The 57206-nt window shown below is 72.6% G+C and carries 51 protein-coding genes (1 of these 51 running past the window's edge); 30 read left to right on the top strand and 21 right to left on the bottom strand.

All coding sequences use genetic code 11. The features are described from left to right. Both ACFP1K_RS28705 and ACFP1K_RS28700 read left to right on the top strand, forming a co-directional pair. On the top strand, positions 1 to 235 hold the final stretch of the coding sequence (locus ACFP1K_RS28705) for a hypothetical protein (RefSeq protein ID WP_380759027.1). 287 nt of this gene lie to the left of the window's left edge; 235 of the gene's 522 nt are visible here — the last part of the coding sequence; its start codon lies beyond the left edge, outside the window; it ends in the stop codon at positions 233 to 235. A 325-nt stretch (positions 236 to 560) separates the two neighbouring features. Then, positions 561 to 1145, top strand: a complete 585-nt coding sequence (locus ACFP1K_RS28700; protein ID WP_380759025.1) for a hypothetical protein — start codon at positions 561 to 563, stop codon at positions 1143 to 1145. 73 nt (positions 1146 to 1218) lie between these two features. Here the strand turns inward: ACFP1K_RS28700 and ACFP1K_RS28695 are convergent, their stop codons facing one another. Together ACFP1K_RS28695 and pdxR are read right to left on the bottom strand one after the other, a co-directional pair. Further along, on the bottom strand, positions 1219 to 1518 hold the full coding sequence (locus ACFP1K_RS28695) for a cell division protein SepF (protein WP_380759023.1): 300 nt from the start codon (positions 1516 to 1518) through the stop codon (positions 1219 to 1221). Between the two features lie 129 nt (positions 1519 to 1647). Then, a complete protein-coding gene (gene pdxR / locus ACFP1K_RS28690; RefSeq protein ID WP_380759021.1) occupies positions 1648 to 3048 on the bottom strand; it encodes a MocR-like pyridoxine biosynthesis transcription factor PdxR in 1401 nt (466 codons plus the stop codon). Between the two features lie 63 nt (positions 3049 to 3111). On the opposite strand from pdxR, the gene ACFP1K_RS28685 reads away from it, so the two are divergent. Beyond that, a complete protein-coding gene (locus ACFP1K_RS28685; protein WP_380759019.1) occupies positions 3112 to 3240 on the top strand; it encodes a hypothetical protein in 129 nt (42 codons plus the stop codon). 35 nt (positions 3241 to 3275) lie between these two features. Here ACFP1K_RS28685 and ACFP1K_RS28680 read toward each other — a convergent pair whose 3' ends face one another. From ACFP1K_RS28680 to ACFP1K_RS28660, 5 genes are all read right to left on the bottom strand, one after another. Next, positions 3276 to 5546 (bottom strand): SulP family inorganic anion transporter, encoded by a 2271-nt coding sequence (locus tag ACFP1K_RS28680; RefSeq protein ID WP_380759017.1) that lies wholly within the window; start codon positions 5544 to 5546, stop codon positions 3276 to 3278. A gap of 81 nt (positions 5547 to 5627) precedes the next feature. Further along, positions 5628 to 7541 (bottom strand): hypothetical protein, encoded by a 1914-nt coding sequence (locus ACFP1K_RS28675; protein ID WP_380759015.1) that lies wholly within the window; start codon positions 7539 to 7541, stop codon positions 5628 to 5630. A gap of 183 nt (positions 7542 to 7724) precedes the next feature. Then, positions 7725 to 8318 (bottom strand): YbhB/YbcL family Raf kinase inhibitor-like protein, encoded by a 594-nt coding sequence (locus tag ACFP1K_RS28670; protein WP_380759013.1) that lies wholly within the window; start codon positions 8316 to 8318, stop codon positions 7725 to 7727. 521 nt (positions 8319 to 8839) lie between these two features. Then, positions 8840 to 9652: an ABC transporter permease gene (locus ACFP1K_RS28665; RefSeq protein WP_380759011.1), complete on the bottom strand. Its 813-nt coding sequence runs from the start codon at positions 9650 to 9652 to the stop codon at positions 8840 to 8842. After that, on the bottom strand, positions 9649 to 10629 hold the full coding sequence (locus ACFP1K_RS28660; protein ID WP_380759008.1) for an ATP-binding cassette domain-containing protein: 981 nt from the start codon (positions 10627 to 10629) through the stop codon (positions 9649 to 9651). The genes ACFP1K_RS28665 and ACFP1K_RS28660 overlap by 4 nt, the downstream gene beginning before the upstream one ends. Positions 10630 to 10826: 197 nt before the next feature. On the opposite strand from ACFP1K_RS28660, the gene ACFP1K_RS28655 reads away from it, so the two are divergent. Next, positions 10827 to 11342, top strand: a complete 516-nt coding sequence (locus tag ACFP1K_RS28655; RefSeq protein ID WP_380759006.1) for a PH domain-containing protein — start codon at positions 10827 to 10829, stop codon at positions 11340 to 11342. After that, a complete protein-coding gene (locus tag ACFP1K_RS28650; RefSeq protein ID WP_380759004.1) occupies positions 11339 to 13204 on the top strand; it encodes a PH domain-containing protein in 1866 nt (621 codons plus the stop codon). The genes ACFP1K_RS28655 and ACFP1K_RS28650 overlap by 4 nt, the downstream gene beginning before the upstream one ends. A 286-nt stretch (positions 13205 to 13490) precedes the next feature. Here the strand turns inward: ACFP1K_RS28650 and sepH are convergent, their stop codons facing one another. Next, the gene (gene sepH / locus ACFP1K_RS28645; protein WP_380759002.1) at positions 13491 to 16097 is read right to left on the bottom strand and encodes a septation protein SepH; all 2607 of its coding nucleotides are present in this window, start codon (positions 16095 to 16097) and stop codon (positions 13491 to 13493) included. A gap of 343 nt (positions 16098 to 16440) precedes the next feature. On the opposite strand from sepH, the gene ACFP1K_RS28640 reads away from it, so the two are divergent. Next, positions 16441 to 17214: a hypothetical protein gene (locus tag ACFP1K_RS28640; RefSeq protein ID WP_380759000.1), complete on the top strand. Its 774-nt coding sequence runs from the start codon at positions 16441 to 16443 to the stop codon at positions 17212 to 17214. A 27-nt stretch (positions 17215 to 17241) separates the two neighbouring features. Here the strand turns inward: ACFP1K_RS28640 and ACFP1K_RS28635 are convergent, their stop codons facing one another. Beyond that, on the bottom strand, positions 17242 to 18522 hold the full coding sequence (locus ACFP1K_RS28635) for a D-arabinono-1,4-lactone oxidase (protein ID WP_380758998.1): 1281 nt from the start codon (positions 18520 to 18522) through the stop codon (positions 17242 to 17244). A 103-nt stretch (positions 18523 to 18625) separates the two neighbouring features. Further along, positions 18626 to 19795 (bottom strand): MFS transporter, encoded by a 1170-nt coding sequence (locus tag ACFP1K_RS28630; RefSeq protein WP_380758996.1) that lies wholly within the window; start codon positions 19793 to 19795, stop codon positions 18626 to 18628. Positions 19796 to 19956: 161 nt separating this feature from the next. Here ACFP1K_RS28630 and ACFP1K_RS28625 point away from each other — a divergent pair, with 161 nt between their 5' ends. After that, positions 19957 to 21234 (top strand): lytic murein transglycosylase, encoded by a 1278-nt coding sequence (locus tag ACFP1K_RS28625; protein ID WP_380758994.1) that lies wholly within the window; start codon positions 19957 to 19959, stop codon positions 21232 to 21234. A gap of 10 nt (positions 21235 to 21244) precedes the next feature. Here the strand turns inward: ACFP1K_RS28625 and ACFP1K_RS28620 are convergent, their stop codons facing one another. Beyond that, positions 21245 to 22204 carry a ferrochelatase gene (locus ACFP1K_RS28620; protein WP_380758991.1) on the bottom strand — a complete coding sequence of 320 codons (960 nt, stop codon included), beginning with the start codon at positions 22202 to 22204 and terminating at the stop codon, positions 21245 to 21247. A 112-nt stretch (positions 22205 to 22316) separates the two neighbouring features. Between ACFP1K_RS28620 and ACFP1K_RS28615 the strand changes: the two genes are divergently transcribed. After that, on the top strand, positions 22317 to 24296 hold the full coding sequence (locus tag ACFP1K_RS28615) for a S9 family peptidase (RefSeq protein ID WP_380758989.1): 1980 nt from the start codon (positions 22317 to 22319) through the stop codon (positions 24294 to 24296). Beyond that, complete coding sequence (locus ACFP1K_RS28610) at positions 24293 to 25093, top strand: inositol monophosphatase family protein (RefSeq protein WP_380758987.1); 801 nt, start codon at positions 24293 to 24295, stop codon at positions 25091 to 25093. Before ACFP1K_RS28615 ends, ACFP1K_RS28610 begins: the two co-directional genes overlap by 4 nt. A gap of 106 nt (positions 25094 to 25199) precedes the next feature. Here ACFP1K_RS28610 and ACFP1K_RS28605 read toward each other — a convergent pair whose 3' ends face one another. Then, positions 25200 to 25364 (bottom strand): hypothetical protein, encoded by a 165-nt coding sequence (locus tag ACFP1K_RS28605; RefSeq protein ID WP_380758985.1) that lies wholly within the window; start codon positions 25362 to 25364, stop codon positions 25200 to 25202. Positions 25365 to 25642: 278 nt separating this feature from the next. Between ACFP1K_RS28605 and ACFP1K_RS28600 the strand changes: the two genes are divergently transcribed. The 5 genes from ACFP1K_RS28600 to ACFP1K_RS28580 all read left to right on the top strand — a co-directional run bounded on the left by ACFP1K_RS28600 (position 25643) and on the right by ACFP1K_RS28580 (position 30988). Then, positions 25643 to 26296, top strand: coding sequence for a response regulator transcription factor (locus ACFP1K_RS28600; RefSeq protein ID WP_380758983.1), 654 nt, complete (start codon positions 25643 to 25645; stop codon positions 26294 to 26296). A 17-nt stretch (positions 26297 to 26313) separates the two neighbouring features. Then, positions 26314 to 27876 (top strand): sensor histidine kinase, encoded by a 1563-nt coding sequence (locus ACFP1K_RS28595; RefSeq protein WP_380758980.1) that lies wholly within the window; start codon positions 26314 to 26316, stop codon positions 27874 to 27876. A gap of 278 nt (positions 27877 to 28154) precedes the next feature. After that, complete coding sequence (locus tag ACFP1K_RS28590) at positions 28155 to 28454, top strand: DUF4193 domain-containing protein (RefSeq protein ID WP_347633385.1); 300 nt, start codon at positions 28155 to 28157, stop codon at positions 28452 to 28454. A gap of 17 nt (positions 28455 to 28471) precedes the next feature. Then, positions 28472 to 29332: a hypothetical protein gene (locus ACFP1K_RS28585; RefSeq protein WP_380758978.1), complete on the top strand. Its 861-nt coding sequence runs from the start codon at positions 28472 to 28474 to the stop codon at positions 29330 to 29332. A gap of 276 nt (positions 29333 to 29608) precedes the next feature. After that, entirely contained in the window at positions 29609 to 30988 is a 1380-nt protein-coding gene (locus tag ACFP1K_RS28580) for an alpha,alpha-trehalose-phosphate synthase (UDP-forming) (RefSeq protein WP_380758976.1), read from the top strand. Positions 30989 to 31000: 12 nt separating this feature from the next. Here ACFP1K_RS28580 and ACFP1K_RS28575 read toward each other — a convergent pair whose 3' ends face one another. After that, on the bottom strand, positions 31001 to 31306 hold the full coding sequence (locus tag ACFP1K_RS28575; protein WP_380758974.1) for a DUF4235 domain-containing protein: 306 nt from the start codon (positions 31304 to 31306) through the stop codon (positions 31001 to 31003). A gap of 80 nt (positions 31307 to 31386) precedes the next feature. Between ACFP1K_RS28575 and valS the strand changes: the two genes are divergently transcribed. The 6 genes from valS (at position 31387) to ACFP1K_RS28545 (ending at position 37725) form a co-directional block, all read left to right on the top strand. Further along, entirely contained in the window at positions 31387 to 33933 is a 2547-nt protein-coding gene (gene valS / locus ACFP1K_RS28570) for a valine--tRNA ligase (RefSeq protein WP_380758972.1), read from the top strand. A gap of 139 nt (positions 33934 to 34072) precedes the next feature. Continuing rightward, on the top strand, positions 34073 to 35323 hold the full coding sequence (locus ACFP1K_RS28565; RefSeq protein ID WP_380758970.1) for an AI-2E family transporter: 1251 nt from the start codon (positions 34073 to 34075) through the stop codon (positions 35321 to 35323). 42 nt (positions 35324 to 35365) lie between these two features. Further along, a complete protein-coding gene (gene dut / locus ACFP1K_RS28560) occupies positions 35366 to 35800 on the top strand; it encodes a dUTP diphosphatase (protein ID WP_380758969.1) in 435 nt (144 codons plus the stop codon). A 23-nt stretch (positions 35801 to 35823) separates the two neighbouring features. Beyond that, positions 35824 to 36507: a DUF3710 domain-containing protein gene (locus ACFP1K_RS28555; protein ID WP_380758966.1), complete on the top strand. Its 684-nt coding sequence runs from the start codon at positions 35824 to 35826 to the stop codon at positions 36505 to 36507. A gap of 50 nt (positions 36508 to 36557) precedes the next feature. After that, positions 36558 to 36947, top strand: coding sequence for an OB-fold nucleic acid binding domain-containing protein (locus ACFP1K_RS28550; RefSeq protein WP_380758964.1), 390 nt, complete (start codon positions 36558 to 36560; stop codon positions 36945 to 36947). Between the two features lie 64 nt (positions 36948 to 37011). Next, positions 37012 to 37725: a DUF3159 domain-containing protein gene (locus ACFP1K_RS28545; protein ID WP_380758962.1), complete on the top strand. Its 714-nt coding sequence runs from the start codon at positions 37012 to 37014 to the stop codon at positions 37723 to 37725. Positions 37726 to 37763: 38 nt separating this feature from the next. Here ACFP1K_RS28545 and ACFP1K_RS28540 read toward each other — a convergent pair whose 3' ends face one another. Both ACFP1K_RS28540 and ACFP1K_RS28535 read right to left on the bottom strand, forming a co-directional pair. Beyond that, positions 37764 to 38429: a potassium channel family protein gene (locus tag ACFP1K_RS28540; protein WP_380758960.1), complete on the bottom strand. Its 666-nt coding sequence runs from the start codon at positions 38427 to 38429 to the stop codon at positions 37764 to 37766. Further along, positions 38429 to 39097 (bottom strand): potassium channel family protein, encoded by a 669-nt coding sequence (locus tag ACFP1K_RS28535; protein WP_380758958.1) that lies wholly within the window; start codon positions 39095 to 39097, stop codon positions 38429 to 38431. The genes ACFP1K_RS28540 and ACFP1K_RS28535 overlap by 1 nt, the downstream gene beginning before the upstream one ends. A 124-nt stretch (positions 39098 to 39221) precedes the next feature. Between ACFP1K_RS28535 and ACFP1K_RS28530 the strand changes: the two genes are divergently transcribed. Together ACFP1K_RS28530 and ACFP1K_RS28525 are read left to right on the top strand one after the other, a co-directional pair. Further along, positions 39222 to 41252, top strand: coding sequence for an APC family permease (locus tag ACFP1K_RS28530; RefSeq protein ID WP_380758956.1), 2031 nt, complete (start codon positions 39222 to 39224; stop codon positions 41250 to 41252). Continuing rightward, complete coding sequence (locus ACFP1K_RS28525) at positions 41249 to 42520, top strand: class I SAM-dependent RNA methyltransferase (protein ID WP_380758954.1); 1272 nt, start codon at positions 41249 to 41251, stop codon at positions 42518 to 42520. Before ACFP1K_RS28530 ends, ACFP1K_RS28525 begins: the two co-directional genes overlap by 4 nt. Positions 42521 to 42552: 32 nt before the next feature. Here the strand turns inward: ACFP1K_RS28525 and ACFP1K_RS28520 are convergent, their stop codons facing one another. Continuing rightward, positions 42553 to 43764: a S1 family peptidase gene (locus ACFP1K_RS28520; protein WP_380758952.1), complete on the bottom strand. Its 1212-nt coding sequence runs from the start codon at positions 43762 to 43764 to the stop codon at positions 42553 to 42555. A 272-nt stretch (positions 43765 to 44036) separates the two neighbouring features. Between ACFP1K_RS28520 and ACFP1K_RS28515 the strand changes: the two genes are divergently transcribed. Genes ACFP1K_RS28515 through ACFP1K_RS28505 form a run of 3 tightly spaced genes read left to right on the top strand, consistent with a single transcriptional unit; the run spans position 44037 to position 46321 of the window. Continuing rightward, positions 44037 to 44762: a DUF7019 family protein gene (locus tag ACFP1K_RS28515; RefSeq protein ID WP_380758950.1), complete on the top strand. Its 726-nt coding sequence runs from the start codon at positions 44037 to 44039 to the stop codon at positions 44760 to 44762. A 22-nt stretch (positions 44763 to 44784) separates the two neighbouring features. Next, entirely contained in the window at positions 44785 to 46077 is a 1293-nt protein-coding gene (locus tag ACFP1K_RS28510; protein WP_380758948.1) for a tetratricopeptide repeat protein, read from the top strand. Positions 46078 to 46123: 46 nt separating this feature from the next. Next, positions 46124 to 46321, top strand: a complete 198-nt coding sequence (locus ACFP1K_RS28505) for a hypothetical protein (protein WP_380758946.1) — start codon at positions 46124 to 46126, stop codon at positions 46319 to 46321. Here ACFP1K_RS28505 and ligD read toward each other — a convergent pair. After that, entirely contained in the window at positions 46284 to 47273 is a 990-nt protein-coding gene (gene ligD / locus ACFP1K_RS28500) for a non-homologous end-joining DNA ligase (protein ID WP_380758944.1), read from the bottom strand. The two genes, ACFP1K_RS28505 and ligD, sit on opposite strands and share 38 nt — an antisense overlap. A gap of 155 nt (positions 47274 to 47428) precedes the next feature. Between ligD and ACFP1K_RS28495 the strand changes: the two genes are divergently transcribed. Continuing rightward, positions 47429 to 48358 (top strand): LLM class F420-dependent oxidoreductase, encoded by a 930-nt coding sequence (locus ACFP1K_RS28495; RefSeq protein ID WP_380758942.1) that lies wholly within the window; start codon positions 47429 to 47431, stop codon positions 48356 to 48358. Between the two features lie 106 nt (positions 48359 to 48464). Here the strand turns inward: ACFP1K_RS28495 and ACFP1K_RS28490 are convergent, their stop codons facing one another. The 3 genes from ACFP1K_RS28490 to ACFP1K_RS28480 form a co-directional block, all read right to left on the bottom strand. Then, positions 48465 to 49097 carry a DUF6879 family protein gene (locus tag ACFP1K_RS28490; protein WP_380758940.1) on the bottom strand — a complete coding sequence of 211 codons (633 nt, stop codon included), beginning with the start codon at positions 49095 to 49097 and terminating at the stop codon, positions 48465 to 48467. A 262-nt stretch (positions 49098 to 49359) separates the two neighbouring features. Then, entirely contained in the window at positions 49360 to 50001 is a 642-nt protein-coding gene (locus ACFP1K_RS28485; protein ID WP_380758938.1) for a DUF1707 SHOCT-like domain-containing protein, read from the bottom strand. Positions 50002 to 50008: 7 nt separating this feature from the next. Beyond that, positions 50009 to 50737: a PadR family transcriptional regulator gene (locus tag ACFP1K_RS28480; RefSeq protein WP_380758936.1), complete on the bottom strand. Its 729-nt coding sequence runs from the start codon at positions 50735 to 50737 to the stop codon at positions 50009 to 50011. Between the two features lie 384 nt (positions 50738 to 51121). Between ACFP1K_RS28480 and ACFP1K_RS28475 the strand changes: the two genes are divergently transcribed. Together ACFP1K_RS28475 and acnA are read left to right on the top strand one after the other, a co-directional pair. Then, positions 51122 to 51850 (top strand): metal-dependent hydrolase, encoded by a 729-nt coding sequence (locus ACFP1K_RS28475; RefSeq protein ID WP_380758934.1) that lies wholly within the window; start codon positions 51122 to 51124, stop codon positions 51848 to 51850. 245 nt (positions 51851 to 52095) lie between these two features. After that, entirely contained in the window at positions 52096 to 54855 is a 2760-nt protein-coding gene (gene acnA, locus ACFP1K_RS28470; protein WP_380758932.1) for an aconitate hydratase AcnA, read from the top strand. Here the strand turns inward: acnA and ACFP1K_RS28465 are convergent. After that, positions 54815 to 56359, bottom strand: coding sequence for an FAD-dependent monooxygenase (locus ACFP1K_RS28465; RefSeq protein WP_380758930.1), 1545 nt, complete (start codon positions 56357 to 56359; stop codon positions 54815 to 54817). The genes acnA and ACFP1K_RS28465 overlap by 41 nt on opposite strands. A gap of 99 nt (positions 56360 to 56458) precedes the next feature. Between ACFP1K_RS28465 and ACFP1K_RS28460 the strand changes: the two genes are divergently transcribed. Next, on the top strand, positions 56459 to 56662 hold the full coding sequence (locus ACFP1K_RS28460) for a hypothetical protein (RefSeq protein WP_380758927.1): 204 nt from the start codon (positions 56459 to 56461) through the stop codon (positions 56660 to 56662). Positions 56663 to 56951: 289 nt separating this feature from the next. Beyond that, positions 56952 to 57206: Clp protease N-terminal domain-containing protein (locus ACFP1K_RS28455; RefSeq protein WP_380758925.1), on the top strand; the 255-nt coding region annotated here is incomplete at its 3' end.

Below are 57206 nucleotides of genomic sequence, written 5' to 3'. Positions count from 1 at the left end.
CGACCCGTCGTCGGTGGCGCCGAACGGCTTCTGGCACGACATCTCCACGCTGGTGGGGTATCCCGGCCGCGTGACGGACGTCACGCTGGCCGTGCCGGGCGCGACACCCAACCAGCTGCACGTCACGGTGCGGAGCTCCACGGGCGAGGTCGCCGAGGTCATCTGCCTCCTGACCCCGAACGTCACCTGGCCGGGCAACTGCGGCACCTTCGTCAACCGCACGCCACCGCTCTGATCCTCCCGCACGCCGGAGCGACGCGATGCCGTACCCGGGACGATCCGGGTACGGCATCGCCGTCGACGCGAAGAAAGGGTTCGCCGGCGCGTTATTGGAATTCACCACATGCCGCACTTAGCCGGTATTCCGGCCGGAGTGGGGAATTCCCGGAGAGTGCGCGGGCCGTGACACGCCTTTTCTCTGCTGTGTCGTCTGTTTTCCCTATCGCTACTCCGGCGTCGCGTCACGACAGTGTGGAAAGGGTATTCCCAGTGGGCGGTGCTACCACGGTGGCACGGAAGTACAGACCATTCATTGCATTTCAACGATATGGGGGAACCGAGTGATTCCTCGGGAAACAGGTCCTTTCGGAGGTAAGCCCGCGCTGACGCTCGCGGTGGCGACGGCGATCACCGGCGGCTTCGTCGCCCTGGCCGCCCCCGCGACGGCCGGCGCCGCGACCGAGGCACGGCACGTCTGCGGGCAGCGGCCGGCGTACGACGCCGAGGTGGTCGCCGCGAGGCCCGGCGGAGACGACGACGGCAAGAAGAGGAGCGACTGCGGGGGACCCGCCGGGCCGCCCGGCCCGCGCGGCCGTCTCGACGGGGTCAGTTCGGCCCACGCCACCCCGACCGGTGGCGTGGCCGGCCTCTACATCGCCCATACGCAGGCCAACGGCACCACGCTGATCCGCGATCCTTCGTCGCCGGCGCCCAACCTGCGGTGGCAGACCCTCTCCACGCTGGTCGGCTATCCCCAAGGCGCGACGGGCGTCGCGCTGTCCGTGGCCCCGTCCGCGCCCAACGTGCTGAGCGTCACGGTGCGCAGCAAGACCGGCCAGGTCGCCACGACCAGCTGCACGCTTACCGTGAACCCGGTGTGGCCCACCAACTGCGCCGCCTTCACCGATATCACCCCGCCGCTCTGAGCCCGCCGGGGCGCGTGGCGCCCACTGGCCGCCGTACCCGGGAGCCGTCCCGGGTGCGGCGCCGGGCGGTCGCTCACCCGCCGTCGATGACCATGCCGGGCGGTACCAGCAGGAACACCTTGTGCGCGATGCGGTCCATGTCGCCGGACCGGCCGAAGACCAGGCCCGCCGCGAAGTCCACCAGCGGACGGGCGTCCGCGTCCGACATCCCCGTCAGGTCCATCACCACCGGCTGGCCCTTGCGGTAGAAGTGGCCGACGTACAGGACCTCGTTGTAGTCCCGCGGGCGCAGGGTCCGCACCATGGACATGTCCGGCGGCGCCGGGGGAGTGCGCCGTTGGCCGGGACCGCTGGGTTCGGGGGGGCGTTCCACCTCGCGACCGTAACACCGTGGTACGACATTTCCCGGCATCCTCGGGAAAGTACGGCCACGCCGTGTCGCACGGTCACCGGTACGGCGAGAGCCGCCGTGCCGGCCCGCCGTGAAATGTCCGGCGGACCGTCAGCGGTACAGCTCGGCGAGGCCCGCGGCGAAGGCGTCCAGAGCCGGGGCGAAGGCGTGCTCGGGGGGTGTGCCGTAGCCGACGAGCAGGGCGGGTGGGCCCGGGGCGGCGTGGCGGTAGCCCGACAGGCCCTCCACCGCGACACCCCGGTGGGCGATGTGCGCCACCACCTCGGCCTCGGTGTGGCGCCCGGAGGGCAGCTCCACCACCACGTGCATGCCCGCGGCCACCCCGCGCGGGCGCAGGCCGGGGACGGCGGACAGGGCGGCGGCGAGGCGGTCCCTGCGGCGGCGGTAGTGCCCCCGGCGGCGGCGGATATGCCGGTCGTACTCGCCGGAGGTGATCAGGTCGGCCAGCACCAGCTGGTCGATCACCGGCACGTGCGGGTCCTCGCAGGCCCGGGCCTCGCCGAGGGGCCGCACCAGGTTGGGCGGCGCCGCCAGCCAGCCGATGCGCAGGCCCGGCGCCAGCGTCTTGCTGGCCGTGCCCGCGTAGACCGTCTGCCCGGGGGCCAGGCCCTGGAGCGCGCCCACGGGCTGGCGGTCGTAGCGGAACTCCCCGTCGTAGTCGTCCTCGACGATCAGACCTCCGGTGTCGCACGCCCAGCCGATCAGGTCGATGCGGCGCCGCGAGCTCAGCGTCACGCCGAGAGGGTACTGATGGGCGGGGGTGACGATCACCGTCTCCACGTCCGCGTCCAGCCGGTCCACCTCCAGCCCGTGGCCGTCCACCGGCACCGGCCGCACGGTGAGCCCGGCGCTGCGGGCGTTGGCCAGGTAGCCCGGGTGCGAGGGGTCCTCGAACGCCACCACCGCGCCGCCGAGCACGCGCAGCGCGTCGCACAACATGGTGAGCGCCTGCGAGTAGCCGGGGAACACGACGATCTGCTCGGGATTGGTGACCGCGCCCCGCGCGCGCCCGAGGTATTCGGCGAGGGCCCGCCGCAGGGCGGGGTGGCCGCGCCAGTCGCCGTACCCGAGGTCGGCGTTCGGCATGTCCCGCACCACCCGCCGCGCCGCCGCCAGCCACGCGGCCCGGGGGAACGACGACAGGTCCGGCAGCCCTGGACGCAGGTCCAGCGACGGCGGCGGGGCCTCGGCGCCCCGCCCGGACGGCGGCGTGGCGGCGACGTCCGGGCGGGGCGCGACGACCGTGCCCGACCCGGGGCGGGCGACGAGGAAGCCCTCGGCGGCGAGCTGGTCGTACGCCTGGCTGACCGACCCCCGGGCCACGCCGAGGTCGGCCGCCAGCGCCCGGGTGGACGGCAGCCGCGTGCCCGGCGGCAGCCGCCCGGACCGCACGGCCTGGCGCAGCGCGTGCTCCAGCCCGCCGCGCACCCCCATGGCGGGATCGCGCGTCATCAGCAGATCGAGTCCGTAACCGGACCACTTGGTCGCCATGGAAGTGGACTATATGCGTAGGCCAATCGCTCGGTAGCGTCGTGGGTGGAAGGAGTGATCGAGATGAGGCATTTAGCCATGGCCATCGGCATGGTCAACGCCATGCTGGGCCCGGACGAGCCCGTGCGCGAGACCGTGCACGACCGTCCCCGCCCCAAGCCCCGCCGCACCCCCCGCGACCGCCGGTCCTGACCGGTGGCGGCGCGCGCCGAGCGGTGGGGCGGGGGTCAGCGGGAGCCGGCGCGGACCGGGGTGAAGCCTTCGGGGTTCAGGATGTGGACCCGGGCGGAGGCGATGTCGAAGTACAGGCCGACCAGTTCCAGGCGGCCGGACAGCTCCAGGCTCGCGACACCGGGGTAGGTGCGCAGGTTGTCGAGCTGCTGGGCCACGTTGACCCGGCACAGCCGGTCCAGCGGGCCCTCGTCGGGGCCGTCGGGGGCGGACAGGATGTAGCGGGCGAGCGTGTGGTCGCCGTGGCGCAGCCAGCGCCCCAGGCCGGGCAGGCCCTCGGTCTTCACCCCGGCGCTGAGCACAGCCGCCATCGCCCCGCAGCCGGAGTGGCCGCAGACCGTGATGGTGCGGATGTTGAGCGCGGTGGTGGCGTACTCGATGGCGGCCGCCACCGAGTCGTCCCGGGCCGCGGCCTCGTGCCGCGGCACGAAGTTGCCCACGTTGCGCACCGTGAACAGGTCCCCGGGGCCGCTCGCGGTGATCAGGCTGGGTACCACGCGGGAGTCGGCGCAGGTGATGAACAGGTGGGACGGGTCCTGGGCGCGCGCCATGCGGTTCAGGAACGGCCGGACCAGCGGGGCCGTGCGCCGCTGGAAGTCCTCCGCCCCCGCCACCAGGTCGGGCACCGCCCCGGAGTCCTCGTCGTCCGCGGCGGCGGCGGAGGACACCCACAGCCCGGAGTGCCGGATCGGCAGGTGGGACTGCGGCCCGCCCCGCCGGTACGCCCGGGGCAGCCACCATCGCTCGGGCGCCTGCGGCGGGGTCTTGGCCGCCGACGCCCGGGTGCCCCGGGCCGCCGAGGTGTACCACTCGTCGTGCATCTCGTCGATGCTGACGGAGCCGCCGGCGCGCTCGTGCTCCATGCGCCAGCCGTGCAGCGCCTCGAACGCGGCGTTGTCCATGAAGTCGACGTTCAGGTCGAGGTCCACCGCCGCGCCCGGCGGGATGGCGCGCAGGTTGTCGGTGAGCACCGGCACCCCCACGAAGGTCAGCGAGCCGGTCACCACGACGTGCCACCGGTCGTCCGGCTCCAGGCGCACCTGCACCGACACCCGGGTCAGGCGGCGCAGCGCCACCAGCGCGGCGAGGCCGAGGCCGACCAGCACCCCCTCGGCAAGGCCGATCAGCACGACCGCGCCCATGGTGAGGACGTACACCGGCAGCTCGCCGTGCCCGTGCAGCCCGCGCATGGTGCCGAGGTTGACCATGCGGGCCCCGATGAAGACCAGCAGCGCGGCCAGGGCCTCCAGCGGGATCAGCGTGACCGTCCAGCTCAGCCCCACCGCGAACAGCAGCACCCACAGGCCGTGCAGGGTCGTGGACCAGCGGGTGCGCCCGCCCGCCCGCACGTTGGCCGTGGTGCGGACGATCACCCCGGCCACCGGCAGCCCGCCGAGCCCACCGGACACGACGTTGGCGAGGCCCTGCCCGGTGAGCTCGCGGTCCAGGTCGGCGCGCGGGCCGCTGTGCATGCGGTCGGCCGCGACCGAGCACAGCAGCGACTCCACGCCCGCCAGCAGGGCGACCAGCAGCACGGCGCCCGCGATGCCGTGCCAGTCGCCTCTCGGGGCGGCGGGGGTCACCCAGTCGGCGAATCCCTTGGCCAGGTCGGCGCGGGCGACGTCCCATCCGAACACGCCAGCGGTCAGCGACGCGATGACGAGGGCGGCGAGCGGCGCGGGGACGACGTTCACCCTGGGCAGGCGCGGCCACACCATCAGCAGCCCGATGGTCAGCACACCCACCGCCACCGCGTGGCTGTGGTTGTTCACGAGCTGGTTCGGCAGCTCGACGAGGTTCTCCACGGCGGAGCGCTGCGGCTGCCCGCCGAGCACGACGTGCAGCTGGGCCAGGGCGATCACGACGCCGACGCCCGCCAGCATGCCGTGCACCACGGCCGGCGAGACGGCGAGGGCGGTCCTGGCGACCCGCATCGCGCCCAGCACGACCTGGAGCAGCCCGGCCATCAGGGTGATCATGCAGGTGGCGCGCCAGCCGTAGGTGCGGACCAGCTCGGCGACCACCAGGGCCAGACCGGCCGCCGGGCCGCTGACCTGGACCACCGAGCCGCCGAGCGGCCCGGCCACCAGCCCGCCGACGACCGCGGCGACCAGGCCCGCGACCAGCGGTGCCCCCGACGTCACGGCGATGCCGAGCGAGAGGGGGACGGCGACCAGGAAGACGACGAGTGAGGCCGGCAGGTCGTGCCGGGCCACGGCGAGGAGACGTTCTGTCCTCGTCCGGCTACGGTGCGTGTCGGCCGTCATGAGGCGACCATACGATGCGGCGGCCGTTTGATTAAGGCTTAGGCCGCCGCGTTTTACCGAAGCCGGAGGAACGACAAGGGATCAGCGGTAATAGTCGGGATATTCAGGGTCACCCACGCGGTGGTGGCCGCCCCGCGAGGCCCGCGACGGCTCGTCCACACCCGAGCCGCCGTTGCCGTACAGCTCGGAGTACGACGGCCAGCTGCCGCCGTTGTTCTGCGGCGGGCGGGGCCAGGAACCGGAGGTGGTGCCCGGCGCCGTGGTGTCGGCCGGGCCGCCGTAGCCCGGGTCGCCGCCGGACGACCGCGTCTCGGGGGGCTCGTAGCCGCCGGGGTGGCGCGAGGGGGTGGCGGGAGAGCCGTGAGAAGGGGTGGGTGCGCTGATCGTGGCGTCGCCGTCGTCGATGGTCGCCCATCCGGGCCGCACCTCGTAGGACGAGGCGGACGCCGGGTAGGCGGGATCGGTGGCGTAGCCCTCGCGCCTGGCCGGCATCTGGTAGTCGGCCGCCCGCCAGGTCTCGTTGGAGCCGGACGCCGGGGGCTCGGGGCCGTCCAGGATGTCGTAGGAACCGCTCGCCGGGTAGGCGGGCTGGGCGGGCCAGGACTGCCCCGCGGGGAAGTCGCCGGTGCGCCCGGTGCGCGGGTCGGCGGGGCCGGCCGCCGGGCCGGGGGTGTTCCGGCCGTAGGGGCCGGACGAGGTGACCGGGCCGCTGCCCCGGGCGGGGGCGTATCCGCCGGGGCGGGACTCGAACGGGCCGGTGACCCTGGTGGCGTCCAGCGGGTCGCCGTTCACCGGGCCGGTGGCCAGGGGGTTCTTCGGCGAGGGGCCGCGGGGGATGGCGCCGTTCGGGAAGGAGCCGCTGCTCAGAGGGTCCTCGGACGGCTGCGGGCCGCCCGCCAGGGGGTCGGCACCGCGGGGCGGTGAGGTGCGGCCGGTGTCGGCGGTGCGGGCCGCGGCGACGCCGCGGGGCGGGGTGATGCCCCCCGGGGTGCGGCGGCCGTCGGTGCGCCGGGGGTCGCCGGAGCGCGGAGCGCCGCGTCCGGGGTCCCCGGCACCGGGCTCGGCGCGCCGCCGGGGCTTGGCGCGGCCGTCGGACAGGCCGAGCGGGTCGGCGGGGTCGGGCCTCGGCGTACGGCGGGTGCGGGCCGAGGGCTGCGGGGTGCCGATGGCGCCGAGCACTTCGGCGGCCGACGCGGCGGGCGCCGGGGCCTGGGCGGGCGGCACCGGGGCGGGGAACGTCGCGGTGCGCTCGGCCGCGGCGGCGGGGCGCTCCACCAGGTCGGCGAGGCCGGACGACGAGCGCGGGGGAACGGGCGGCTGGTCGGCGAGGCCGGACGACCGGGACGGGACGGCGGGTTGGTCGGTGCGGTCGCCGCGAGTGGGGAGGGGCGGCTGGTCGCCGCGGCCGGCCGGGCGCGGCGGCAGCGGCGCCTGGACGGTGGTGGCCTCCGCGTCCACCGGCTCCTTCTTGTCCTTGGGCGCCGGTTTGGCCTGGGGACGGACGTCGGGGTTGCCGGGGCTCGGCAGGTCGGGGCGGCTGGTGCCCATGCGCGCGGCGATGGTGCCGCCGAAGGCGCCGTCGTCGGCGCGGACCCTGGTCCAGTAGTCGTCGTCGTAGTCGTCGGCGTCGCCCCACTCGTCGACGCCGCGGCGGCCGCGGGCGGAGTGGGACGCGCCCTTGCCGCGCGGGGCGGAACGCCCGCCGGGACGGCCGGCGGGGCGGGAAGCGGGCCTGCCGTTACCCGGCCGCAGCCGGGCGGTTGCGCGCTCTGGTTCCTGGAAGGCGTCGAATCCCTCGGGGAAGCTCTCGAAGAACGTCTCCTCGGCCGGACGGCCGGGGCGTTTGGCGTTGGGGTCCTCAGCCTGCTCGGCCATCTTGCGAAGCCGCTCGGGAGGTAGGTTGCTCTCCCGCCGATTCATCGAACGCATGCCGAACGCCACGACCATCAGTACGAGTAGCACGACGGCGACGAGGCCGAAAATGACCGCGATCATTGCACCACCCTCATGGCCATGGCCTGCCAGTGGCGCTGGTGAGGTCGCGCGGCCATCGACGCGACCCTCCCCCCTTGATCACCTGCGCTCCGAGATTGCATCTGATTCTGTCCGACCACTATGACCGTTGTCACACCCTACGAGAAGATTTGGTATCCATCACTACCTGACGTGCCTGCGGGCTCACTCGATGTGAGCCGCCGACAGCCGTCCGCGGGCGATGGTCCGGGAGGCGATGCGCTCCATCGTGTCGCGAAGTGGGGCGCCTTCCTTCAGATCGAGCATGGCGTCGAGCGCGTAGACACTGAAACGATAGGTGTCGTCGGGGCGGCACGGGGGCGAGTAGCCTACCTTGCCCATGGAGGTCAGGCCCTGGAGCGCGCCGCGTGGCACGCTGTCCTGGGCCAGCTCGGTGGTGCGCGGGTCGATGTTGAACAGCACCCAGTGCACCTCGGCCGCTCCCTGCGGGTTGTTGGCGTCGACCACCAGGGCGATCGACTTGGCCTGCTTCTGCGGCACGCCCGACCACCGCAGCGGGGGGTTGCCCTCCTGCCCTGAACAGGAGTAGTCGACCGGCAGCGGCGCCTCGTCCCGGAAGCGGGGGCTCGAGACGCTCAACGTGTCCAGCGGACGGTCGGTGGGAGAGCCCACGCCGACGATGCCGCAGCCCGCCGACATGGTGGCGAGTACGGCGAGCGCCGCCACCGCGGCGTTCGCGGCGGCGCGTCCCTCGTGTCCCGCCCGTCCAGCGGGCCCGGATTTTCTCCGCTGCCCCATGCTCGCTGATGCTACGCGGATCTGGCGGGTGCGCTGACCCCGTTACCCGAATGCCCTGCTCGCCAGCCCCCTCATTTCCCCACGATCACCCCATGTCCCGGGTCCCCCCCACCCAACCCCGGGGTACGACCGCTCCCACCCCAGGGACCCCCGTCCCTCCACCCCCCGCCCCGGCCCACCCGCCCCCCGGGTCCCCTCATCACCGCAGCTCAGGACACCCGGCCGCCCGATCCCGCCCTGACAGGCGAAACGGGTGGCCCGCCATCCGGCGAACCACCCGTCACGATCACATCCGTACCCGGCTTCCACCCCCGCCCGCGGCCCTCGCCCCTCGCGGAGGACCGTTGTTACCGCCGGGTTACATCTTCGAAGCGTCTCACCGTCCGATCCCCGATACCGCCAGGTGAGACACACTGCCACGGCCCTCACCGCCCCCTCGGCGGATCACGCCGCAGCCCCCCACCACCCCTCGGTCGCCGCCGCACCTGAGGCGCGGGGCGACCGAGCGTGGCTGAGGTGGGTCAGCCTCGGGCGCGGAAGGCGCGCAGGGAGAGGGGGACGAAGACCAGGACTATGGCGATGCCCCAGATCAGTGAGACGAGGGCGTGGTTGGCCACGGGGCCGCCGGTCAGGAGGCCGCGGACGCCGTCGGCGAGGTGGGTCACCGGGTTGACCTCCACCCAGCGCTGGAGCCACTCGGGGAGTGTCTTGGTGGGGACGAAGGCGTTGGAGGTGAAGGTGATCGGCATCATGATCGAAAAAGCCATGATCTGGACCTTTTCGGGGTCGGCGGCGACCAGGCCGATCAGGACCGACAACCACGACATGGCCAGCGCGAACCCCAGCAGCAGGGCGAGCGCGCCGAGCACGCCGATCACACCGGTGTGCACCCGGAAGCCCAGCACGGTGCCGAGGCCGAGGAACAGCGCGAACGCCCACACCTGCTTGAGGGTGTCGGCGACGATGCGGCCGGCGAGCGGCGCGGAGCGGGCGATCGGCAGGCTGCGCAGCCGGTCGAAGACCCCCTTGTTGATGTCGGTGCTCAGGCCGATCGCCGTGGTCAGCGTGGCGAACAGCATGTTCTGCACCACCAGGCCGGGCAGCGAGAACTGGAGGTATTCGGTGGTGGAGCCCGCGATGGCGCCGCCGAAGACATAGGTGAACAGCAGCAGGAACATGATGGGCTGCACCGACAGGTCGAGCAGCTCCATCGGGTTGTGCTTGATCTGCACCAGGCTGCGCCAGGCGAGGGTCATGGTGTGCCGCAGCCCGGCGGCCGGGCCGACCCGGTTGTGGAGGGTGTGCACCGCGGTGGTGCCGGTGAGCGTGGTCACGCCGGGACCTCCAGCTTCTCCGCGTCCTGCTCATCGGTGGTCTGGTCTTCGGCGCGGTGGCCGGTGAGCGCGAGGAACACCTCGTCCAGGCTGGACTTGCGCAGGCTCAGCTCGGCCGCCACCACCCCGAGGTCGTCCAGGCGGCGCACCACGCGCGGGACCACCGTGGGGTCCTTGACGTTGACGGTGGCCTGGCCCCCGGCCAGCTCGGGACGCTCGCCGAGGATCTCGCCGATCACGTCGCCCACCAGCCCGAGGTGGGCGTCGTCCATCGGGCGGACCTGGAGCACCTGCGCCCCCGTGGTGGCCTTCAGCTCGTCGGAGGTGCCGGACGCGATGACCCGGCCGTGGTCGAACACCACGATGTCGTCGGCCAGCTCGTCGGCCTCCTGGAGGTACTGCGTGGTGAGCAGCACCGTGACGCCGTCGGCCATCAGGCCGCGCACCACGCCCCACAGCTCGGTGCGGCTGCGCGGGTCGAGACCGGTGGTCGGCTCGTCCAGGAACAGCACCTGGGGCCGCCCCACCAGGCTGGCGGAGAGGTCGAGCCTGCGGCGCATGCCGCCGGAGTAGGTCTTGGCGGCACGCCCCCCGGCGTCGGAGAGGTCGAAGCGCTCCAGCAGCTCGGCCGCCCTGCGCTTCGCGTCCACGCGCGTCAGCCCGAGCAGGCGCCCGATCATCACGAGGTTCTCCACACCGGTCAGCGCCTCGTCGACCGCGGCGTACTGCCCGGTCAAACCGATCAGGGTGCGCACCTTGTGGGCCTCCCTGACCACGTCGAAGCCGCCAACCGTGGCACGACCCTCATCTGGTCTCAGCAAAGTGGCGAGAATGCGCACGGCGGTCGTCTTCCCGGCGCCGTTCGGCCCGAGCACTCCGAGCAGCCTGCCCTCGGGGACCTCCAGATCGATCCCGTCGAGCGCGCGCGTCTCGCCGTATCTCTTGACCAGACCTTCCGCCTGGACCGCATATCGCATCGTTGTTTCACTCCTCAGTGAACGGGTAAGGCGTGCCCGGCTCGCGGTCCGGGAGACGTGACCCCAGTCTGCCCAACGCCACCGACATTTCGGCGGGCGCGCGATACCGGGTCCGTCGCGCCCGGAAAGCGGCCTGCCCGCGCCCGGCCGCCCGGCCGCGGGCCCACGGGAAGGGGCGATCTAGCTAGGCTGGTGACGTGACAGCTCCCCTGCGCGACCCCGCCCATCGGGTGTCCCGCCGCGCCATCACGTTGTGGCTGCTGCAGGCCCTGATCGGTTTCCTGTTCCTTGTGGGCGCCTCGGTGCTGGTGGCGACCATCATCTCGGGCACGAGCTGGTCCTGGGTGCCGGACTGGGCGGCCGGCAACGCCTGGTGGCTGCCCGTGATAGTCGGCGTCCTCACCCTGCCGTTCCTGATCAGCGAGCCGCTGTGGCGGTACGCCGTGCACCGGTGGGAGCTGTCCGGGGACGTGGTGTACGCGCGGTCGGGCTGGGTGAGCCGCGAGTGGGTCTTCGTCCCGGTGAGCCGCATCCAGACCGTGGACAAGCAGCAGGGCTGGTTCGAGCGCATGCTGGGCCTCGCCACCCTGGAGATCCGCACCGCCTCGTACGCGGGCTCCTCCTCCATCCAGGGCCTGGACATCCACGTCGCGTCCCGCCTCGCCGAGGACCTCGCCCACCGCGCCCACGAACTCAGGGACGACGCGACGTGACCACCGACCCCCCCGACCGTCCGTCCCCGCCCTCCGGCGGCACCGTGCCCACCGAGCCTCCCGGCGGCGACCGTTCTGCCGAGCCGCACGACGGTGCTCGTTCTGCCGAGCCTCCCGGCGGCATCCGCCCTTCCGGGCAGCGTGACGGTATCCCTTCCGCCGAGCCTCCCGGTGGCGCGCTTCCCATCGACCACCCCACCCGGCCCACCGTCCCCGACCCGCCTCCCGTCCCGAACGGTGGGGTGCCGCACCGGCCCGCTGCTCCGCCGCCTCCGACGGACCTTCCGCCCGGGGCCGGGCCGCCGCCGGAGTGGGCCGGGGGAGGGGCCGAGGTGCGGCCCTCACGGCTGAGCCCGCTGATCCTGCTGATCGACCCGGTGCGGATGGCGCCGTCCCTGCTGCTGCCGCTGGCGGGTGTGCTGTTCGTCGGGGGGTTCAGGCCGTCGTCGTTCCTCTGGGCGCTGGTCGCGGTGGTCGGGTCCATCGGGTTCGCGGCGCTGCGCTGGGCCACGACCACCTACCAGGTCGTGGCCGACCGGCTGGAGATCACCCGCTCGCTGATCAGCCGCTCGGTGCGCAGCATCCCGCTGGACCGCATCCGGGGGGTGGACATCTCCACCCCGCCGATGCACCGCCTCCTCGGGCTGGCTGTGGTCAAGATCGACACCGGCGCGAGCGGCGGCGACAAGCAGGAGGGCGAGCTCAACGGCGTCTCGGTGGCCGAGGCGGCGCACCTGCGCACGATCCTCCTGAGCCGCAGCCGCACCGCGCGCCCGGCACCCGCCCAGGACGCGGCCGGACGGGAGACGGCCGGGCCGGCCGTGCCCGGCGCGCCGGCCCAGGCCCCCGCGCCCGCCCCCGAGCCGGACCGGGTGTACGTCCGGGTGCCCAGATCGTGGTTCAGGTACGGCCCGCTGTCCGCCACGTACCTTCTCGCGCCGTTCGCGCTGTTCGGTGGTGCCATCGGCCTGGCGTTCCAGTGGGGCGAGAACCTCGGCTTCGGCGAGCGGGCCGCCTGGCAGTTCGCCGAGTGGCTGTGGCACCGTCCCGTGCTGCTGGCCCTCATCGCGCTCGCGCTGGTGGTGGTCAGTCCCCTCGGCGCCTGTGTCATGTACGCGGTGTTCAACTGGAACTTCACGCTGCGCCGCCACGACGCGTCCCTGCTCGCCGAGCGGGGCCTGATCAACCGGCGCAGCGTCTCCCTGGAGCACGCCAGGATCCGCGGCTACGAGTTCGCCGAGGGCCTCCTGGAGCGCACGGCCAAGGTCGGGCGGCTCTGGGCGATCGTCACCGGCCTCGGCGACTCCCGCACCCGCGGCCAGCTCCTGCCGACCGGCCCCCGCGACTTCGTCCTCGGCATCGCCGCCGAAGCGGTCGGCCCCTTCACCGCCCCCCTGGCTCCCCACCCGCCCCAGGCCCGCCGCAGGCGCCTGTTCCGCGCCGTCTTCCCCGGCCTGGTCCTGGCCCTGGCCGCCGTCATCCTGGACTGGCTCTGGCTCGGCGCCGCGGCCCTGGTGATCGCCGCCCTGGGCATCCCCCTAGGCCTGGACCGCTACCGCTCCCTGGGCCACGCCTACGACGGCACCCGCCTGTCCGTCCGCTCCGGTTCCCTTCCCCGCTCACAGGCCGTGGTCGAGCGCCGCGCCGTCGTTGGGTGGACCATCCGCCAGACCTGGTTCCAGCGCCGCGCCAAGGTCCTCACCGTGATCGTCGGCGTAGGCGCGGGCAGCGGCGGCTACCACGCCATCGACACCGGCGAGTCCCAGGGCATCGACTTCGCCACCACCGTCACCCCCGACTGGCTGACCCCGTTCCTCGCTCCCTCCGAGCCCCCGGCGCCTGGCACCACCCGCGCGCCGTAGCCCTCCACGCCTCTGTGACCGCCCTTCCGCCGGGTGCCGGTCGCTGATCGCGGGTCCCGCGCGCCTGTGCCGGGGCCGGCCACCGTTCACATGAGGCCTGGGATCCGGGAACGCCGATGGCGGCCGCCGGGGGGAGGTCGTGTCCGGAGCGGGGTGTGGTGATCGGTGGGTGGGGCCGGACGCCGGCCGCTCTTCATGCTTGGCGGATGCCGCAAGGCCTTTGGGGCCTGCGGCATCGCCACGACGTGTGTGCGGGTGCGTCGGGACGGGCGCTTCGCCTGGGTGGCTAATCCTGGCGGCGGGCGCCGAACATGATCTCGTCCCAGGTGGGGACGGAGGCGCGGCGGCCGCGGGAGCCCTTGCGGGCGGGGCGGGCGGGCTTGGGGGCCTGGGGCGGGACCGCGGGCTCGGCCGCCTTGGGCTCCTTTTCCGGCTTTTCCGACTTGTCGGGCTTGGTGTCGGGCTCGGTGACGGCTGCGGCCGGCTCGGCCTCGCCGCTCAGCCGGGCCGCCGGGACGGCGATCCCGTCCGCGGGCTCGGTGCCGTTGACGGCTGCCGCGGGGCCGCTGTGAGCCGCCGCCGGGGCGGCGGGAGAGGCGGGCGTGCCGTGATCCGTGGCCGGGGTGGCGGGCGCGTTGCTACCGGCGGCGGCCGACGCGGCGGCGGGGGCGGCCGGGACGGGCGGGGCCGTGTGCGTGGGTGCCTTGCGCACCGTCGGCGGGAGCGGCTGCCGGGAGCCCGGCGCGCCGTGCCGCTGACGCCGTCCGGACGGCGGCGGGGCCGGGACCCCGGCCGCGTCGGTCCTGGCGTTCCCCGGACGTGCCTTCGCCGCAGGGGCGGCCGGAGCGGGTGTCTCCACGGTGCGTGCCGCCGCGGGCTTGGGCGTGGTGGATTCGGGCGCGGCAGGGGCCGGGGTGCCCGGCGCCGGCGTGCCCGGTGCCGAGGTGGTCGACGTGGTCGACACGGCCGCCGCCGCTGCGGCAGGTGCCGGTGTGGCCGCCGGTGCCGATGTGGCGGCAGGGGTGGCGGTGGGGTGGGCCGGACCGGTGGTGGCGGGTGCCCGGGTCTCGGGGGTGGCCGGGCGGGCGGGCTCGGCGGCGGGAGTCGCGTCCTGGGCGGCGTCCGACCGGGTGGGTGCGGCGGCCGGGGCCGTGGCCGTGTTGTCCCGCTCTGTGAGCTCGGCGGCGGGTGACGTGCCCTGGGCGGCGTTCGCCGAGGCGGCCGCGGGCGTTGCCTGGGCGGTGCCCGGGGTGGGGCGTCCCGTTGGCGCCGGCGTGGCCTGGGCGGTGCTCGGGTGGGTGGCCTCTGCGGCTGCGGGTGTTGCCTCGGCGGTGCCCGGGGTGGGCTCGGTGGCCGCAGGCGTGGCCTGGGTGGCGTTCGAGCTTGTGGGTGCCGCGGGTGCGGGCTGGGTGTCCGGGTGGGTGGAAGTGGTGGCCGCCGGTGTTGCCTGGGCCTGGGGGCCGGGAGCGGTGGCGTCGTCCGCCGGGGAGTGTGCGGGCTCTGTGGCGGCCGTAGGCGCGGGCTGGGTGCGCGCGGTCGTCGCCGTGGCGGGTACGGCGTCGGCGGTCGCCGGGTGCGGGGAATGGGCGGAGGCCTCGGCGGTCAGGCGGGTGAACTCCGCGTGATGGGCGGAGGCCTCGGCGGTCAGGCGCGTGAACTCGGCGTGGCGGGCGGACACCTCGGACGGCCGGTCCGCGGGGTCGCCCGGGTGGGACGAGAGGCCGGGGGAGACGCGCGACGCGTCCGCAGGCAGGGGCGAGGACTCCGCAGGCGGCTGGGAGTGCTCTGCCGGGCGCGCGGAGGCGGCGGGCAGATGGCCCTGTTCCGCCGGGCGCGCGGAGGCGGCGGGCTCTGCGGGCGGTGCCGTGGAGTGGGACGCGGGCTCTGCCGAGGGCGAGAGGTGCGCGGGCTCGGCGTGGGACGCCGTGGAGCGGTCCGGCTGAGGCGTGGGGGACAGGTGGTCGCCCGGGGTGGCCGTGGACCCGTGGCCGGCCTGGGGGGCGGTCTGCCGGTGGTCGGGCTGGGACGAGTGGTGGTCGGGCTGGGCGGCCGGGGTGCGGTGGTCGGGCTGTGGGGCGCGGTGGTCGGGCGGGTGGGAGGGGGAGAAGTGGATGGGCTTGGGGGTAGGTGGAGGGTCCGCGGGGAGATGGGGGGAATCGGCCCAGTGGGCCGAGGGCTCCGCGTGAGGGTCCTGGGAGCGGGTGGGGAAGGGGGTGGGGTCGGAGTGGTAGGTGGTGGGGCGCGGGGGGACGGGGGTGAGCTTGGCGGCCAGGCGGGGGACGAAGGGGGTGATCGTCGCCTCTTCGGACGGCTCGACGTATTCGGCGGCGGACAGGCGCAGGGCCTCGTCGTCGTGGGGGGTGACGTGGCGGCGGCGCATGTCGTAGAGCCACTCCGCGTTGCGGGTGTGGCCGTTCCAGACGAACCCGAGCTTGATGCGCCAAAGGCCGTCGTCGCGCTTGCAGGAGTCCCAGTCGATCTCGTCGGCCGGCACGCCCCGTCGGTTGAGCCGCTCGGTGACCAGCTCGCCGAGCGTCGGCCCGGGGGTGGGCTCGCCGGGCACCCGGACGGCCACGCGCTGTGCCTGCTGGGCGGTGTATTCGCGTTCCTGCAGCACAGGTCCCTCGAACCAGCGGACTCGCTCCACCGGGATACCCGCGGTGGCGGCGATCTCCTCCGCGGTCTCCCCCGCGCGAATGCGGGCCTGGATCTCCTTGGGGCGCAACGGACTCTCCACTTCGATCTCGTACTGGCCGAGACGGGAGAAGTTGCCGCGGACCGCCGCACGGAGCCGTTCGTCGACCGGAAGCGTGAACCGCGTGCCCCGACCGGCCGTGGCCAGTACGAGGTATGTTCCGTCCTCGCTTACCGCGACGAGTCGGAGCTCCTGCATGCGGGTCCCTTCGTCGTCATGCTCTTTCTTCCCCCGGACCCATGAGTCTCTCGCGTGAGCCGGTTGCCTGCCAGCACCGTACCCGGCATGTCCGAACATCGCCTTTCGCCGCGGCTCCGGGAAGCCAGGAGAGGCGGTCATATCATCGCATTCACCCTATCCAGCGGCTGCTCGTTATGCAGCAAACAGGTAGGGCGTCACGCTCGGATTCTCGCCAATCGCGTGCGATCCCGCCCGCACTTCCCGCAAGACCACCGAAACAGGTTCGTGAGGCTCCCCAGTGGATAGGGGGGACAAGCCCCGGCGAAGGCCGGGGCCGGGGACGCACCAGGGAGAGGGCCGGATGGGTGGCAAGGACGGGCTGGACATCAGCGCACCGCAGGTCGTGGGTGGCGCCCTCGCGGCGGCCACGGCCGCAGTAGGGGCGTCGTTCCTCGGGGTCACGGGCACCGTGATCGGGGCGGCGCTGGCCAGCGTGGCGACCACGGTCGGCAACTCCGTCTACACGCACTACATCGAACGCGGGCACAGGCGGTTACGGGAGCATGGCCTGATCACCGGCGAGCAGGACGACGTGCCGGTGACGTCGGAGGGCGAGGAGGGCCTGGCGAGGGCGGCGCACGCCACGGTCCGCGAGCAGGGTCCCGCCGAGCGCCCGCGGACGCTGGACGACGCCGTCCCGCTGGATCCCGCCACGGCCGAGGTGCCCCACCTGACGCACAAGCCGTCGCCGCGCCGGACCTGGGCGGCCATGGCCGTCGCGACCGCGGCGATCTTCGCGCTGAGCATGGGCGGGATCCTGGCCTTCGAGTTGGTCAGCGGCAGGCCGCTCGCCGCCACCGTGCACGGCAGGGACGGCTCGGGCACCACCCTCGGCGGCACGGTCCGCGACGCCGCCACCCCTGTCCCGTCCCCCACGGTGAACGAGACCTCCGGCGAGCAGGGCGGCGCGGGCACCCCCGAGCCCTCCGCGTCCGTGCCCGCCGACCGCCAGGAGACCGACCCGGCCCCCGCCGACTCCGGCGCGCCGTCCGCCCCGGCCTCCCCGGACGGTTCCGGCGCCGAGACCGGTCAGCCGCAGGACGACCCCGGCGTGGTCGGCCCCGACGGCGAGTGAGCCGATCCCGGCACCGGGTGAGACCGGTCAGCCGAGGACGGTCCGCAGATGGTCGTTGGTGAACAGCCGGGACGGGTCCAGCTCGTCGCGGAGGCGCAGGAAGTCGGGGAAGCGGGGATAGACGCCGGCGAGGTAGGCGGCGTCACGGGTGTGGAGTTTGCCCCAGTGCGGGCGCCCGGCGAGACGCGTCATGATCTGTTCCACCTCCTCGAAGTAGGCGGGGTTCGGCGTGGGCCGGTAGATGTGGCAGGCGATGTACGCGGAGTCGCGGCCGTAGGCGGTGGACAGCCAGGCGTCGCTCGGCGGGGAGACCCGCACCTCGACGGGGAAGGTGATGCCCCAGCCCCGCAGCTCCACCAGGTCGCGGGTCTCGCGCAGCGCCTGGGCGAGGTGCTCGCGGGGGACGGCGTACTCCATCTCCAGGAACCGCACCCGGCGCACGCTGGTGAAGATCTTGTACGAGGCGTCGACGCAGGTGGACGCGGCGAGGGCCCGGGCGGAGAGCGCGTTGATGGACGGGATCGCGCCGGGGAAGCGCCCGCCGGCGGCGCACAGGGCGCCGAACACGGTGTTCTCCAGGAACACGTTGTCCAGCCAGTGCCGGAACGCCCCGGGCGGTTCGGCGGGTCCGGGCGAGCGGTTGTTGCGCTTGGTGAGGCAGGTGTCGGTGTGCGGCAGCCAGAAGAAGTCCAGGTGCTCGTTGGACGAGGTCAGCTCGTCCAGCGAGAACAGGATCTCGCTGAGCGGCATCGGCCGCCGCTCGCTGCGCAGCAGGAACGCGGGCTCCACCCGGAAGGTCACCGCGGTGATCACTCCGAGCGCGCCGAGCCCCACCCGGGCGGCGTCGAACAGGTCGCCCTCGGTCATGGTGACGATCGAGCCGTCGGCGAGGACCATCTCCAGCGCGGTGACCTGGTCGGCGAGCCCGCCCGCCGCGCGGCCGGTGCCGTGGGTGCCGGTCTGGATGGCGCCCGCGACGGTCTGATCGGTGATGTCCCCCATGTTGGCGAGCGCCAGCCCCCGCCGGGCCAGTTCCTCGTTCACCGCCCGCAGCCGGGTGCCGGCCGCGACCCGCACCTGCCCGTCGCGGGTCTCGTCGATCCCGGTGAGCCTCTCGGGCCGCAGCAGCAGGCCGTCGGTGAGCGCGACCCCGGTGAACGAGTGCCCGGTGCCGGTCATCCGCACCCGCAGCCCGCGCGCGGCGGCGTCCCGCACGGCCTCGGCGACCTCGCGGGCGGAGGCGGGCGCCCGGACCTCGGCGGGCGTCGCGGACTGGTTCCTCGCCCAGTTCCGGAAGACGGCTTTCATGCTGGAGCACGATAACCACGCCGGCGGCGGATGAACAGAGATCTGAGCACTACTCACATTCAGCCCCGGCCGCGGCGCGTGCGCCCGGGGCGGAACGGAGGGCTCAGGCGGAGGCGTGCCCCGCCTCCGACGTGCGCAGCCAGGTGTTGCCGCCGAACCCGATCAGCACCGCCAGCAGCGCGCAGCCGAGGGAGAAGACGTACGCGTTGGACGGCCCGAACGTGTCGGTCAGCCGTCCCCCGGCCCACGCGCCGACCGCCACGCCGAACCCGACCGAGGTGGAGATCCACGACATGCCCTCGGTGAGCAGGTGGACCGGGACCAGCCGTTCGATCAGCGCGTAGCCGGTGATGATGGTCGGCGAGATGGCGAGTCCCGCGAAGAACAGGCCGATCGCCATGACGCGGGTGTCCGCGATGAGCAGGATCGGGGAGAGTCCGGCCGCGAACACCGCCAGGCCGCGGGTGAACCGGCGGCGCAGCGAGATCCGCCACCGCCGGGCGCCGTACCAGAGGCCCGACACCAGGCTGCCGCTGGAGAACGCCCCGAGCAGCAGCCCGGCCGCCGCCTTGGTGCCGTGCTCCTCGGCGAAGGCCACCGTGATCAGGTCCACCGAGCCGAACACCGCGCCCATGGCGAGGAACACGCAGGACAGCAGCGCGACGCCCGGGATCGTGATCGGGCTGCCCGAGTTCTCCTCGCCCGTCCGCACCGGCGGCTCGGTGCCCCGCTGCACCGCGAAGGCGATGGTGCCGACCAGGGTGAAGATCAGCGCGAGGATCAGCCCGGCGTAGAGGTCGATCATCGTGGTGAGCGCGGTCACCAGCGCGGGCCCGCTCACGAAGATCACCTCGTCGGCCACCGACTCGAACGAGAACGCCGTGTGCAGCCTGGACGACCCGGCGAGCAGGTGCGACCAGCGGGCCCGCACCATCGAGCCGAGCGAGGTGGCGGCGCCGCCGACGACCACGCCGGTGGCGAACAGGGTCCAGCGCGGGGCGTCGTGGTGGGCGCACAGCATCATGGCGATCAGCGCGGCGCCGTGCAGCAGCACGAAAGGCGTGAGTATTCTGGCCTGGCCGTACCTGTCCACCAGCCGGCCCGTCACCGGAGCCGCGACCGCGTAGGCGACCGAGACCGTCGCCGAGACCGCCCCGGCGGTCGCGTACGATCCGGTGAGCGCCGAGATGAGGAGCACGATGCCGATGCCCAGCATCGACATCGGCATCCGCCCGAAGAAGCCGGCGATGACGAAACCCTTGGCTCCGGGCACGCTGAAAAGCTCCCGGTACGGCCCTACCACGTTCCCGCCCCTCTCACCTGCCCCCGCGGGGCGTCACATCCCGGACGACCTTGACGCACGTCCGCGCGCCGCGACAAGTGATTTTCCGGCAACCTACACGATTCACGACATCCAGGATTAACGTGGGTCAAGTGTCCGCTAGTCCCCTGCCGTCCCGTGCCGCCGTGGCGGGGCTCGCGGTTCTCCTGGTGATCGGTGTGGTGGCCGGTGGCGTGTACCTCCTCGCCGGGGTCGGCGCGGGCGTTCCCGCCGAGGCCGCGCGCACCCCGCAGGCGGGCGCCCTGAACCTCCCGGTGACGCCGTTCCCCTCGCTCACCCCGCCTCCCACCTCCGTCCCGGCCCCGTCGGAGCCCGCCAAGCCCTCGCGGTCCGCCCACACGCCGCCGGCCGCGTCCGGCGAGCCGGTGGCGGACGCGCGGGTGCGGGTCGCCGCCACGCCGCCCCGGCTGATCGCGGTGGCCAGGCAGCCGGTGGGCGAGGACGTGCTGCGCAAGGTCCAGGCGTTGAAGCACGTCACCGGGGTCGCGGTGGCGGACGGCGGCGCGGTCCGGTTCTCCACGGCGACGCTGAACCTCCTGGCCGTGGACCCTGTGGAGTTCCGCCCCTTCGCGCCGAAGGCCGTCGCCGAGGAGCAGGAGGTGTGGAACGCCCTGGCCCGCGGCGAGTTCGTCGCCGAGTCCCGCACGGTCGCCCGCTACCGGCTGGCGCTCGGCGGCGAGTACGCCGCGCAGGGCATCTCCCGGCTGCGGGTCGCCGCGTCCGCGCCGCTCGGGCTGCCCGGCGTGGACGGGCTGGTCGGCAGGGAGGCGGGCCGCACGCTCGGCCTGGTCCCCGGCGTGGCGCTGCTGGTGCACGCGCCGCCCGGCGAGGCCGCCGCCCTCGGCCCCCGGATCAAGCGGCTGCTCGGCGCCGGAGCCCAGGTGGTGGCCGTCGGCTCGGCCCGTTCCGCCAGGTCCCCGGACCCGACGGCGGTCAAGGCCAGGCGGAAGCCCGTGGTGGCGCAGGGCGCGAGCGGCTACCACGTCGGCCGTCCGGGCAGCTACCTGGACCTCTACAAGGTGGCCGCACGGGTCTGTCCCGGCCTGTCGTGGACCGTCCTCGCCGCGATCGGCCAGGTGGAGAGCGGCCACGGACGCAACAACGGGCCGTCCTCGGCGGGCGCGCTCGGCCCCATGCAGTTCATGCCGGCCACCTGGCGCGCGTACGGCGTGGACGGCGACGGCGACGGCAAGTCGGACATCTGGAGCCCGTACGACGCGGTCCCGGGGGCCGCCCGCTACCTGTGCGCCAACGGCGCCGGCCAGGGCGGGAACAAGCTGCGCGGCGCCGTCTACCGCTACAACCACTCGTGGTCCTACGTGGACAAGGTGCTCGGCCTCGCCGGCGCCTACGCCCGCGCGTACACCTGAGGCCGGGGGATCAGGCTCCCGGGCGCCGGGGCGCCGGGCAGCAGGCGGCAGGGCAGGCGGCGGGCTCGGGTTCGTCCAGCAGCTCGCGGACCATCGACACGAACCGCGGGTGGGTGCCCGCGGTGGCCGCACGGGTCAGGTGGAGGCCGAGCTCGCGCGCGGTCTCGGCGGCCTCGGTGTCCAGGTCGTACACGACCTCCATGTGGTCGGACACGAACCCGATCGGCACCAGCACCACGGCCTTGACGCCCTCGGCCGCCAGCGCCGTGAGGTGGTCGCACACGTCCGGCTCCAGCCAGGGCACGCTCGGCGGCCCGCTGCGGCTCTGCCACACCAGGTCGAACGGCCGGTCCCCGGCGACCCGCGCCGCCGCGGCCCGCAGCTGCGCCTCGTACGCCCCGCCGGTCGGCCCGGCGGTGGCGGCCATGCTCAGCGGGATGCTGTGCGCGGTGAACACCAGCCGCGCGCCGTCCCGGTGGGCCTCGGGGAGCCGCCCGAGGGCCTCGCGGGTGTGGTCGCTCATGGCGGCGATGAAGCCGGGGTGGTCGTGGTAGTGGCGCAGCCGCACGATCGGCGGCGCCCCGGGCACGGCGGCGCGGGCGGCGGCGATGTCGTCGAGGTACTGGCGGCAGCTGGAGTACGAGCTGTAGGCCGAGGTCAGGAAGGCCGCCGCCCGCCGCACGCCGTCCGCCGTCATCTGGCGCACGGTGTCGGTGAGGAACGGTTGCCAGTTGCGGTTCCCCCAGTAGATCGGCAGGTCCACGAGGGGCTCCAGCGCGGCGATCAGGTCGCGGCACTGCCCGTTGATCGGGCTGACCCCCCCGAACCGCTGGTAGTGCCCCTCCACCTCCAGCAGCCGCTCCCGCGGCACCCCCCGCCCCCTGACGACGTTTTCCAGGAACGGCATCACGTCCTCCGGCCTCTCCGGACCGCCGAAGGACACCACGAGCAAAGCGTCGTACTGCGCCATGCCTCCATCCAACCGCATGCGCGCGGGTGACACCCCCGGGGCCGAGGACGACCCGGCGGGGAAGTGGTGCGCGGGCTAGGGCGGCGGGTGATGGGGGGGTAGGTTCGGAGAAGTGAGTTTCTTTAAGGACATTCGAGAGTTCGTCGCCCAGCCGCGCCTGCTGTCGCTGCGGCTGTCCCCGGACGGATCCCGGCTGGCGACCGTCGTGCAGTCCCTCAATCCGGACGGCAAGTCCTATGGCACCTCCGTATGGCAGGTACCCGTCGGGCCGGGGGGCGAGCCGCACCGGCTGACCCGGTCGGCGAAGGGTGAGGGCGGCGCCGAGTTCACCCCCGAGGGCGATCTGCTGTTCGTGTCCCGTAGACCCGACCCCGACGTCCGCGACCAGGCCGACGACGAGCCCGGCTCGCTGTGGCTGCTGCCCGCGGCGGGCGGCGAGGCCAGGAAGGTCGCCGAGCGGCCCGGCGGCATCTCGGGCGTCCAGGTGGGCGGGGACACCGTGGTGTTCGTCGCCGACGTGCTGCCGGGGGACGCCGCGGGCGAGGCGGACCGCCGCAAGGCGCGCAAGGACGCGGGGGTCGGCGCGATCCTGCACGAGGGCTACCCGATCCGCTTCTGGGACCACGACCTCGGGCCGGGCGCGCCCAGGCTGTTCGCCGCGCGCCTGCCGGGCCTGGCCGAGCCGCGCGACCTGACCCCGGACGCCGGCGCCGCGCTGGTGGAGGCGTCCTTCGCGGTCACCCCGGACGGCTCGACGGTCGTCACCACGTGGGTGGAGTCGCTGCCCGCGGGAGAGATGCGGGCCGACCTCGTGGCGATCGACGTCGCGACCGGCGACCGCCGGGTGCTGGCCACCTCGTCCGGGCACGACTTCACCGGCCCGCTCGCGATCTCCCCGGACGGCACCAAGGTCGTCTGCTGCCGCGAGGGGCACGCCTCGGAGGAGACGGCCGCCGACTTCGCGCTCTGGGTCGCCGACCTCGCCACCGGCGAGGGGACCGCGCTCACCGCGGACCTGGTGCCGGCATCGGTCGAGTGGACCGCCGACTCCCGGGCCGTGCTGGTCGCGGCGGACCACCAGGGCCGCCGCCCGGTCTTCAAGGTCTCGCTCACCGGCGAGCAGGAACGCCTGACCGCGGGCGACGGCGCGTACCTCGACCTGTGCCCGTCCCCGGACGGCGGCCACCTGTTCGCGCTGCGCAGCTCGGTCGCCGCCCCCGCGGCCCCGGTGCGGATCTCCCTGGCCGACGGCTCGGTCACCGAGCTGGTCTCCCCGGGCCCGGTGCCGCGGGTGCCCGGCACGCTCACCGAGATCTCGGCGGTCGCCGACGACGGCGTGGAGATCAGGGGCTGGCTGGTGCTCCCGGCGGGCGCGTCCGCGGACAGCCCGGCGCCGCTGCTGCTGTGGATCCACGGCGGCCCGGTGGCGAGCTGGTCGGACTGGTCCTGGCGCTGGAACCCGTGGATCATGGCCGAGCAGGGCTACGCCGTCCTGCTGCCCGACCCGTGCCTGTCCACCGGCTACGGCCAGCAGATGATCCAGCGCGGCTGGGGCGTCTGGGGCCCGCGCACCCACGCCGACCTGATGGCGATCACCGACGCCTGCGTGGCGCGGCCCGACATCGACGAGACGCGCACCGGCGCCATGGGCGGCTCCTTCGGCGGCTATATGGCCAACTGGGTGGCCGGGCACACCGACCGCTTCCGCGCCGTGGTCACCCACGCGTCGCTGTGGAACCTCGACCAGTTCGCGGGCACCACCGACTCGTCGATGTACTGGCAGCGGGAGTTCGGCGCCCCCGGCGCCGAGCGGTACGACAAGCTGTCGCCCCACCACTCGCTCGGCGAGATCAAGACGCCCATGCTGGTGATCCACGGCGACCGGGACTACCGCGTGCCGATCGGCGAGGCGCTGCGCCTGTGGTGGGACCTGCAGAGGTCGTCGGTGGAGTCCAAGTTCCTGTACTTCCCCGACGAGAACCACTGGGTCCTCAAGCCCGGCAACGTCGTCGCCTGGTACGAGACCGTGTTCGCCTTCCTCGCGCAGCACGTACTCGGCAAGGACTGGCAGCGCCCCGAGTCGCTGGCATGACCGATTTCCTCGGGCTCGCGGCGGACATCGCGCGCGAGGCGGGCGACATGCTGCTCGCCAAGCGCACGGGCCGCCCGGAGGCCGTGCAGACCAAGTCGAGCCAGACCGACGTGGTCACCGCGCTGGACCGCGCCTCGGAGGAGCTGATCCGGGAGCGGATCCGCGCGGCGCGGCCGGACGACGCCGTGCTCGGCGAGGAGGGCGGCGAGACCGGCGCCGGGCGGGTCCGCTGGATCGTCGACCCGATCGACGGCACCGTCAACTTCATGTACGGCCTGCCGGACTGGGCGGTCAGCGTGGCCGTGGAGGTGGACGGCGAGATCGTCGCCGGGGTGGTCAACGTCCCGCCGCGCGGCGAGCTGTACGCGGCGCGCAAAGGCGGCGGCGCCGAGCTGCTGCGTGCCGGGGCGCCGCCCGAGCGGCTGGCCTGCACGACCGGCGTGTCGCTGCCCCAGGCGCTGATCGCCACCGGGTTCGGCTACCAGCCGGGACGGCGGGCGGTGCAGGGCGAGGTGGTGGCGAAGGTGCTGCCGCGGGTGCGCGACATCCGGCGCGGCGGGTCGGCGGCGGTCGACCTGTGCTCGGTCGCGGCGGGCCGGGTGGACGGCTACTACGAGCGGGGCCCGATGTACTGGGACTTCGCGGCGGGCGGCCTGATCGCCACCGAGGCGGGCGCGAGGATCGGCGGCCTCCACGGCAAGCCGGGCAACACCGGGCTCACGCTGTGCGCGGCGCCCGGCCTGTTCGAGGAACTGCACGACCTGCTCGCGCCGCTCGACCCCGAGCGCGACGCCTGAGCGGAGAACCGAAAGGGCCCGCCCGGGTGACCGGGCGGGCCCTTCGTCGGAGCGGCGGAGATCGTCGGGGCTGATCGGGCCGTTCCCGGCTTATATGTGGTGCTTGTCAGTGCTGGAGCGGCACACCGTTGTCGGTGGCGATCCGGCGTAGATCCTCAATCTCTGCGGTGAGAGTGTCGGCGAGGAAGTCGTCGCCACTGGTGCGCGCCTCCTGAAGGCCTTTGTAGGCCTGGTCGAGCCGGTGTTCTATCGTCGTGGTGAACTCGCCCATCTCACCTTCTTTCTCGATGGGGCAAGAGCGGTCGTGCCACGGGACGCCTAGGGGGAGGGCGAACGAGGGCGCCCTGTCAGGAGTCAGTGGGTCTACGGGGTCTACCCCGCGAGCTGTCTGGCTTAAACCAACAATTCGGGATGTGTGCCGTGTGAGGTATGTCACGGAATCGCCGCGCGGCCGAGTGCTCTTACCGTCCGCTTAGCCTCGATGTGGCGACAATGAACACGGCCGGTCCGCGCAGGCGCGGCCGGGACTCACAGGAGGTGCCAGAGGCCGTGCGAGTGCTTGTGGTGGAAGATGAGCGGGTGCTCGCCGACGCGATCGCGACCGGGCTGCGCCGCGAAGCGATGGCGGTCGACGTGGCGTACGACGGGGCGGGGGCGCTGGAGCGCACCGGCTACATCGACTACGACGTGATAGTCCTGGACCGCGACCTGCCGAAGATCCACGGCGACGAGGTGTGCCGCCGGCTGGTGGCCGAGCGGACCGCCACCCGCATCCTGATGCTCACCGCGTCGGGCGAGGTGGACGACAAGGTGGAGGGCCTGGAGCTCGGCGCGGACGACTACCTCGCCAAGCCCTTCGCGTTCATGGAGCTGGTCGCCCGGGTGCGCGCCCTCGGCCGCCGCTCGGCCCCGGCGCTGCCGCCGGTGCTGGAGCGCGCGGGGATCCGCCTCGACCCGGGCAAGCGCCTGGTCACCAGGGAGGACCAGGAGATCGCGCTGACGAAGAAGGAGTTCGCCGTCCTCGAGGAGCTGATGCGCGCCGAGGGTGCCGTGGTCAGCCAGGAGGACCTGCTGGACAAGGCGTGGGACGAGAACATCGACCCGTTCACCAACGTGGTGCGGGTGACGATGATGACCCTGCGCAAGAAACTCGGTGAGCCGGCGGTGATCGAGACCGTGCCGGGAGTGGGTTACAAGCTGTGAATGAGGACCGTGACCGCGTGGCGGCGCCCGAGGCCGGGCGCCCGAATTTCTCGTCGCCCCAGCCGCTGATCGTCCCCCCGGGTGACCCGGCGGCGGACAACGGGCAGCAGGACCCGGTGCCCACCGCGGTGCACGCCGCCCCACCGGCCACGTCCGGCACCTCTGACTCCTCCCGCCCCTCCCGCCCCTCCCGCCCGCCGGGCGGCTCCAGTTCCGCTGGCAAGATCATGGGCGGCCTCCCCGTGGCCTCGCCCGAGCCTCCGCGCGAGTGGGGGACCCAGGGCGGATCCTGGAAGAGCGACCAGCTGACCGTCGAGAGCCCCCGCGCCGCCCGGCGTACGCGGGCCACCCCGCCGGCGCCGGGCGGGCTGCCCGTCTGGGACGGCCCCCCGCCGGTCGCGCCGCGGCCCGTGCGGCCCGACCTGCTGGACCAGCTGCGGCAGATCCCCGGCCGCATGAGCATCCGGGTCCGGCTCACCTTCACCTACGGCGCCCTGTTCTTCACGGCGGGCGCGCTGCTGCTGTTCGTGATCTACTCGTTCGTCGGCAAGGCGATCTGGGACTCCTGGCCCCCGCTGCCGTTCCCGCTGGAGGACATGGACCCGTCCCTGGCGCTCTCCCTGCAGGAACGCTGGGCCTCGTTCCGCGCCGAGACCATCGACGCCGCCCGCGCGCAGCTGCTCACCCGCTCGCTGATGGCGCTCGGCGGGGTGGGCATCCTCGCGCTGATCTTCGGCTACATCGTGGCGGACCGGGCGCTGCGCCCGGTGCAGAGGATGACCTCCACGGCCCGGCGCCTGTCGGAGACCTCCCTCGCCCACGAGCGCATCGCCCTCCAGGGCCCCGACGACGAGCTGAAGGAGCTGGCCGACACCTTCGACGCCATGCTCGCCCGGCTCAACCGCGCCTTCGACGCCCAGCGGCGCTTCGTGGACAACGCCTCCCACGAGCTGCGCACCCCGCTCGCGATCAACCGCACCGTCCTGGAGGTGGCCCTCGGCGACCCGCACGCCTCGGAGGACCTGCGGGTGCTGGGCCGCACCCTGCTCGGCACCAACGCCAGGAACGAGCACCTCATCGAGGGCCTGCTGCTGCTCGCCCGCAGCGAACGCGAGCTGGCGGTGCGCAAGCCCGTCGATCTTCGCGAGGTGGGCCGCACCGTCGTGGAGCAGCACGCCGCGTTCGCCGAGGAGTGCTCGGTGAGCGTCCAGACCGATCTGCGCCCCTCGCCCACCTTCGGCGACCCGGTGCTGCTGGAACGGCTGGTGGCCAACCTTGTGGAGAACGCCATCAAGCACAACATCCCCTCAGGGGGGCAGGTCTGGCTCCGGACGGGAATGGTGGACGGTGCCCCCGTTGTTCAGGTGGCCAACACGGGGCAACATGTGCCCGCGTACGAAGTGGACGACCTGTTCGAGCCGTTCCGCCGGCTCAACTCCGACCGGGTGGAATCGGCGCGCGGCGCCGGGCTGGGCCTTTCCATCGTGCGCGCGGTCGTGCGTGCGCACCAGGGGATCGTGAAAGCGGTGCCCCGGGAAGGCGGCGGCCTGGTGATGACGGTTCGACTTCCGGCGGGCTGATACGGCGGGGGTCGTCTCGTTCACGCCAGACATGTGGTTGGATGTGCCGTCGAACACGATGGGTCCTGTCGCCAATGCTGTGGTTTTCGCCATATTTGGCTAACCAAGCGGCGAAGGCGGCATGGCCCTCACGTGTTAGGAGGTTCGTCTAGCGTTCCCACGGGGTACCGACAGCGAAATTCCCCGAGGGAGATCGGGCACAAGATGGGCCGCCCAGACGTTACAGGACCCGCGACGCGTGACGAGCAAGCCACAGATGAGGGGGATGGAGTACGCAAATGGCCACCGACTACGACAGCCCGCGCAAGACTGATGACGACCTGAATGAGGACAGCCTCCAGGAGCTTCAGGCGCGGCGGACCGACAAGTCCTCGGGGAGTATCGACATCGACGAGACTGATCTCGCCGAGTCGCTCGAGCTGCCCGGGGCCGACCTGTCGAACGAGGAGCTCTCGCTCCGAGTGATACCGCGGCAGGCGGACGAATTCACCTGCTCGCGCTGCTTCCTGGTACACCACCGCAGCCAGCTCGCCTCCGACAAGGGCGGCCAGCAGATCTGCCGCGAGTGTGCCGCCTGACGTAGCGAGGAGGGGCCGTGACATCGGGAGCGGATGGATCGACGCAGGACCCGCCCGCCGGGCCGGGAGGCCCGCCGGAGCCGGTCGATTCGGGGAAGCCCGTTGAGTCTCCCGCGTCGGCGCTGGAGAAGCGGGAGACAGGGGGCGACGCCGAGGTCGCCGAGCTCGTGGGCAAGCTCGCCGACCCCGGCGGCATCGACGGAGCCGAGCGGCGCAGGCTGCTCGGCAGGCTCACCCTCGCGCTGGCCGACGCCGCCCGCAGGGCGAAGTTCTCGGGGGCGGTGCGCGGGCGATGGCTCGCCGACCTGTTCGCCTCGATCGCGCCGCGGCTGCCGATCAGGGACCTCGCGGCTCTCCAGGAGCACCACTACGGCCTGACCGGGGAACAACTGGCCGACGACCTCGTGCGCACGGCCAGCAAGGCCACGATGGCCGTCGGGGCGATCGGCGGGGCCGTCGCGGCCGCCGAGTTCGCCGCGCCGCCGCTGCTGCTGTCCGCACCCGCGCAGCTGGTGGCCGAGACTCTCGTCGTCGCCGCCATCGAGGTCAAGCTCATCGCCGAGCTGCACGAGGTGTACGGCGTCCAGGTGCAGGGCAACGGCACCCAGCGCGCCCTTGCGTTCACCGTCGCGTGGTCCAAGCAGCGCGGGGTGGACCCTCTGGCGCCCGCGTCGGTCACGCTGGCGCTCGGCGCCGCGGCCAAGGCCGGATTACGCAAACGCCTGCTGCGTACGCTCGGCCGTCATCTCACCACCCTCGGCCCTTTCCTGACCGGCGCCGTCGCCGGCGGGGCCCTGAACAGACTCGCCACCAGACGGCTGTCTGAGGCCATCCGCGCTGATCTGCGCCGCCAGCGCGCCCTGCCTCCCGGCCGCTAGACACCCGTCCGTCCTATAGCGGCTTCCCTTTCTCTTCCGCGGGCCTCTCGCGGCCCTCCCGCCCCCTCGCCCTCCTTACGCTCTCCTGTTCACCTCTCCGCGTACCGCCTCCGTTTACGGTCGGTACCTCTGATACCGGTAAATGAGTCTTTATCGGCCTATGGGGTGAAAGTTAGGTAAGCCGGGAATGTGGCCCGCACTATGCGGGTGCCCCGCACACAGAGAGCTGCGACCGGTTTCGTAAGGTAGTCATAAACCGATCACGAGGGAGGACGCGTGCGCAGCTCATTCCTGATCGTCGCGAACCGGCTGGCGGTGGACAGGACGATCACCGCGGACGGCACCGCGTCCTGGCGGCGCAGCCCAGGGGGTCTGGTCACCGCCATCGCACCGGTGATGCAACGCCGCGACGGCGCGTGGCTGGGCTGGCACGGCGCCCCCGACGAGGAGCTCAAACCGTTCGAGCACGACGGGATGAACCTCATCCCCGTCCCCCTGTCCGCGGGCGAGGTGGAGCTGTACTACGAGGGCTTCTCCAACGCCACGCTGTGGCCGCTGTACCACGACGTGGTGGCCACGCCCATCTACTCCCGCGTGCTGTGGGACGCCTACCGCGCGGTCAACGAACGCTTCGCCCGCGCCGCGGCCGACATCGCCGCCGACAACGCCGTCGTCTGGGTGCAGGACTACCAGCTGCAGCTCGTCCCGGCGATGCTGCGGGCGCTGCGCCCGGACCTGCGGATCGGCTTCTTCCTGCACATCCCGTTCCCGCCGGCCGAGCTGTTCTGGCAGCTCCCGTGGCGGCGCGAGATCCTTGAGGGCCTGCTCGGCGCCGACCTGGTCGGGTTCCAGCGGCCCGGCGGCGCGTCCAACTTCATCCGGCTGTGCCGCCGCCAGCTCGGCCTGCAGAACCAGCGCCAGGAGATCACCTACGGCGACCGCACCGTCCGGGCCGAGGCGTTCCCCATCTCGGTGGACTTCGGCGAGCTGGACTCCCTGGTGCGCGAGCCGCACATCCTGGCCCGCGCCAAGGAGGTGCGCGCCGAGCTCGGCGAGCCCGAGCACGTCCTGCTCGGGGTGGACCGGCTCGACTACACCAAGGGCATCGCCCAGCGGCTGAAGGCGTTCGGCGAGCTGCTCGCCGACGGCAGCATCCGCCCGGGTGAGGCGGTGTTCGTGCAGATCGCCACCCCGAGCAGGGAGCGGGTCGAGGAGTACCGCAACCTGCGCGACGAGATCGAGCAGCGGGTGGGCCGGATCAACGGGCAGTACGGCATGCTCGGCGTGCCCCCGGTCAACTACCTCCACCAGTCCTACGGCCGCGACGAGCTGGCCGCGTTGTACTGCGCCGCCGACGTGATGGTGGTCTCGCCGCTGCGCGACGGCATGAACCTCGTCGCCAAGGAGTACGTCGCCTGCCGCCACGACCTGCGCGGCGCGCTGGTGCTCAGTGAGTTCGCCGGGGCGGCCGACGAGCTCAAGCACGCCTTCCTGGTCAACCCCTGGGACACCGACGGCCTGAAACGCCAGATGCTCGCCGCGATGCGGGCCACCCCGCACGAGCTGTCGCGCCGCATGCGCTCCATGCGCAGGCGCGTCGCGACCTACGACGTCGACCGGTGGGCGGGGGACTTCCTCACCGCGCTGGAGCGCTGACCCCGGCGGCCCCTACGACTTGGCGATCCGCTCGGCCTTGGCGGGCAGGGACTTCCATGCCCGGTACCGCTTGTGGGCCGTGCGGGTCGCTACGATGCGGGCCACCTCCATGCCGACGCCGAGCACCACGGCGAAGCCGATCGCCTCAGCCAGGCTGGTCTCCAGCGAGTTGGGGTCGGCCGGGGGCTTCTTGCCGGTGCTCTTCTGCCAGCCGAACTCGATCGCCTTGCGGGCGGCGAACCCCACGCCGAGCCCGACCACGGCGCCGATCAGCCGCCAGGCCATGTCCTGCTTCTCCTCGTCCGATGACTTCGGCATGCCCTCTCCCTCGTCGCGATCTACGCAGAACCCTAATCTCCCACGACGCGCGGTGTGGCGACGCCATACCATAGGGCGGCATGACCGAACAGCGACCGCGCCCTCCAGCCATTCCCGAGAAACCCGCTCTCGACGGCCTGGAGCAGGTATGGGCGGCCCGCTGGGAGGCGGACGGCACCTACCGCTTCGACCGCGCCAAGACCCGTGACCAGGTCTACTCGATCGACACCCCGCCCCCCACCGTGTCCGGCTCCCTGCACGTCGGCCACGTCTTCTCCTATACCCACACCGACCTGGTCGCCCGTTTCCGGCGCATGCGCGGGCAGGAGGTCTTCTACCCCATGGGGTGGGACGACAACGGCCTGCCCACCGAGCGCCGCGTGCAGAACCACTTCGGCGTGCGCTGCGACCCCGCCCTGCCCTACGACCCGGGCTTCGCGCCGCCGGAGCGGCCCGACCCCAAGCGCCCGGTAGGGGTGTCGCGGCGCAACTTCATCGAGCTGTGCGAGCGGCTCACCGCGCAGGACGAGAAGGCCTTCGAGGAGCTGTGGCGCAGGCTCGGCCTGTCGGTCGACTGGTCGCTGACCTACGCGACCATCGACGCGACCTCCCGCGCCGCGTCCCAGCGGGCCTTCCTGCGCAACCTCGCCCGCGGCGAGGCGTACGCCGCCGAGGGCCCCACCCTGTGGGATGTCGGCTTCCGCACCGCGGTCGCGCAGGCCGAGCTCGAGGACCGCGAGTGGCCCGGCGCCTTCCACCGCATCAGGTTCGGCGGGGTGCCCGGCACGGCGTACTCCGGCGGCGTGGTGATCGAGACCACCCGGCCCGAGCTGCTGCCCGCGTGCGTGGCCCTGGTCGCCCACCCCGACGACGAGCGCTACCGGCCGCTGATCGGCAAGACGGTGAGCACACCGGTGTTCGGCGTCCAGGTCCCCGTGATGGCGCACCGCCTGGCCGAGCGGGACAAGGGCTCGGGCATCGCGATGATCTGCACCTTCGGCGACGTCGCCGATGTCGTGTGGTGGCGCGAGCTGGACCTCCCCACCCGGGCCGTCATCGGGTGGGACGGCCGCGTGCTGGCCACGCCGCCGCAGGGCGTGCCCGCCGAGCCGTACGCCGAGCTGGCCGGCAGAACCGTCCACGGCGCCAAGGAGCGCGTGGTCGAGATGCTCAGGGACGCCGGCGCGCTGGAGGGCGAGCCGCGGCCGGTCAGCCGTCCGGTGAAGTTCTACGAGAAGGGCGACCGGCCCCTGGAGATCGTCTCCACCCGCCAGTGGTACATCCGCAACGGCGGCAGGGACGCCGGGCTGCGCGAGGCGCTGCTGGAGCGGGGGAGCGAGCTGCGCTGGCACCCGCCGCACATGCGGGTGCGCTACGAGAACTGGGTGCGGGGCCTCGCGGGGGACTGGCTGATCTCGCGGCAGCGGTTCTTCGGCGTGCCGATCCCGGTGTGGTACCCCCTGGACTCGGCCGGTGAGCCGATCCACGACGCGCCGATCGTGCCGTGCGAGGATTCGCTGCCGGTGGACCCCTCCAGTGACGTGCCGCCCGGGTTCGCCGAGGAGCAGCGCGGCCGGCCGTTCGGGTTCGCCGGGGACCCCGACGTGATGGACACCTGGGCCACCTCGTCGCTGTCGCCGCAGACGGTGTCCGGCTGGGAGCGCGACCCCGACCTGTTCGCGCGGGTGTTCCCGATGGACCTGCGCCCGCAGGCGCACGAGATCATCCGCACCTGGCTGTTCGCCTCGGTGGTGAGAGCGCACCTGGAGAACGGCGTGCTGCCCTGGCGGAACGCGGCGATCTCCGGCTGGATCCTCGACCCCGACCGCAAGAAGATGTCCAAGTCCAAGGGCAACGTCGTCACGCCGCTCGGCCTGCTGGAGGAGTACGGCTCGGACGCCGTGCGCTACTGGGCGGCCGGGGGCCGTCCCGGCACGGACACGGCGTTCGACACCGGCCAGATCAAGGTGGGGCGCCGCCTGGCCATCAAGATCCTCAACGCCTCCCGGTTCGCGCTGGGGTTCGGCGAGGGGCAGGACGGCGACGGCGCGGTCACCGAGGCGCTTGACCTCTCGATGCTGGCCCGCCTGGCGGCGGTGGTCGAGGACGCCACGGCGGCGCTTTCGTCCTACGACTACACGCGGGCGCTGGAGGCCACCGAGCGGTTCTTCTGGGAGTTCTGCGACGACTACCTGGAGCTGGTCAAGTCCCGGGCCTACGGCGCGGACGCCGGGGCGCGCTCGGCCCGCGCGGCGTTGCGGCGGGCGCTGGACGTGCTGCTGCGGCTGTTCGCGCCGTTCCTGCCGTTCGTCACCGAAGAGGTCTGGTCGTGGTGGCGGCCGGGTACGGTGCACCGCGCCGCCTGGCCGGTGCCCGCCGAGGCGGACGCCGGGGGCGACCCCGCGCTGCTGGCGGCGGTCTCCGAGGTGCTCAGGGAGATCCGCAAGGCCAAGTCCACCGCCCGGGTGTCCATGCGGGCCGGGGTGGCCGTGCTGAGCGTCACCGGGCCGGACGCCGGGCTCATCGGGTCGGCCCGCGGCGATCTGTGCGCGGCGGGCGTGGTGGACGAGTTCGTGCTGGCCGGAGGGAGCGGCGAGCCGCGGATCGAGGTCACGCTCGCCGGCTGACGCCCGCCGGACACCGCACCATCAACCACGATTAATCTGGACATATGCCCTGGCAGAAGAGCCGGAGCGTGATGCATCGAGCCCGGGACGCGCCCTTAATCCGCGCGCGTTCCGGGGCGCGGCGTGCCAGTCTGGAGGCGTGATCGCGGAACTGGGAACCGAAGAGCGCCGGGTGCCGGCCGTCCTAGCGGCGCTGGCCTCCTGGAGCTGGCGGCTGATCGTCATCGGGGTGGTGATCTACTTCTCGGCGCAGATCCTCGTCCACCTCAGCTTCGTGGCGCTGCCGGTGGCGATCGCCCTGCTGCTCAGCGCCCTGCTCTACCCGCTCACCCGGCAGTTCCTGCGGCTCGGCCTGCGCCCCATCTGGGCGACCTGGGCCACCCTGCTGCTGTCGTTCGCGGCCATCGGCGGCCTCGGCGTCATCATCGGCACCCGGGCCAACGACGAGTTCCCCCGCCTGGTCGGCCAGGTGCAGAACACCGCGCGCGAGGTGGAGAACTGGCTGCTGACCGGCCCGTTCCACCTGCAGAGGGCCCAGCTGACCGGCATCGTCGACGAGCTGGCCCGGCAGGCCAACGCGCAGCGCAGCGCGATCACCACCACGCTGCTGTCCACGGCGGCGACCTTCGTGCAGGTCCTCGCCTCCATCGTGCTGCTGCTGTTCATCACCTTCTTCATGCTCAAGGACGGCGACAAGATCTGGTCGTGGTTCCTGCGGGCGTTCGGCTCGGTGGCGCCCCGGGTGGACCGGGCCGGCCGCGCCGCGTGGGTCACGCTCTCGCAGTACATCCACGGCACCGTCATCGTCGCGGCCATCCACGGCCTGGTGATCGGCATCGTGCTGTTCGGCATGGGCGTGCCGCTGTGGGCGCCGCTGGCCGTGATGATCTTCCTGGCCAGCTTCATCCCCATCGTCGGCATCTTCTTCGCCGGGGGCCTGGCCGCGCTGGTCACCCTGGGCGCCAAGGGCGTGGTGTACGCCCTGGTGTTCGTCGGCATCCTGCTCATCGAGCAGCAGCTGGAGAACCACGTGCTCCAGCCGCTGATCGTCGGCAGGGCCGTCCAGTTCCACCCGCTGGCGATCATCATGGTGCTGGCGGTGGGCGGCATCCTCGGCGGCATCGCGGGCGCGGCCATCGCCGTCCCGGTCGCCGCCGTGGTCTACCGAGCGCTGCCCGCGCTGCGCGCCGCTCCACCGGAGCTGCTGCCGGCGCCCGAGCACGAACCTCCACCTCGCCTACCGGGAGGCGGCGCGGGGGACACCGGGGGCGCCGCCGCGGCGCGGCCGATGGACGACGGGCCGTCCGAGGAGCCCCCGGCACCGGCCGGGCCCGTGGAGCACCCGGGTGGCCGCGCGGGGGAGGACGTGTCGGCCCAGCGCAGCGGGTAAGGTCTCGACGTGTAACCCGCACTGCCACGACAAGGTGAATAGATGATCGAGGTGCTGATCCGGCGGCTCGACCCGGAGCTCCCGCTCCCGGCGTACGCCCATCCCGGCGACGCGGGCGCGGATCTCTACGCCGCACAGGACGTCGAGCTGCTGCCCGGCGAGCGCGCCGTGGTCGGCACCGGGATCGCGATCGCGCTGCCCGACGGCTACGCGGCGTTCGTGCACCCGCGGTCCGGGCTCGCCAGCAAGTTCGGCGTCACCCTGGTCAACGCGCCGGGCACCGTCGACGCCGGCTACCGCGGCGAGATCAAGGTCACCCTGCTGAACACCGACCGCAAGGACTCCCTGCGGCTCAGGCGTGGCGACCGCATCGCCCAGCTCGTCGTGCAGCGCGTGGAGAAGGCGGCCTTCTACGAGGTGGACCGGCTTCCCGGGTCGGTGCGCGGCACCGACGGGTTCGGATCCACCGGCCGATGAGTCGATCAAGGCGATAAAGGAGTGTGAACGAAGTGTTCCGACGCCGCCGCCAAGCAGCGGAAAAAGATGTGACGGCCCCGGCCGCCGATGAGGCATCGGGCCCCGTCCGCGAGTCGGGACCCTGGGACGCCGACGAGGCGCATCCCGAGACCGAGCGCGTCGATCTCGGCGGCCTGCGGCTGCCGATCGGCTCGGGGTTCGAGGTCCAGCTCAACGTCGCCGGGGACACCATCGTCGGCGCCGTCGTGCTGGTGAACGAGAGCGCTCTCCAGGTGCACGCGTTCGCCGCGCCGAAGCGCAACGGCATCTGGGGCGAGGTCCGCGCGGACCTCGCCCGCGAGCTGACCGGCGCCGGGGGTTCCTGCGAGGAGCAGGAGGGCCCGTTCGGGCCCGAGCTGGCCGCCCGCATCAAGCAGGAGGGCGAGCTGCAGCCGGTCCGGTTCCTCGGCGTCGACGGCCCGCGCTGGTTCCTGCGCGGGGTGATCAGCGGGCGCGCCATCGCCGACCCCGAGGCCGCGAAGGTTCTCGAGGACGTCATGCGGGACATCGTCGTGGTGCGCGGGGACCAGCCGATGGCCCCGAAAGAGCCCATCGAGCTGCGGCTGCCCGCCGAGGCCCGGCAGGCCGTCGAGGAGGAGGCAGCCAAGGACGGCAGGCCCTTGCTCGATCCGTTCCACAGGGGACCTGAGATCACCGAGGTCCGCTGACGTATCCTGCGGTCAGGATCGCAGTGGGTGTGCCCTGAGGAGTGAGCGACATGAGTACTGCGGAGCCCGTCAAGCGCGGGCTGCGCGGGTTCTTCCGGCGCCTGGCGACCAGCCAGGCCGAGCTGGAGGCCGCGGAGCTCCAGGAAGATCTGGATCGCCACGGCGCGACCCCGATCGCGTCGTGCGGGCAGCGGCGCAGGTTCTGCGTGGCGGGCACGCTCCGCACGGTCACCCTGCGCCCGCGGGGCGGGGTGCCGTCCCTTGAGGCCGAGCTGTACGACGGCTCCGACGTGGTCGACCTGGTCTGGCTCGGCCGCCGTAAGATCATCGGGATCGAACCCGGCCGGGTGGTGCGCGCAGAGGGCCTGGTGAGCATCCAGGACGGGCGCAAGGTGATGTTCAACCCCCGCTACGAACTGCGCCCCGCGAGCGGCGAGTGACCGGGCGGGCGGCGGACGACGGGAGAGTGTGGCCGGTGCGCGACGACGTCACGGGGAGCGTGCGATGAGTGGAGCGGGTGAACCGGGGCCGGTAGCACCGGTGATGGGGCCGCAGACGACCGCCGAGGAGGCAGCGGCGCACGACACGGTCGAGTCGGCCATCCGGGCGCAGCTCGCCAAGGCGCTCGGCGGGGTCCGGGGCATCGTCGAGGCGGCGGTCCCGACCGTGGCGTTCACCCTCGCGTGGATCACCACCGAGCAGCTGAAGCTCTCGCTGATGATCGGCATCGGCGCGGCGGTGGTGCTGCTGGTCGTGCGGATCGCGCAGCGCTCCACGCCGCAGTTCGTGCTGAACAGCCTGATCGGCATCGGCATCGGCGCCTTCCTGGCCTCGCGGTCGGGTGAGGCCAAGGACGTCTTCCTGCCCGGCATCTGGTACAACGGCGCGTACGCCGTCGCCATGCTGCTGTCCATCGCGGTCCGGTGGCCGGTGGTCGGCTTCCTGATCGGGTCGGTGACCGGCGACCCGACCGGATGGCGGCGCGACCCCGGCATCGTGCGGCTCTGCTCGCGGCTCACCTGGCTGCTGATCCTGCCGTGCCTGCTGCGGGTGGCCGTGCAGCTCCCGCTCTACTGGGCCGACCAGGTGGCCGTGCTCGGCGTGGCCAAACTCGTGCTCGGCTGGCCCTTCCAGGTCGCCGCGCTCGCCGCCATGGTGTGGGTCCTCGCCCGCGGCCGCACCCCGATCGCCGCGCCCCCACCCGTCCAGGGGGCCTGACCCGGCCCTCGCCGGAACCCGGGGCGTGCGCGGCTGTCTCAGTGGTGCTGCGGGGACAGCAGGTGGGCCAGTTCGTGCTCGACCTCCTGGCTGGCCACGAACAGCAGCTCGTCGCCGGCCTCCAGCGGGTCGTCGTCGGACGGCACCAGCACCCGGCCCTCGCGCAGGATCGCCACCAGCGCCGAGTCCGTCGGCCAGGGCACCGAGCCGGCGCGCTGGCCCACCACCGGCGCGTCCTCGGGCAGCGTCAGCTCGACCAGGTTGGCCTGGCCCTGCCGGAAGGTCATCAGCCGTACCAGGTCGCCCACGCTGACGGCCTCCTCCACCAGCGCCGACAGCAGGCGCGGCGTGGAGACGGCGACGTCAACGCCCCACGACTCGTTGAACAGCCACTCGTTCTTGGGGTGGTTGATCCGGGCCACCACGCGCGGCACGCCGTACTCGGTCTTGGCGAGCAGGGACACCACGAGGTTGACCTTGTCGTCGCCGCTGGCGGCGATCACCACGTGGCAGTTGTTCAGCCCGGCCTCGTCCAGCGAGGAGATCTCGCACGCGTCGGCGAGCAGCCACTCGGCCCGCGGCACGCTGTCGATCTTGATGGCCTTGGGGTCGATGTCGATGAGCAGGACCTCGTGCCCGTTCTCCAGCAACTCGGCCGCGATGGACCGGCCCACCGCCCCGGCGCCCGCGATCGTGACGCGCATCAGCTGGTCTCCTCTTCCGGCGCGGCGGCCAGCACTTTGTTGATCCGGTCCATGTCGTTGTCCGCCGCGATCACGTGCAGGACGTCGCCCTCCTGGAGCACCGTGTCGTGGCGGGGCAGCACCGTCTCGCCCATGCGGTTGACGAACGCCACCCGCGTGCCCGCCATCCGCTCCAGGGTGGCGGCCTTGGTGCCGATCCAGCCGGCGTTGTAGGTGACCTCGGCCAGCGTGACCGTGCCGGTGGGGTCGCGCCACAGCGGCTCGGCGCCCTCGGGCAGCACCCGCCGAAGGATCTGGTCGGCCGTCCAGCGCACCGTCGCCACCGTGGGGATGCCGAGCCGCTGGTACACCTCCGCGCGCCTGGGGTCGTAGATGCGGGCCACCACGTTGTCCACGCCGAACGTCTCGCGGGCCACCCGGGCGGAGATGATGTTGGAGTTGTCGCCGCTGCTCACCGCGACGTAGGCCGCCGCCGACTCGATGCCGGCCTCCTCCAGGACATCGCGGTCGAACCCGATGCCGGTGACCCGGCGCCCGCGGAAGCCGGCGCGCAGCCGCCTGAAGGCCTGGGAGTCCCGGTCGATGATGGCGACCGAATGGCCGTTGTCTTCGAGGATGTGGGCCAGGGTCGAACCGACCCGGCCGCACCCCATGATGACGATATGCATTTTCCCCCGCGGTTCGCTCCGAGGCGGCAGCTTTCAGGACGTTATACAGCTACCAGCCCAAGTATGGCCGGTCGGGTGTGCGGCGTGTGAGGAGCATGACCTTTGGCGGCTAGCATCGTCAGTCGTGGCGAAAGTTGCTGACATGGTCAAGCGGGTGCTCGTCGGGCGAGCCCTGCGCAGCGCCCAGGCGCACGAACAATTGCTGCCCAAGCGCATCGCCCTGCCGGTCTTCGCCAGTGACGCTCTGTCGTCGGTCGCGTACGCCCCGCAGGAGATCCTGATCACTCTCGGGGTGGCGGGGCTGGCGGCCTACCACTTCACTCCGTGGATCGCGGCGGCCGTCGTCGTCATCCTGCTCACCGTGGTCGCCTCCTACCGCCAGAACGTCCGCGCGTACACCAGCGGCGGCGGGGACTTCGAGGTCGCCACGGTCAACCTCGGCTCCAACTGGGGCCTGACCGTGGCCAGCGCCCTGATGGTCGACTACGTGCTCACCGTCGCGGTGTCGGTGTCCTCCGGGGTGGAGAACCTCGCCGCGGCCCTGCCGTTCCTGGCCGACCGCAAGGTGGCGGCGGCGCTGGTGCTGGTGGCGCTGCTGACCGTGGTCAACCTGCGCGGCATCCGGGAGTCGGGCCTCGCCTTCGCCATCCCCACCTACGCCTTCATGATCAGCGTGTTCGGGCTGATGCTGTGGGGAGGGCTGCGCCTGGCCGCCGGCACCGAGCTGCGGGCCCCCACCGCCGGGTACACGGTGACCGGGGAGGGCGTGGGCATCGAGGGGTTCGCCCTGATCTTCCTGCTGCTGCGTGCCTTCTCCTCCGGGTGCGCCGCGCTGACCGGCGTGGAGGCGATCAGCAACGGCGTCCCGGCGTTCCGCAAGCCCAAGGGGAAGAACGCCGCCAACACCCTGCTGGCGCTCGGCATGCTGGCCGCCAGCATGTTCGCCGGCATCACCGCGCTGGCGTACGTCACCGGCGCCAAGTTCGCCGACCCCTCGCAGGGCAGCGTGGTGCTGGACGAGTCCGGCCGCCAGGTGGAGCACCCCGCGCCGGTGATCGCGCAGGTGGCGCAGACGGTGTTCAGCAACTTCACCCCGGCGTTCTACGTGATCACCGCGATGACCGCGCTGATCCTGGTGCTGGCCGCCAACACCGCCTTCAACGGCTTCCCGGTGCTCGGGTCGGTGCTCGCGCAGAACCGCTACCTGCCGCGCCAGCTGCACACCCGCGGCGACCGGCTGGCGTTCAGCAACGGCATCGTCATCCTGGCCACCATGGCCGGGCTGCTGATCTACGCCTTCCAGGCCGAGACCACCCGCCTGGTGCAGCTCTACATCGTCGGCGTGTTCGTGTCGTTCACCGTGAGCCAGACGGGCATGGTGCGCCACTGGAACCGCCTGCTGCGCACCACGACCGACCCCAGGGCGCGGGGGCGCATGGTCCGGGCGCGGGTCATCAACGCCTTCGGCGGCCTGATCACCGGCCTGGTGCTGGTCGTCGTGCTCATCACCAAGTTCACCCACGGCGCGTGGATCGCCTGCGCGGCGATGGTCGTGCTGTTCGTGATGATGCGCGGCATCCGCCGTCACTACGACAACGTGGCGACCGAGCTGGTGGTGCCCGAGGACACCGAGGTCGACGAGTCGATGCTCCCGGCCCGCAACCACGCCATCGTGCTGCTCTCGAAGATCCACAAGCCGACGCTGCGCGCCCTGTCGTACGCGCGGGCCACCCGGCCCTCCACCCTGGAGGCGATCACGGTCAGCGTGGACGCCGAGGAGGCCGCGCAGTTGCAGCGCCAGTGGGAGGAACGCGGCATCCCGGTGCCGCTGAAGATCCTCGACTCGCCGTACCGCGAGATCACCCGGCCGGTCCTGGAGTACGTGAAGCACCTGCGCCGCCGCTCGCCGCGCGACGTGGTGACCGTCTTCATCCCCGAGTATGTCGTCGGTCACTGGTGGGAACACCTGTTGCACAACCAGAGCGCGCTGCGGCTGAAGGGCCGGCTGCTGTTCCAGCCCGGCGTGATGGTCACCAGCGTGCCCTGGCAGCTCCACTCGTCCGACCGGCTCAAGGGCCGCCCCGAGTCCTTCGCGCCCGGCATGGTGCGCCGGCCGTACGCTGAGGCCGGCAAGGACGATCAGGTCAAGATGTGAACGGGGGGACCGCGGTGCAGATCGAGCTCAACGTCGAGCGTGTGGCCAACGGCGGATGGTGTGTCGCGAGGCACGAGGGCCGGGTGGTCTTCGTCCGCCACGCCCTGCCGGGGGAACGGGTGCTCGCCGAGATCACCGACGAGACCACCCGGTTCCTGCGCGCCGACGCGATCGAGATCCTGGACGCCTCGCCCGACCGCGTCACCCCGCCGTGCCCGTTCGCCGGGCCCGGCCGGTGCGGGGGCTGTGACTGGCAGCACGCCACCCTTCCGGCGCAGCGGCGGCTCAAGGCCGAGGTGATCGCCGAGCAGCTGCAGCGGCTGGCGGGCCTGGAGATGAAGATCGAGGTCGAAGAGGTGCCCGGCGCGCCCGACGGCCTCGGCTGGCGCACCCGCGTCCAGTTCGCCGTCGGCCCCGACGGCGTGCCCGGCCTGCGCCGGCACCGTTCGCACGAGATCGAGCCGATCGACGCCTGCCTGATCGCCCACCCCGAGGTGGAACGCCTCGGCGTGGAGCGCGCCGACTGGCACGGCGCCTCGGCCGTCGAGGCCGTGGCCACCTCCACCCGCCAGCGCGCCGTGGTCGTCACCCCCAAGCCGCGCCGCCGCGTGGCCGTCCCCGACCTGGGGGCCGACGCCTCGGTCCTGGTCGACGAGGGCGCGGGCCACGTCCGCGCCGTCCACGGCCGCGCCGGCCTCACCGAGCAGGTGGCGGGCCGCGACTACCGCGTGACCGGCAGCGGCTTCTGGCAGGTCCACCCCGGCGCCCCTGCCGTCCTCCTCGACGCCGTGACCGAGTTCGCCGCCCTCAGCCCCGGCGACTGGGCCCTGGACCTCTACTGCGGCGCCGGCCTGTTCACCGCCACCCTGGCCGAGTCCGTGGGCCCCGAAGGCGCCGTCCTCGGCATCGAGTCGGACCCCCACGCCGTCCAGGACGCCCGCCACAACCTCCGCGACCTCTCCCAGGCCCGCGTGGAGCGCGGCCGCGTGGAGGTCGCCCTGGACCGCTTGGGCGTCGAACGCGCCGACGTCGTGGTGGCGGACCCACCCCGCACCGGCCTCGGCAAGGACGTCGTCACCCGGGTGGCCGCCCTGGACGCCGCCCGCATCGTCTACGTCTCCTGCGACCCCGCCACCCTGGCCCGCGACCTCGCCTGGTTCGCCGCACTCGGCTACCCCGTGGTCGACATACGAGCCTTCGACACGTTCCCGCAGACCCATCACGTCGAGACGGTGACGCTGCTGGTCAAGGAGCGATCTGGGCTCTGACCGGCAGGTCACGGGGCCGGGCGCCGGGCCGCTCAGGGTGCGGCGGGGGTGGCCGGCGGCAGTGGTGCGCGGGTGGTCAGCAGGGTCAGGCCGTAGGCGATGAGGATCTCGCCGATGGGCTGGAAATAGGTGATGCCGCCGGTGGTGCAGTCGCCTGAGCCGCCGGAGGTGACGCCCTGGGCCTGGTCGATGGAGATGAAGGAGCCGCCGGAGTCGCCGGGTTCGGCGCAGACGCTGGTGCGGGTGACCTCGAAGATGGTGCCCTCGGGGTAGGTGACGCTGGCGTCGCGTTGCTGGATGATGCCGCAGTACCAGTCGGTGGTGGAGCCCGCCCGGCAGACCGAGGACCCCTCGATGGCGACCCGGGCGCCCGCGACGGGCAAGGTGCCGCCCTCTCCGACGCCGCCGTTGCTCACCGCCGGCTTGAGCGTCCATTTGGTGTTCACCGCGATCCAGGCGTAGTCGTCGCCGGGGAAGGCCGATCCCTGGAAGACGCCCTGAGCGGTCCTGTTGACCCCGGTGGTGATCGCCCCCTGCTTGCCGCAGTGACCGGCGCTGACGAAACCGTTGAGGTTTCCTTTGGTCACGGCGAACCCGACGGAGCAGCGGTTCGCGTCCCCGATGTAGTAGGCGTCGCCGCCCCGCACCTCGTCCAGGGCCTTCGGGGACTCCAGGGAGGGCACCACGCTCACCACTCCCTTCTCCACCCCGACGGTCTCGATGATCTCTTCGGCCTTCTCCGGCGCCGCCGACAGGACCACGACCTTGTTGTTGCGCACGTCGATGTAGCGCACGCTCCCCGCGCGCGGGTGGGCGGGCAGTGCCTCGTCGAGTTTCTGCTTGATCGGCCGCAGCTGCGCCAGCGAGCGGGCGACGATCTCGGGCCGTGCGCCCGCGGTGAGGATCGCGGGGATGTCGGCCTTGCTGACGGTGGCCACCACCAGGGTGTTGGCGGTGGTTCCCGAGAGCCAGGAGCCGCCGAAGCGATCGCCGAGGGCTACCCGGAGTCTCGCCTCGATCGGCATCAGGCGGGCCTCGTTGAGCAGACGGGCCTCGGCCTGTTCCTTGGTGAGCCCGAGGTCGCGTTGAAGGGCCGCGATCATGCCCGGCGGCGGGGGTTGCCGGACGGCCGGAGCGACCGTGGCGCCGGCTGCCGGGCCGTCGGTGACAACTGGACCGGCCACCAGGCTGAGCGCGACGGCCGCCAGGACGCATGCGGTGCCGAAGGTGTGTCGACGAAACATAGGCCTCTCCCCGACCTCGTCCTTCACAACGTCAGGGGGAGTGAGCTTCGTATCGTGGGTTGATCATGTGATGCGGGCACCGCCACCCTAAGCCAGCCATCTTCGCTCGCAGCGGCACAAGCCGCCCATGAGGCGAGGTGTTGATGAGAATCTTGCGATCAGAGGCCATGAACACGGTGGACCGGCCGAGGACGCCGGTGAGGGGCCTTACGGAATGATGTCCGTTGGGCGGGGGGCGCTCGGCCCGGTGATCCCGTGGTTACGCTGGGCGTGTGCCGAGATGGATGCGGGCCTTGCGGCGGGACGGCGAGGCGGGTGGACGGCCCGGGAGCGGTGGGCGGGGAGACAGCGGTGAAGGGCGGATCGCGTACTTCTGTTATGTCTCGCGGAACAAGGTCGATCAGCTTTACGAGCAGATCGACCCGCGGGCTCTTGACGAGGTCGTCGAGACCAGGAGTCGCGAGAGCACGGTGACGGCGGAGGGGGGCACCGAGTGGGGGGTGCCGCAGGTCGTCAATTTCTTCAAGGGGAGTGCGGGGTACGGGCGGACCGGGCGGATCCAGCGCGAGGTCAAGGTCAAGCAGTCCTACATGGACAAGCTGCGGAAGGTGCTGCTCGCGCTGGCGGAGGAGCGGCCGATCCTTCCGGCCGAGGCGCTGGCGCCGGGCGGGGTGTCGCGGTACTTCCACTACAGCGGCATGTTCAAGGTGGCCAAGCCGCTGACGGGCCACTCCGCCGGCCAGGTGGTGACGATCACCAGCAAGGCCGGTGCGCGGCGGCTGATGCTGGACTGCTCGCTGCGCAACTTCAGTGAGGGGCCGTTGCCCGACGGAAGCTTCTCGGTGAACTCCGCCAACGCGCGCTTCTTCTCCAAGGACATGGCGCTGCCGCTGACCACGGTCTTCCTGCTGCTGGAGTGCGGGCCGGACCGGGTGGTCGGGACGCCGCTGTTCCTGCGCGTCTCGCTGCCCGAGGCGGACGAGATGACCGCCCTGTGACGACCGTGCCCAGGGAGGCGTGGTGACCCGGTACCTGGACCTGGAGCAGGACGAGCCCGAGGAGTACGAGGGCCGCCACATCGTGGTGGACGGCGCCGAGTACGTGATCGGGCCGTGGTTCGCCGAGGGCGGCGAACGCATCGTGCACGGTCTCACCAACGTGCGCGCGGGGCTCACCCTCCACCTGCTGAAGGTCCTGAAGAACCAGCAGGAGGGGGCCCGGATCTCCCGCAACACGGCGGCAAGCCTCAGCCGGCTGCGCGATCTCGGCATTCCGACGGTGCCGGAGGCGATGCTCGTCGAGGGCCACGGGGGAGTGTTCGAGCTGGAGGAGGCCGCGCAGGAGGAACGCGGCCCGGTGGGGCAGCTGGTCGCGAGCGCGTGGGAGGCGGCGGGACAGGGCCGGTGGGAGCAGGTGGAGTCGTTGTGCGCGCGGGTGCTGAACGCGAACGACCACCATGTGATGGCGATGCACCTGATGGCCATGGCCTGCGAGGCTCGGGGCGATCTCAACCGGGCGATCGGGTACGAGGACGCGGCCATCGCCGTGGAGCCGAACGTACGGCCCTTCCGGGAGATCTGGATGCGGTGCATGGCGAGGGCCGGGGCGGTGCACGGGTTCCTGGCCGGGTTCGCGGCGTTCCGGGACAAGTGGCCGGTGGACAACAGGCAGAACGCGGCGGCCGTCGAGGTCCACCTGGCCATGGGACGGCCCGACCGGGCCGCCGGCCTGCCGCTGCGCGACGAGGAGCGCGACCTCTCCCGCCGGATCGCCGAGGAGAACGAGAACAGGGGACGCGCGCTCACGCTCACGGCGGAGGCGTACCAGGCGTTCGCCGCCGAACGGCCGCACCAGGTGGCCGATCTCCTGCGCGCCGCCTACCGCGCCTACCCCAAGGAGGTGGACGTCGCCTACAACTGGGGCCTGGAGCTGATCAGGCAGGACGAGCCGGGAGAGGCGTACGACGTGATCGCCCCGCTCGTCCAGATGATCACGCCGGTCAACCGCACCCAGTGCATCGGCACGGTGGCGTTCACGTGCGCCCTCCAGGGCGGTGACGAGCAGGCCGCCGGTCTGCTGGCCCTGGCGGTGGACGGCCTGGAGAGGCGCGGGCCGCTCCAGTGGGCGGATCTTCCCATGTGGGCGGTCTGGATCCAGCGGGACATGGTCCTGGCCGATCGCCACCGCGCCTCGGCCCTCGTCCGCGACCTGCTGGAGCGCCTGTCCACCCGCGCCCCCGCCCAGTTACGCCGCCTGGCCGCCGCCTACGAGACGCAGCCGTCCGAGGATCGCGGGGGCACCACGCCGGCATAAAGATGCTTTTGCCCTGCTTTGACCTGCGATTTCGTACTCTGCCGCCATGGCGCGATGGGTGGGGGACCACGGGTTCGAGGTCGAGGCGATACGCCTGGACGGGCACACACTGCTGCGGGTGCGGCAGTACGGGTTCCTGGTGGCGTACTGCCGGTCGATCACCGAGGTGACCCGGTACGTGCCGCTGGAGAATCTGGTGGAGCTGATCACCCTGCCAACTGCGGGGGCTCGCTCTCGCGGGTGACCTCGGCGGGGGACTTGTCGTCGCGCAGGCCGCGCCAGGACGGGTGCCGGAGGCGGCCGTCGGGCGTCCACTCGGCGAACTGGACCTCGCCCACCAGGACGGGACTCACCCAGTGGGCGGTCCTGGCCTGTTCGCGGGGGACCGTGGTGCCGAAGGGGCAGTCGGGGCGCTCCAGGGGCGCCAGCAGGGCGCCGAGCTCGCGCAGGGTGCCGTCGGTGAAGCCGGTGCCGACGTTGCCGACGAAGACCAGGTGGCCGTCCTCGTAGACGCCGAGCAGCAGCGCGCCCATCGTGGTGGCGCGCCGCCCCTGGCCGGTGGACCAGCCCCCGATCACGACCTCCTGGGTGCGGACGTTCTTGACCTTGATCCAGTCGGGGGAGCGGCGTCCGGGACGGTACGGCGAGCGCAGCCGCTTGGAGACGACGCCCTCGATGCCGAGCCGGCGGCTCAGCTCCAGCGCGTGCGCGCCGTCGTCGCGGAACCACACCGGGACCTGCCAGCGGGCGCCGGGCACCACGATGTCCTCCAGCAGTTCGCGCCGCTCGGTGTAGGGCAGGGCGACGACGGGCTCGGCGCCGACGTGCAGCACGTCGAACACCATGAGCGTCACCGGGATCGTGGCGACCAGGTGCCTGATCCGCTCGCCGTGCCGCTGGTGCATCCGGTGCTGGAGCACCGAGAAGCTCGGCCGCCCGGCGTCGTCGAACGCGACGATCTCGCCGTCCAGCACGACGTCCCGCCCGCCCACCGAGCCCGCGAGCGGGTACAGCTCGGGATAGGTCGCCGTGACGTCCTTGCCGTTGCGCGAGATCAGCCGTAGCGCGCCGTCCTCGGCGTAGGCGAGCACCCGCACGCCGTCCCATTTCATCTCGTGCCCCCACTCGCCGTCCTCCCCGGCCGGCGGCGGGCCGATCTGGGCGAGCATCGGGGTGTACGTGGGAAGTCCCCCCATGGGCGTTCTCTTACCCCGGTAGGAAGATCCGTATTATCAGCGGATTTAACCGGATTCGTGGTGAGGGGTCCCCTTGTGGGGGGACGGCCGCCGGGGGAGGCCGCACGGCGGCCCGGGTCGCCGGGGGACGTCCGGCCTGTCGGAATAATGGCCTTATGAAACTGAGGATCTTCACCGAGCCCCAGCAGGGTGCCTTCTTCGAGGACCAGCTCCGCGTGGCCCAGGCCACCGAGCGCCTGGGATTCGACGCGTTCTTCCGTTCCGACCACTACCTCCACATGGGCCACATGGGCCGCGACCCCGAGCCGGGCCCCACCGACTCCTGGGTCACGCTCGGGGCCCTCGCCAGGGAGACCGAGCGCATCCGCCTCGGCACCCTGGTGACGGCGGCCACCTTCCGCCTTCCCGGCCCGCTGGCGATCAGCGTGGCGCAGGTCGACCAGATGAGCGGGGGACGGATCGAGTTCGGCTTCGGCACCGGCTGGTTCGACGCCGAGCACAAGGCGTACGGCATCCCGTTCCCGCCGCTCGGCGAGCGGTTCGCCCGCTTCGAGGAGCAGCTGGAGATCATCACCGGCCTGTGGACCACCAAGCCGGGGGACACCTACTCCTTCGAGGGCGCCTACTACCGCCTGGTCGACTCCCCGGCCCTGCCCAAGCCCGCCCAGGACCCCCGCCCGCCGGTCATCATCGGCGGCGGCGGCGCCAAGCGCACGCCACGGCTGGCCGCGCGGTTCGCCGACGAGTTCAACATGCCGTTCAGCTCCCTGGCGGACACCGGGGCCGCCTACGGACGGGTGCGGGCAGCGTGCGAGGCGGCGGGACGCGGGCCGATCGTGCTGTCGGCCGCGCAGGTGGTGTGCGTGGGCGCCGGTGAGGCGGAGCTGGAGCGGCGGGCCGCCGCCATCGGGCGGGACAAGGCCGATCTGCGGGCGAACGCCCTGGCGGGCACCCCGGCCGAGGTGCTGGACAAGATCGGTGAGTTCGGGGCCGCCGGGGCGGAGCGGGTGTACCTGCAGGTGCTCGACCTGTCGGACCTCGACCATCTGGAGCTCATCGCCGCGGAGATCATGCCGCACGTGTGACGGCCGCGCGCCGCGACGGGGATCCCGGGGTGCGGCCGGGATCGGGCCGGAACGGCGAACGGCACGGGGCCGATCATATGCCGTTCACCGGCGGTTCAGCGTGTGTTCACCTGGATGTGCCGGGAGGCGGCAGTGGCACGACCTCGCGCCCGTGGTACGCCGCCAGGTCCTCGCCCCCCTCGTACAGCGCGATCAGTGCGGCGCGGCACGGTTCGATCACGTGCGGGTCGGTCAGCCGCCGGCCGCCCAGATGGCGGCCGGCGTGGTCGTACAGCACCTCGTACATGAGGTCGCCGTCGAGGATCAGCAGCTCGGGCAGCGGGCGGGAGGGCTCGTACCTCCGCACGGCGGAGGCGGGGACCACCCGTGCCCTCTCACCCGCCTCGGCCCGTGCGGCGAGCACGTGCAACTCCCACTGCATGTACGGCGTGAGCGGCCTGTCGACGACACGGATCCGCCGGAACTCGGCGAAGCCCTCGTAGTCGGCGGGGAACGAGCGGCGCATCTCCTCGATCAGGCGCAGGGAACGGTTCCATTCCCCTTCCGCCATGGCCACCCAGCTCGGCTCGTACGGCTCGTGGAAGTGCTGGGCGCGCTCCAGCTTCCAGACGATTCCCGCGGCGCCCTCGTAGGCGGCGCGGAACTCCCGGTTGTAGGCCTCCCGGGGCAGCGACAGGCCGTTCGCGTCTCGCACCTGCTGGAACACGTGATGATCAAGATGGCCGGTCAATGAGACCATGGCAACTCCTCCTCGGGGTCAGGGGCGGTGATCTGACGGAACGCGATGGATCGGTCACGCCAAGTGATCGGCGAAAAACGAACGCCGCCATGCCCGGGGCGGGGTGCGCCGCACCCGGACATGGCGACGATCGAGAACAGGCCGATCATGAAACGCCTGACTGAGAGCGTCAAGGCCCAAAAACGCCGGACGCCGAAGACCGGGCGGTCCGCGTGGACCACCCGGTCGGGTGACGGTGTGCCCCCGGGGGTGCCGGGGAGGGTCAGTGGCCGCGCCGCAGGTGGCCGTGGTGGTGATGGTGGTGGCCGTGGTGGCGGTGGTGGGCGAACCTCAGCAGCCCGATCACCAGCCAGGCCACGAACAGCACCTTGAGCAGCCCGAACACCGGCCAGAGCGACCCGGTGACCGCCCCGGCGAGCAACAGCGCCCCGATGACGAACAGGAACACCGGCGGCCTGCCGTGGTGGCGGCGGTGGGGCGGCCTGCGCCGCCGCTCGTGCTCCGGGTCGTGGTCCTGGTGGTATTCCACCTCGGTGTCGCGGCCCCAGCCACGCCGGCCGGCCAGGTGGTACCCCCAGGTGGCCAGGTCGGCGTGGGACGGCATGGGCGGGCGGCCGGGCCCGAAGGGGCCGCGCGCCGCCGGGTGCCCGAGGGGCGGCGGCCGCTCGCCGTACGCTCCCCGGGCGGGGCGCCGCCCGCCGTGCCCCGCGGGCGGGGCGGCCGTGACCGGCAGGTCGGCCAGCACACGGCGCAGGTCCCCCGACGTGCGGGCGGCGAGCGCGGCGCCGAGCCGCTCGTCGAGCTCCTCGTGGGTGAGGCGGCCCTGGGCGAAGTGCTCGCGCAGCGCGTCCATCACCTCGTCGCGCTCGGCGTCACCGATGCGCAGGTCGTCCCGCATGGTCATCAGAGGCTCACTCCTCGGGGCCGTCGCCGTCGGCCAGGATCTGGTACAGCTTGCGGCGGGTCTCGGCCAAGGTCTGCTTGGCCTGCCTTATCTGACCGTCGGTACCAGTCTGCGCGATCTGGAACAGCGCCGCGGCGGCCTGACGGGACAGATCGAACAATTCGAAGACGCCCTCGTCGACGTTCGGCGTCATGTCCTCCCACGGCGAGCGCACCTCGTCGGGGTGCTCGCTGACATAGGCGAGGCCCGCCTCGGTGAGCTGGAACGTCTTGCGGCCCTCGGTCTCGTCGGCCCGGACCAGCCCCTCGTCGGTGAGCTGCTGGAGCGCCGGGTAGACGGCGCCGGGGCTGGGCTTCCAGCCGCCCTGGCTGCGCTCGGCGATCTCCTGGATGATCTGGTAGCCGTTGCGGGGCTCCTCGGCGAGCAGCGCCAGGATGGCCGCGCGGACGTCGCCGCGCTTGGCCTTGCGGGCCCCCCTGCCGAACGGCCCCCGCCCGCCGAAGCCGCCGGGTCCGCCGAAGCCGGGCCCGAAGCCCCGGCCGAAGTCCCACTGGAACGGCCTAGGCCCGCGGTGCCCCCGGTGGCGGCGCTCACGGCCCTCGTCGTCGTGAGGGTGGTGGGCGTCGTGGTGTGCCTGGTGCCACTCGGCCATCGAGCCGAGCGCGGCCAGGGTGACGCCCCTGAGGGCGTCGGGGCGGAGCCAGGGCGGCCCGCCCATCGCGAATGCGTGTGTCATCGGTCCCCCTAAAGGATCGAGATCTCAACGATCGACCTTCGATCGTTCTCGATGCCTCAAAGATATATCGCGATGCAACTTAGAACAACCCCCTATTTGTGATCGATCGCCGGGATCCCGCCTGGCGCCGGGGATGCGGGCGACGTGACGCACATCACGTCGGACGGGGAACATAACCCGAGGATGGAGCGTTATCTGCATCGGAACGGGATCGTTCTGCTTTGAGAGGGCTGGGGGGTGCTCTTGGAGTAGAACGGTCCCTTCTTCTTTCCCGAGACCTCTGCGAACTCCTGGGAACAGGGGGACGACACGCCGGGACTTTGCCGGAGACCTTCCTCCACCTTGCCCGGCTTTTGCCGTAACGTGCCCGATCGTGATGGTCGAATGATGGGGCACTCGCACGCCCTCAGCGGCGCCGCGCTGTGGCTGCTGGCCGCTCCCGGCCTGGCGGCGCTGCCGGAGCTCGGGGGACTGGCCGGCGACCTGACGCCGGTGGTGGCCAACATGCTCTCGCCGGCCGAGCTGATCGCCGGGGCCCTGGTCTGCGCCGGCGCCGCGATGCTGCCGGACCTGGACCACCCGCACGCCACGATCGCGCAGACGTTCGGCCCCGCGACGTGGGTGCTGAGCAAGGCCGTCAACTGGCTCAGCGGCGGCCACCGGCACATGACCCACTCGCTGTTCTTCGTCGTCGCCGCCGGGATCGGCACCCACCTGCTCGCCGACCGGTACCCGATCGGGCGGGACATCGTGGTCGTCCTGCTGATCGGCCTGGCACTGCGCGCCGTCGGCATCGGGATCCCGGACCGCACCATCACCTCGGCGCTGGTCAACATCGGGCTCACGGCGGGAACGTTCCTGTTCTTCCACTCCCGGGACGTGGGCTACCTGTGGCTCGGCCTCGCGGTGGCCATCGGGTGCCTGGCCCATGTGTTCGGGGACTGCATGACCGAGCGCGGCTGCCCGGTGCTCTGGCCGCTCAAGCACAAGTGGCTGCTGCCGTGGAAGATGGGGCTGAAGACGGGCCGGGCCTTCGAGGTGAAGATCCTCGGGCCGGTGCTCTCGGTCGTGGTGGTCGGCCTGTTCGCCATCCGCCTGATGCCCGTCATGTGATCCTGGGGGCCGCCGCCTCGACGGTGGGCGGCCCTGATCGTCCGCTCATGCCCGGCCGGTGATTTGATGTCGAGATATCGAACCCGATATCTTGATGTCGAGAGACCTGTCCGGCGCGCGAGGTTAGGTGAGCCTGACTCGTGGCGGCATCCCCCCGGTGCGGCAGGATCTAGGGGCGAAAACGGCATAGTGCAACCGATCGTCATAGACGGCGAGAGCGTGATCCAAAAGGGAGGCGAGTCTCCGTGTCCGCGAACAGCTTCGGCAGCCGTGACACACTCCGCGTCGGTGACGCGGCATACGAGATCTACCGGCTGGACGCCGTCGAGGGGTCGGCGCGCCTCCCGTACAGCTTGAAGATCCTGCTGGAGAACCTGCTGCGCACCGAGGACGGCGCGAACATCACCGCCGACCACATCCGGGCGCTCGGCGGCTGGGACCCGGCCGCCGCGCCGAGCGTGGAGATCCAGTTCACCCCGGCCCGGGTGATCATGCAGGACTTCACCGGCGTGCCCTGCGTCGTCGACCTCGCCACCATGCGCGAGGCCGTGCGCGACCTCGGCGGCGACGCCGCGAGGATCAACCCGCTGGCGCCCGCCGAGCTGGTCATCGACCACTCGGTCATCGTCGACTTCTTCGGCCACCCCGACTCCTTCCGGCGCAACGTCGAGCGCGAGTACGAGCGCAACCGCGAGCGCTACCAGTTCCTGCGCTGGGGCCAGACCGCCTTCGACGAGTTCAAGGTCGTGCCGCCCGGCACCGGCATCGTCCACCAGGTCAACATCGAGCACCTGGCCCGCGTCGTGATGACCCGCCCCAGCGCGGACGGCACCCTGGCCGCCTACCCCGACACCTGCGTCGGCACCGACTCCCACACCACGATGGAGAACGGCATCGGCGTGCTCGGCTGGGGCGTCGGCGGCATCGAGGCCGAGGCCGCCATGCTCGGCCAGCCGATCTCCATGCTGATCCCGCGCGTGGTGGGCTTCAAGCTCACCGGCCAGCTGCCCGCCGGGGCCACCGCCACCGACCTGGTGCTGACCGTCACCGAGATGCTGCGCAAGCACGGCGTGGTCGGCAAGTTCGTCGAGTTCTACGGCGACGGCGTCTCCTCGGTGCCGCTGGCCAACCGCGCCACCATCGGCAACATGAGCCCCGAGTTCGGCTCCACCTGCGCCATCTTCCCGATCGACGGCCAGACCATCGACTACCTGCGCCTCACCGGCCGCCCCGAGGAGCAGATCGCCCTGGTCGAGGCATACGCCAAGACCCAGGGCCTGTGGCTGGACCCGGACGCCCCCGAGACGGTCTTCTCGGAGTACCTGGAGCTGGACCTGTCCACCGTCGTCCCGTCCATCGCGGGCCCGAAGCGCCCGCAGGACCGCATAGCGCTGTCGGCGGCCAAGGAGACCTGGCGGCGCGACGTGCGCGAGCACGTCGCCGACTTCGACGACGACGGCGTCGACGAGGCCTCGGCCGAGTCCTTCCCGGCCTCGGACGCCCCGGCCTCCAACTCCCGCGCCAACGGGGCCCGCCCGCACAAGAAGGTGCCGGTCACGCTGGCCGACGGCAGGTCGTTCGAGCTGGACCACGGCGTGGTCACCATCGCGGCCATCACCTCCTGCACCAACACGTCCAACCCGTACGTGATGCTCGGCGCCGCCCTGCTGGCCAGGAACGCCGTGGACAAGGGCCTCACCAGCAAGCCGTGGGTGAAGACCTCCCTGGCCCCCGGCTCGCAGGTCGTCACCGGCTACTTCGAGCGGTCGGGCCTCCAGCCGTACCTCGACAAGATCGGGTTCAACCTGGTCGGGTACGGCTGCACCACCTGCATCGGCAACTCCGGGCCGCTGCCCGAGGAGATCTCCGAGGCGGTCCAGGCCAACGACCTCGCCGTCACCGCCGTGCTGTCCGGCAACCGCAACTTCGAGGGCCGGATCAACCCCGACGTGAAGATGAACTACCTGGCCTCGCCGCCGCTGGTGGTCGCCTACGCGCTCGCGGGCACCATGGACGTCGACCTGGACAACGAGCCGCTCGGCACCGGCTCCGACGGCGAGCCGGTGTACCTGCGGGACATCTGGCCGGCGCCCGCCGAGGTCGCCGAGATCGTCGGCTCCTCCATCGACCGCGAGATGTTCACCCGGGACTACGCCGACGTGTTCAAGGGCGACGACACGTGGCGGTCGCTGCCCATCCCCACGGGCAACACGTTCGACTGGGACCCGGCGTCCACCTACGTCCGCAAGGCGCCGTACTTCGACGGCATGCCGGAGAAGCCCGAGCCGGTCACCGACATCGCCGCGGCCCGCGTGCTCGTCAAGGTGGGCGACTCGGTCACCACCGACCACATCTCGCCCGCCGGGTCCATCAAGGCCGGCACCCCGGCCGCCGAGTACCTCCGGTCCAACGGCGTCGAGGTGCGGGACTTCAACTCCTACGGCTCGCGGCGCGGCAACCACGAGGTGATGATCCGCGGAACGTTCGCCAACATCCGGCTGCGCAACCAGATCGCGCCCGGCACCGAGGGCGGCTACACCCGCGACTTCACGCAGGACGGCGGCCCGGTGTCGTTCATCTACGACGCCTCCGTCAACTACCAGGCCGCGGGCACGCCCCTCGTGGTGCTCGCGGGCAAGGAGTACGGCTCGGGGTCCTCGCGCGACTGGGCGGCCAAGGGCACGGCGCTGCTCGGCGTGCGGGCCGTCATCGCCGAGTCCTACGAGCGCATCCACCGGTCCAACCTGATCGGCATGGGCGTGCTGCCGCTGCAGTTCCCCGAGGGCGAGACGGCGGCCTCCCTCGGCCTCACCGGCGAGGAGGTCTTCGACATCACCGGCGTCGAGGAGCTCAACTCGGGCACCACCCCGGCCACCGTCACCGTCCGCGCCGGGGACGTCGAGTTCCAGGCGGTCGTCCGCATCGACACCCCCGGCGAGGCCGACTACTACCGCCACGGCGGCATCATGCAGTACGTCCTGCGGTCGCTGCTGTCCCGGAGCTGATCGGAGCGGGCCGCGCCGGGCCGAACCATTGGGCGAGCGCCCGGCGCGGCCCGTCCGCGCCCGGCGCGCCCGCCCACGCCACGTGGCCGTCCGGGCGCACCAGCAGCGCCGCCGCGGGTGGCTCGGCGAGGCGCGCCGTCACCAGGTCCACCCGGTCCAGCCACGGCCCGGCGTCCTCGCCCAGCCCGTCCTCGCCGGTCAGGTCCACCAGCACCGGCCGCGCCGCCCGCAGCGCCTCCGCGAGCGGCGCCGCGTCGTCCGGCGCCAGGTCGGGGAGCAGGCGGCCGAGCAGCGGGTGGGGATCGGCGCCGGGCATGTCGTAGCGCGTGGCGGAGCCCTGGAGGACGTCGCGGAGCCTGCGCAGGGGCTCCTCGAACGCGAACAGCTCGGTGAGCAAGGCGCGCAGGGCCGTGCCGTTCTCGCCCTCGGCGTGGTCGAGGGCCGCCTGGGCACGGGTCTCGGCCAGCGTGCGGGCGCCGACGGGATGCCGCTCGGCGTGGTAGCTGTCGAGCAGTCCCCCCGGCGCCCGCCCGCCGAGCAGGGCGGCCAGCTTCCAGGCGAGGTTGACCGCGTCGCTCATCCCCACGTCCAGGGCCGCGCCCCCGGCGGGGAACAGGTGGGCCGCGTCCCCGGCGAGCAGCACCCGCCCCGCGCGGTACCGGTCGGCCAGCCGGGCCTGCGAGACCGTCCGGGACAACCAGACGGGGTCGCCGAGCGGCAGGTCGGCGCCGAGCACCCGGCGCACGGCGGCCCGGAACTCCTCCATCGTCAGCGGGCCGGTGTCGCCGGCCGCCCGCGCGTCGTGCTCGCGCAGGCCGACGGTGCGGACCCCGCGCTCGAACGAGGCGACGATCACCCGGCCGCGCTCGGTGCGGGTCCACCCGGGGCCGAGGCGCCCGAGACCCGGCACGTCGACCTCCTGCTCCTCGAACAGGCCGGTGCCGGGCGGCGCGGTGAACCGGCCGATCCGCAGCACCTCGGGGTCGGTGGTGCCCGGGAAGCCGATCCCCGCCCACTCCCGCACGGGGCTGTGGCCGCCGTCACAGCCCACCGCGTAGCGGGCGGACACCGCGTACCCACCGCCCGGCCCGCGGACCTCCAGCGTCACCCCGGCGGCGTCCTGAGCGAGCCCGGTGACCTCGTGGCCGCGCCGCACCTCGGCATCCAGCTCGCCGGCCCGGGCCGCGAGCACCGCCTCCAGGCGGCGCTGCGGGATCATGAGGGCGAACGGCCCGCCGCCGAGGGCGGCGAAGTCCAGCGGCACCGACCCGAACGGGAACCCCGGCAGCGGCCCGGCGAACTCGGCCTCGGCGACCAGGCGGTCCAGCAGGCCGCGGTGGCGGAGGGTCCCCACGATCTGCCCGCCGAACCCGTTGGCCTTCGGAATCGTCCCCGGCTCCTCCCGCCGTTCCAGCACCAGCGGCCGCACCCCCGCCAGCCCCAGCTCACAGGCCAGCATCAGCCCCACGGGCCCCGCACCCACCACGACGACATCGACATCCATCGGTGTACTCCGATCCCTGCGGCCGGCCGGGCGGAATCCCGGCCGAGCGTTGTCAGGCTAGATTGACAAATCCGCTCCTGTCAATCTAGCCTGACAACCATGGAAGCCGAGGAGCTGGAACGACGCATCAGATCCACCGATCCCGCCGTAACCCTCCGCGCGGTCGGCGCCCTCCACCGCCTCGCCGAACAGGTCGAGGCCCTAGCAGTCACACAGGCCCGCGACCAGGGCTGGACCTGGGAACAAATCGGCGACGCCCTCGGCACCTCCCGCCAGTCCGCCCACGCCAAGTACGGCAAGTGACCGGTGCCGCCGGCCCCGGCAAACGACCGGTGCCGCCGACCACAGCAAACGACCGGTGCCGCCGACCACAGCAAACAATCGGCGCCGCCGACCACAGCAAACAATCGGCGCCGCCGACCACAGCAAACAATCGGCGCCGCCGACCACAGCAAACAATCGGCACCGCCGACCACAGCAAACAATCGGCACCGCCGACCACAGCAAACAATCGGCACCGCCGACCACAGCAAACGAGCCGGCTCACACCCAAGTGCGCCGACCCCCGCCCGGTACGGAAAGTGAGGACCTCGTGAGCCCCAGAGAGCAAAGCCCCTTCGTGACCGTGGTGAAAGCCGCCCTGGACGAGGCCCGGCGTCGCGGCAGCCGCCGCATGGGCACCGAGCACCTGCTCCTCGGCCTGCTACGCCTCCCCGCCTCCCCAGCCGCCCGCGCCCTGGGCGTAGACCTGGCCGAGGCCCGCTCCACCCTGGACGCCCTGGACCGCGCCGCCCTGCGCGCCATCGGCATCGACATCCGCGACTTCCCACCCCCCGGCACCCCCTCC

The organism is Sphaerisporangium aureirubrum, from assembly GCF_042658925.1.
Classification (GTDB): domain Bacteria; phylum Actinomycetota; class Actinomycetes; order Streptosporangiales; family Streptosporangiaceae; genus Sphaerisporangium; species Sphaerisporangium aureirubrum.
The sequence above is the reverse complement of the archived record's forward strand: the minus strand, read 5'-3'. Positions and strand labels throughout refer to the sequence as shown.

Bases quoted from the DNA above. Each gene is read 5' to 3' on its own strand.
- pdxR (WP_380759021.1), bottom strand. From the start codon at position 3,048: ATGGCGACCAAGTGGTCCGGTTACGGACTCGATCTGCTGATGACGCGC.
- ACFP1K_RS28685 (WP_380759019.1), top strand. From the start codon at position 3,112: ATGAGGCATTTAGCCATGGCCATCGGCATGGTCAACGCCATGCTGGGC.
- ACFP1K_RS28680 (WP_380759017.1), bottom strand. From the start codon at position 5,546: ATGACGGCCGACACGCACCGTAGCCGGACGAGGACAGAACGTCTCCTC.
- ACFP1K_RS28675 (WP_380759015.1), bottom strand. From the start codon at position 7,541: ATGATCGCGGTCATTTTCGGCCTCGTCGCCGTCGTGCTACTCGTACTG.
- ACFP1K_RS28670 (WP_380759013.1), bottom strand. From the start codon at position 8,318: ATGGGGCAGCGGAGAAAATCCGGGCCCGCTGGACGGGCGGGACACGAG.
- ACFP1K_RS28660 (WP_380759008.1), bottom strand. From the start codon at position 10,629: ATGCGATATGCGGTCCAGGCGGAAGGTCTGGTCAAGAGATACGGCGAG.
- sepH (WP_380759002.1), bottom strand. From the start codon at position 16,097: ATGCAGGAGCTCCGACTCGTCGCGGTAAGCGAGGACGGAACATACCTC.
- ACFP1K_RS28640 (WP_380759000.1), top strand. From the start codon at position 16,441: ATGGGTGGCAAGGACGGGCTGGACATCAGCGCACCGCAGGTCGTGGGT.
- ACFP1K_RS28635 (WP_380758998.1), bottom strand. From the start codon at position 18,522: ATGAAAGCCGTCTTCCGGAACTGGGCGAGGAACCAGTCCGCGACGCCC.
- ACFP1K_RS28620 (WP_380758991.1), bottom strand. From the start codon at position 22,204: ATGGCGCAGTACGACGCTTTGCTCGTGGTGTCCTTCGGCGGTCCGGAG.
- ACFP1K_RS28610 (WP_380758987.1), top strand. From the start codon at position 24,293: ATGACCGATTTCCTCGGGCTCGCGGCGGACATCGCGCGCGAGGCGGGC.
- ACFP1K_RS28605 (WP_380758985.1), bottom strand. From the start codon at position 25,364: ATGGGCGAGTTCACCACGACGATAGAACACCGGCTCGACCAGGCCTAC.
- ACFP1K_RS28590 (WP_347633385.1), top strand. From the start codon at position 28,155: ATGGCCACCGACTACGACAGCCCGCGCAAGACTGATGACGACCTGAAT.
- ACFP1K_RS28575 (WP_380758974.1), bottom strand. From the start codon at position 31,306: ATGCCGAAGTCATCGGACGAGGAGAAGCAGGACATGGCCTGGCGGCTG.
- valS (WP_380758972.1), top strand. From the start codon at position 31,387: ATGACCGAACAGCGACCGCGCCCTCCAGCCATTCCCGAGAAACCCGCT.
- dut (WP_380758969.1), top strand. From the start codon at position 35,366: ATGATCGAGGTGCTGATCCGGCGGCTCGACCCGGAGCTCCCGCTCCCG.
- ACFP1K_RS28550 (WP_380758964.1), top strand. From the start codon at position 36,558: ATGAGTACTGCGGAGCCCGTCAAGCGCGGGCTGCGCGGGTTCTTCCGG.
- ACFP1K_RS28545 (WP_380758962.1), top strand. From the start codon at position 37,012: ATGAGTGGAGCGGGTGAACCGGGGCCGGTAGCACCGGTGATGGGGCCG.
- ACFP1K_RS28540 (WP_380758960.1), bottom strand. From the start codon at position 38,429: ATGCGCGTCACGATCGCGGGCGCCGGGGCGGTGGGCCGGTCCATCGCG.
- ACFP1K_RS28535 (WP_380758958.1), bottom strand. From the start codon at position 39,097: ATGCATATCGTCATCATGGGGTGCGGCCGGGTCGGTTCGACCCTGGCC.
- ACFP1K_RS28520 (WP_380758952.1), bottom strand. From the start codon at position 43,764: ATGTTTCGTCGACACACCTTCGGCACCGCATGCGTCCTGGCGGCCGTC.
- ACFP1K_RS28505 (WP_380758946.1), top strand. From the start codon at position 46,124: ATGGCGCGATGGGTGGGGGACCACGGGTTCGAGGTCGAGGCGATACGC.
- ligD (WP_380758944.1), bottom strand. From the start codon at position 47,273: ATGGGGGGACTTCCCACGTACACCCCGATGCTCGCCCAGATCGGCCCG.
- ACFP1K_RS28495 (WP_380758942.1), top strand. From the start codon at position 47,429: ATGAAACTGAGGATCTTCACCGAGCCCCAGCAGGGTGCCTTCTTCGAG.
- ACFP1K_RS28490 (WP_380758940.1), bottom strand. From the start codon at position 49,097: ATGGTCTCATTGACCGGCCATCTTGATCATCACGTGTTCCAGCAGGTG.
- ACFP1K_RS28485 (WP_380758938.1), bottom strand. From the start codon at position 50,001: ATGACCATGCGGGACGACCTGCGCATCGGTGACGCCGAGCGCGACGAG.
- ACFP1K_RS28480 (WP_380758936.1), bottom strand. From the start codon at position 50,737: ATGACACACGCATTCGCGATGGGCGGGCCGCCCTGGCTCCGCCCCGAC.
- ACFP1K_RS28475 (WP_380758934.1), top strand. From the start codon at position 51,122: ATGATGGGGCACTCGCACGCCCTCAGCGGCGCCGCGCTGTGGCTGCTG.
- ACFP1K_RS28465 (WP_380758930.1), bottom strand. From the start codon at position 56,359: ATGGATGTCGATGTCGTCGTGGTGGGTGCGGGGCCCGTGGGGCTGATG.
- ACFP1K_RS28460 (WP_380758927.1), top strand. From the start codon at position 56,459: ATGGAAGCCGAGGAGCTGGAACGACGCATCAGATCCACCGATCCCGCC.